Below are 54,193 nucleotides of genomic sequence, written 5' to 3'. Positions count from 1 at the left end.
AACGGCTTCAGTAGAGCCGTTTGGGGTAGATGAAGCCGTTCACCGGGTAGATGCTGCCGAAGCTGCCGGGATTGCTTTCGACGCGCACCTCGGACCAGTCGTTGCGCGGCGAGACGTCGATCACCGCCATCTGAAGCGAAACCTCGTTGCGGTGCCAGTTGGCGTGGTCCACGCGCACCTCGCGCGGCGACACGACGTCGGAAACCACGGCAACATGGCCCATCGGCATGGCGCGGGTCTTGCTGAAGGCCATCACCGAGCCGACCAGCGGCTGCGTGCCACGGGCATAGATGTCCTTGGCCTGGCCCCACCAGGTCTCGGCATTGCCGCGAATGTCGATGCCGCTGAGGTTGCGCGCGTAGGGCACGCACCAGACGCGCTGGCCCCGCGACTGCAGCTCTTCGACCTCGCGCAGTGCCAGTTCCTGCCGGCTTACATCGAGCCCGAGATCGGACAGGGTCTGCATCTCCGGCACGGAGCGGGAGCAGGCGGCGGTCATCAATAGAATTGCACAAACGATTGGCAATCCGCACTTCTGTGCGGCGGCGCGTGTCACGCTCATCTTGTCCCTCGGCGTTGTTTCTGCTCGCTGCCGCTGTTCTCGCGGCTGTCGTGCACGACAATGCAAAAGCAGGCAAAAACGACAAAGCGAAGAAAATTTGAACTTCCCGGAACCGGCGAAAATCCGCCGAAATTTTTCGGAGGTTCATGTCAAAACTGTAATGTTCGCGTGATGTTCTGCCCGAATTTTGGGCGCAACCTGAGCTTGCCTCCGCAAGTCCTTGTTCAGGTGACCGAATCCTAGATTTCGGCGCGGTCGATGGCGACCAGTCCCAGCGCCCGCGCGGTCTCCAGCGAAAGCTGCCCGCTGTCGAGACCGCGCGCCGACTGGTAGCGGCGTACCGCGGATCGGGTTGGCGTATCCATCTCGCCGGTGATCTCCCCGGTGAAGGCGTTCCGCGCCGCTAGGGCGCGCTGAACCGAGGCGACGAACTCCGGCGTCATCTGCGTCGGGCAGGGGGCTTCGAAGCGCATCTCGCCGCGGGGGCGCACCAGCTTCGGAACCTGTGTGCGGCGGTAGATCGGCGCGCGCAGAACCGTGCCGTCCTCGGCGATCTCGGCCTGCACCACCAGCACTTCGCCGCTGACCTGCTCGTAGATCGCGGGCACGTGTTCGCGTGCCCAGCAAGTGCCGTCCGCCGCTGTCTCGGTGGGCAGCGGCTCCTCCTCTTCGGGAGCCTGTGGTGCGGCGCAGGCGGCGAGCAGCGCGAGCAGGCAGGCAGCCGCACGGCGGGGCGGGATGGGGAACATGGCTCGGGCCTCGTGTCGTCTTTTGTCGCGAAGCCTATCAAGCGCCGCGGTGCCGGGAAAGCGGCGAGCGGTCGCCCGCCTGCCACGCCCGGCGGCGGGCGCGGCGCTTTTGGCATGGAAACCACAGTGCAGCCCTCTGGACCCGCGACCACAACCAACGCTACAACGCGCCGGACGAATGATGGAGACAAGGCCGATGGCGAAGATCACCTATATCGAGTTTGGCGGTACCGAGCATGTCGTGGAGGTCGCGAACGGCCTGACCGTGATGGAAGGCGCGCGCGACAACAACATCCCCGGCATCGAGGCGGACTGCGGCGGCGCCTGCGCCTGCTCGACCTGCCACGTCTACGTGCATCCCGACTGGGTCGAGAAGCTGCCGCCGAAGGACGACATGGAAGAAGACATGCTCGACTTCGCCTTCCAGCCCGACGCCGACCGCTCGCGCCTGACCTGCCAGCTGAAGGTGACCGACGCGCTCGACGGGCTGATCGTGCAGATGCCGGAAAAGCAGATCTGAGCCGCGCGCTTCGATCCCCGCGCGGGCCGGTCCGCGCGCTTGGCCTGGCGCTGGCTCTCGGGCTGGCGCCGAGCCTGTCCCTCGGCCCCGCCCGCGCCGAACCCTTTCCCGCCGCCAGCTACGCAGAGCCTACCACGCGCTACGATCACGGCGTGCTGGGCGACACGGTGGAATGGGGCGCGCTGCGCCTCGACGGGCCCGATGGCCCGGTGATCCTGAGACTCCCCGACACCCGTGTCTTCGAGGACATCGCGCCGCGCGTCGTGCCGTTGCCCGGTGGCGGCTGGGCCGCGCTGGTGGTCGAGAGCGATCTGGCCAGGGGCGCGCGGCTGGCGCTCTACACGCGCGAAGGCGTGCTGGCAGCGACCGATTTCATCGGCCAGCCGCACCGCTGGCTGGCCCCGCTGGGCGGCGCGGACCTCGACGGCGACGGGACGCTGGAGCTGGCCTATGTCGACCGGCCGCATCTCGCGAAGACCCTGCGCGTGGTGCGCTACCGCCCCGGCGATCCGCACCTGCAAGAGATCGCCGCGCAGCCGGGTGTGACCAACCACCGCATCGGCTGGGGTTTCATCGCGGGCGGCATCCGGGACTGCGGCGCGGGTGCCGAGATGGTGCTGGCCGACGGCGGCTTCGCCCGCCTGGTCGCGGCAAGGCTGACCGGCACCGGCATTGCGCTGCGCGACCTCGGCCCCTGGTCTCAGGCCCGTTCCGAGGCGGCGCTGCGCTGCAGGTAGCGCCGCTTCGCGGGCCTTCTTCTCTTTCCAAATACGCCCGCCGGAGGCGGTCCCGACCTTGCCTCCGCAGCTCCGAGGGGGCAGGGCGCGGCAACCGAAAGGGGCTTTGCTTTCCCGCCGGTCGCGCGTACCCATGCTCGTATGAGAACACTCTTTCTTGGGGACGTGATGGGCCGCGCCGGGCGGGCCGCCATCGCCGAAACCCTGCCCCGCCTGCGCGAAGACTGGAAACTCGATTTCGTCGTGGTCAACGGCGAGAACGCGTCAAGCGGCACCGGGCTGACCGGTGCACATGCAAAGTTGATTCTCGAGGCCGGGGCCGACGTGGTGACGCTCGGGGACCATGCCTTCGACCAGAAGGAAATGCTCACCTACATCGAAAGCGAGCCGCGGATCATCCGCCCGCTCAACTTCGCCAAGCAGGCACCGGGCCGGGGCGCGGCGCTCTACACCGACCGCCGCGGGCGCAAGGTGCTGGTGCTGCAGGTGCTGGGGCAGGTCTTCATGAAGCGCGCCTTCGCCGATCCCTTCTCGGCGGTGGACGAGGTGCTGCGCCGCCATCCGCTCGGCGGGCAGGCGCAGATGATCCTCGTCGACGTGCATTGCGAGGCGACCTCGGAAAAGATGGGCATGGGCCATTTCTGCGACGGCCGCGCCAGCCTTGTGGTCGGCACCCACACCCATGTGCCTACTGGCGATGCGCAGATCCTGCCCGGCGGCACCGGCTACCTGACCGACGCCGGCATGTGCGGCGATTACAACTCGGTGATCGGCATGGACAAGGCCGAGCCGATGCGCCGCTTCGTCACCGGCATGGGCAAGACCCGCTTCCAACCGGCGCTGGGAGAGGCGACCCTCTCCGGCGTGCTGGTCGAGACCGATGACCGCACCGGCAAGGCGACCTCGGTGCGCATGGTGCGCCAAGGCGGGCGGCTGGAGCAGGCCGGTCCCTGATGAACCGGGCCTTGCCCTTTCTGGCACTGATCGCGGTCGGTGCGCTTTGGGGGGCGGGCCAGCCGCTGGCCAAGACCGCCGTGTCGGAAGGGTATCGCCATGTTGGCATCCTGTTCTGGCAGCTGACTCTGGGCGCGCTGCTGTTCGGGGCGGTGACGCTGCTGCGCGGGCGCAGCCTGCGCTTTTCGCGCCGGGACCTGCCGCTGCTGCTTTTCGTCGCTCTGGCGGGCACCGTGCTGCCCGGCATCTCGTCCTATACCGCCGCCGTGCACCTGCCGTCGGGGCTGATCTCGATCCTGCTTTCGGCGGTCCCGATGTTCACCTTCCCGCTGGCGCTGGCGCTCGGCACCGACCGCTTCGCCTGGCGTCGCCTTGCCGGCCTCTCGCTTGGGCTGGGGGCGGTGGCGCTGCTGGTGCTGCCCGAGACCAGCCTGCCCGACCCGGACATGGCACGCTGGATCCCGGTGGCGCTGATCTCCTCGGTCTTCTACGCGATCGAGGGCAACGTGGTGGGGCGCTGGGGCACGGGGGGGCTCGACCCGGTGAAGCTGCTCGCCGGCGCTTCGGCGCTGGGGGCGGGGATTGTCTTGCCACTGGCTCTGGCAACCGGCCAGTTCATCGATCCGCGCGGCCCCTGGGGCGCGCCGGAGTTTGCCATCCTGGCCGGCTCCGGGATTCACGCGCTGGCCTATTCCGGCTACGTCGCACTGGTCGCCGCCTCCGGCGCGGTATTTGCGGTGCAGGTCAGCTATCTGGTAACTCTTTTCGGAGTTTTCTGGGCAATGCTCTTTCTCGGCGAGAGTTACGGCGGGGCGATATGGGGGGCGCTGCTCATGATGTTGGCAGGCATGGCGCTGGTGCAGCCGCGACCGCGCCGGTTCCTTGTAAGCGCCGATACATACGCTAAGAATGACACCAGGCGCGCAGTGACAGGCGATTTGCAGGCATGAATTTTCTCGATCTGAGCCAGACGGCGCAGGCATGGATGACGATTGGCACGGTTCTGGCCATGTTCATCCTCTTTATCCGTGAAACCTATCCGACCGAAGTGGTGGCCATAGGGGGCACCGCCTTCCTGCTCGCCATGGGGGTGCTGCCCTATCAGGACGCGCTTTCGGTTCTGTCAAATCCGGCACCCTGGACCATCGCGGCAATGTTCGTGGTGATGGGGGCGCTGGTGCGCACCGGCGCGCTCGACACTTTTGCCACCTATGCGCAGGCGCAGGTGCAGCGGCGGCCGAAGAAAGCCATGGCGGTGATCATGGGCGTGGTGATCCTCGCCTCGGCCTTCATGAACAACACGCCGGTCGTGGTGCTGATGCTGCCGGTCTTCGTGCAAATCTCGAAGTCGCTCGGCCTGCAACCTTCCAAGTTGCTGATTCCGCTCAGCTACGCGGCGATCCTCGGCGGCACCACCACGCTCATCGGCACCTCGACCAACCTGCTGGTGGACGGCGTGGCGCGGGCGCAGGGGCTCGAGGCCTTCAGCATCTTCGAGGTCACGCCGCTCGCGGTCATCCTGGTCGCCTGGGGGATGCTTTACCTGACGCTGGTGGGACGCTTCCTGCTGCCGGATCGCCATTCCATGGCCGGGATGCTGTCGGACCGCTCGCGCATGAAGTTCTTCACCGAGGCGGTGATCCCGCCCGATTCCGACCTCATCGGCCGCGAGGTGCTGGGGGTCCAGCTCTTCAAGCGCGAGGGGGTGCGGCTGGTCGACGTGGTGCGCGGCGACGAGTCGCTGCGCCGGAACCTCGAAGGGGTGACGCTGCAGGTCGGCGACCGCGTCGTCCTGCGCACCCAGATGACCGAGCTGCTGTCGCTGCAGCGCAACAAGTCGCTCAAGCGTGTCGACCAGGTCTCGGCCAAGGAAACCACCACGGTCGAGGTGCTGATCTCGCCCGGCTGCAAGATGGTCGGCCGCAGTCTCGGCGGGCTGCGCCTGCGCCGGCGCTTCGGGGTCTACCCGCTGGCGGTGCACCGGCGGAACCAGAACATCGGCCGCAAGATCGACGAGCTGGTGGTTCGCGTCGGCGACACGCTGCTGCTCGAAGGCGCCCCCGAGGACATCAAGCGGCTGGCCGAGGAGATGGAACTGGTCGACGTCTCGCGCCCCTCGGCCCGCGCCTTCCGCCGCGGCCATGCGCCGGTGGCGATCGGTGCCATGGGCGGCATCGTGCTGCTGGCGTCGCTCGGCGTCGCGCCGATCCTCGCGCTGGCGGTGATCGCCGTGGCTGTGGTGCTCTTCACCCGCTGCATCGACAGCGACGAGGCATTTTCGTTTGTCGAGGGCCAGCTGCTGGCGCTCATCTTCGCCATGCTCGCCATCGGCGCGGCGCTGGAAAGCTCGGGCGCGGTGCAGCTGATCGTGGGCGCGGTGGCGCCGCTGCTCGAGACCCTGCCGGGGCCACTGCTGGTCTGGGCGGTCTTCCTGATGACCTCGATCCTGACCGAGGCGGTGAGCAACAACGCCGTCGCCGTGGTGGTCACGCCGATCGCCATCGGCCTCGCGCATCACCTCGGGATCGATCCGCGGCCGCTGGTGGTCGCGGTGATGGTGGCGGCCTCCTGCAGCTTCGCCACGCCGATCGGCTACCAGACCAACACGCTGGTCTACGGCCCCGGCGGCTACCGCTTCTCGGACTTCCTGAAGGTCGGTGTGCCGCTGAACCTGACCATGGGCATCCTCGCCTCTGCGCTGATCCCGCTGTTCTTCCCGCTCTGAGCGCGGCGGGCGGGCAGCGGCCCCGCCGCCGCAGCCGCCCCGATCCGGGGCGCGCGTCGCGGTGCCTGCCTTGTCCACATCCCTTGAAAACAGGGCCAGCGGGCTTGCGGGGGCGGGGGGCTGTGCGGTATGAGACCGCGATATTCCACATTCACTACTTAGACGAGGCAAGGGGTCCACATGGCCGGCCATTCCAAATGGGCAAACATCCAGCACCGCAAGGGCCGTCAGGACGCGGTGCGCGCCAAGCTCTTCTCGAAATTCTCCAAGGAGATCACCATCGCCGCGAAGATGGGCGATCCCGATCCCGAAAAGAACCCGCGCCTGCGGCTCGCCGTCAAGGAAGCCAAGAGCCAGTCCATGCCCAAGGACAACATCGAGCGGGCCATCAAGAAGGCCATCGGCGGGGACGGCGAGGACTACGAGGAAATCCGCTACGAGGGCTACGGCCCGAACGGCGTGGCGGTGATCGTCGAGGCGATGACCGACAACCGCAACCGCACCGCCTCCAACGTGCGCTCGACCTTCACCAAGAACGGCGGCAACCTCGGCGAGACCGGCTCGGTTGCCTTCATGTTCGAGCGCAAGGGCGAGATCATCTACAAGGCCGCCGCCGGTGACGCCGACACCATCATGATGGCCGCGATCGAAGCCGGTGCCGAGGATGTCGAGAGCGACGAGGAAGAGCACGTCGTCTACTGCGCCGACACCGACCTGAACGAGGTCGCCACCGCGCTCGAGGCCGAGCTCGGCGAATCCGAGTCGACCAAGCTGATCTGGAAGCCGACCACGACGACCGAGCTTGACCTCGACTCGATGCAGACGCTGATGAAGCTGGTCGATGCGCTGGAAGACGACGACGACGTGCAGCGCGTCACCACCAACTTCGAAGCCTCCGACGAGGTCATGGCGCAGCTCTGAGCCGCGTCATCCGCCGGATGTCCGAGGGGCGGGAGGAAACTCCCGCCCCTTATCCGTTTCCGCCCCGCCTAGCGCGGGGTGTAATGGCGCATCTCCTCGATCATGCCGAGGTAGGGGCGGATGTGGCCGAAGAATTCGCGGAACTCGGCGCTGCCGCGGAACTTCTCCATGTGGTCCTCGGCCGAGGTCCAGAGGATGCGCAGGATGAACTGCGAGGGATCCTCGTCGCACTGGCTGATCTCGAAATCGCGCGCGTAGGGCGAGCGCAGCAACGGCACGCGGGCGGCGGCGTAGTCGCGCAGGAACGCCTCCTGCTGGGCCGACGGGACGCTGTAGCGGATGTATTCGACGGTCATGGCCGATGTTGCCCGCGCGTTGCCTGTCAGACCCGCGTGATCGCCAGTTCGACGACACCGGGAGCCGCGCCGGAGTAGGTCGCGGTCAAGGCCAGATCGAGGTCGCCGAGGGTGATATGCGTGTGTTGCGCGCGCCGCGCGCCGCCCCGGTCCTCGAGCTTTTCGCCGACGCGCAGCACGAATTCGTCGCCATCATGCGCCATGCCGTCCAGGGCCGCCTTGGGCATCACCCCCGAATAAAGCTCGACCCGATCCGCGGTGGCCTTGGGGCTGGCGCCGAAGACGATGAAGAAGGCACTGAGCGTGCCGGCCGCCTCGTCGTGGAAATCGTGGCGGAAACCGAGCGACGCGCCGACGCCGCCGCGGGCGTTCTCGGCCGTTGCGCCGACCGCCTGGAAGCGCGAGATCACCCCTGGCGGCAGCGCCGCCTCGAGCCATGCCCCGGCGTGCAGCGCATCGCCCATCAGCCGCCATTCCAGCTCGGTGTCGTTGGCGATGACGAATTCGACCTGTCGCGCCGGCGCGGCGTGCTGCATGGTCGCAAGATCGCCGCGCAGCGTCTCGAAGGCGCCAAGGATATCATGTGCTGCGATAGGGGTCGTGTGCGGCGCAATGCCCGCATCGGTGGCAGTAGCTGCCATGACTATGTCTCCTGAAAAATGGACTTCTGAAATACTCCCGACAGTGTGACGCAAACCGGTCCGTGGTCCAACATCTTTGTGACCGTCCGCCGGTCGCGGTGGCGGCAGTCCGCCATGCGGCGATGGCGGCGCGGGCACTCTTGCCTCGCGCCCGGCGAGGCGTCAGTTTGGCGCCGACGCAGGACCAGCACACGCAGGACAGATGACTCAATACCTCGACACGCCCGACCACCGCCTCGCCTATGTCCACACGCCGGGAGAAGGGCCAACCGTGGTCTTCCTGTCGGGCTACAAGTCGGACATGGAGGGCACCAAGGCGGTGCATCTCGAGGCCTGGGCAAAGTCGCGGGGCCGCGCCTTTCTGCGGCTCGATTACTCGGGTCATGGCCAATCCGGCGGTGACTTCGAGGACGGCTGCATCGGGGGTTGGGCGGCGGACGCGCAGATGGTGATCGAGCATGTGACCTCGGGCCCTCTGATCCTCGTCGGCTCGTCGATGGGCGGCTGGATCGGCAGCCTGCTGACCCAGCGGCTTCAAGATGTGCGCGGCTTTGTCGGCATCGCTGCCGCTCCGGATTTCTCCGAGGACAGCTTCTGGGCCGGCTTCTCGGAGGCCGAGCGCACCGAGGTGATGGAGAAGGGCGTGGTCTACCTGCCCTCGGCCTATGGCGATCCCTATGCGGTCACGCGCAAGCTGATCGAGGACGGACGCGAGAACCTCGTGCTGCGCGGGCCGCTGCCGATGCCCTTCCCGGTGCGGCTGGTGCAGGGCACAGAGGACGAGGCGGTGACCCGCGAGACCGCGCTGCGCCTGCTCGACCACATCGACAGCCCCGACCTGCGGCTGACGCTGGTGAAGGGTGCCGATCACCGATTTTCCGAGCCCGAGAACCTGACCCATATCGAGACCGCCATCGTTGAGGTTGGCGGCTGAGGAGGAAAGATGGACCACCGGATCAGCTTGATCACCCTTGCCGCCCGCGATCCCGAGGCGCTGGCGGGATTCTACGAGGCGCTGGGATGGCAACGGGTCGAGACCGTGCCCGGCATGGTTGTCTTCGACCTGCTCGGTCAGGCGATCGGCATCTATTCTCGCGACGCGCTGGCCGAGGACATGGGGGTGGAACCCGAAACGCTTGGCCACGGGGCCATGACGCTGGCGCATAACGTCGGCTCGGCCGAAGAGGTGGATGCGCTGATGGCACGGGCCGAGGCGGCCGGGGCAAAGATCCTGCGCCCCGGCGGCGGGGTCCATTGGGGCGGCCACATCGGCTATTTCTCCGACCCCGAAGGCCACGTCTGGGAGATTGCCCACAATCCGTTCTCGCCGCTCAGGGCCGAGGATGGCGCCTTCCGCTGGCGCGGCTACTGACGCCGCGCGTCGCAAGGCATTCTTAACTACAGGCGCTCAGACTTGTCTTCCATCGAGGGAGGCGGCGATGCACGGCTTCGATCCGGAGTTTCGGGATTTTCCCGACTACCTGCGCAAGCTGGCACGGCGGCTCTGGTCGCAGCGTGGACTTGGCGCGGGGCAGGACCTCGGGCGGTATTGGCACCCGCACGCGATCCTGCGCAGCCCCGAAGGCATAGGCTTCGGCCCGGACGCGCTGCGCGCCGAGGTCTTCGCACTGGTTTCGGCGCTGCCGGACCTCGAGGCGCTGACGGAAGAGGCGCTTGCCACCGGCGCGCCTCGGCGCGGCTTGCTCGGGGCGCAGCGGCTGCTCTGCACGGGCATCCACGATGGCGCAGGTGTCTTCGGCGCGCCCACCGGGCGGCGGCTGCGATTCCGCGCGCTGTCAGAGGTGCACGCCAAGGACAACCGCGTCGCCGAGCTTTGGATGGTGCGCGACACCGGGGCGATGCTGCGCCAGATCGGCCTGTCGGTGCAGGAGTGGGCGCGCTGGCGGCTGGGCTGCCGCGACCCCGAGTGCCAGCCGTTCCGTCCCGAGGTGGACGTGCAGGGACCCTACACGGGGCAAGGCGATGACAGCCAATGGGGGGCGGCTCTTGCCGCGTTGCTCCAGGAGATGATGGCGGGGGGCTTCTCGGTCGCGCCCGCGCGGTATGACCCGGCAGCCCGGCTCTGCCTGTCCGGTGGCGAATTGCTGCGCGGCGCGGGCGGGGCAGAGCGTTTCTGGCTTGGCCTGCGCGCCGCCTTTCCCTCGGCCTGCTTCACCATCCATCATGCGATCGGGGTCGAAGCGCAGGGGATGCCGCCGCGCGCCGCGCTGCGCTGGTCGCTCAGCGGCCGGCACGACGGATGGGGCCGCTTCGGTCCGCCCAGCGGGGCAGAGGTGCATGTCATGGGCCTCAGCCAGGCCGAGTTCGGCCCGCGGGGGCTGTGTCGGGAATGGTCGCTCTACGACGAGGCGGCGGTCTGGATGCAAATCCACCTTGGAGCCGGGCGGGCCGGGGCCGGACAGGCGACCGCGACAGGGTAGCGATGGCCCCGGCTTCCGCGCTTTCGATCACGTCCTCGTGGGCGACGGCAAACCGCCGCCTGCGGCGCGACTTCCCGCTTTCACTGGGAAATTCCGCCCGGTACTCTAGCTGTCTCTGCAGGGGCCGGCGCGCGGGGCGCTGTGAAGAGTCCCGCGGTGTGACGACAGGGCAGAACGGAATTGGTGCTTCACACAAGGCAATCCATGCGCACGCGGGCCGTGCGAACGGCTGACATGCAATCGCAGAGAGGCGCGCATGGCTGAGCCGCTTGTCCTCTTGCCCGAATCCATGTGCGACGCGCGCCTGTACTGGCCGCAGGTTGCCGAACTCTCGCACGAGATGGCTGTGATGGTCGCCCCGGTGCATCTCGGCGACCGCATCGAGGAAATCGCCTCGGGCCTGCTCGACGTGCTGCCGCGGCGGTTTGCGCTGGCAGGTTGCGGTTTCGGCGGGATGGTCGCGATCGAGCTTCAGCGCCGCGCGCCAGACCGCGTGGCGCGGCTGATGCTGATCGGCAGCTCGCCGCTCGCCGATACGCCTCAGCAGGCGACCGACCGCGACCGACTTGTGATCAAGGCCCGCGCCGGCAGATTCGACGAGGCTCTGGCGGGCCTTATTCCCGAGGAGAGCTTTGCCGACCGTCCCTTCAGGCCCGAAATCATCGCGCTGGTGCGCGAGATGGGTCAGAGCTTCGGCCCCGACATCTTCGTGCGGCAGGCCCGCGCCTTGCAGCGGCGGCGCGACCAGCAGGCGGTCATGGTCAAGCTGCGCATCCCTGTGATGATCGCCGCGGGCTCGCAGGATACGCTCTACCCCGAGAAGCGCCAGAGCGTACTGGCCGAACTGGTGCCCGGCGCGGTGCTGCGGATGTTGCCCGGAGCCGGCCATCTGCCGATGCTCGAGGACCCGGACGGTCTTTGCACCGCCATCCGCGACTGGATGCGCCTGCCGGCGGCGCGCTGAGGCCCGGGGCATCCGGCGGCTGCCGGTCGGCACCGCTTGACCACCTCCGCGCCGCCGCCTATGGGAACCGGGCGTGGAGGGCCGGGCGGCCGCTGCGGTGGTTTGACCACCGGAGAGGAAAGTCCGGACTCGCTGAAGCATCGGTGCCGGGTAATGCCCGGGCAGGGCAACCTGACGGAAAGCGCCACAGAGAAGAGACCGCCGTCCTCCGGGGCGGTAAGGGTGAAACGGTGGGGTAAGAGCCCACCGGGGGGCTGGCAACAGGCCCCGCATGGCAAGCCCCACCGGGAGCAATGCCAAATAGGGACCCCGCGCGGGGCATGATCTCTACGGAGATATCGCCGCAGGGCCGCTTCAGCCCGAGGGGTCCGGGTTGGCAGCTTGAGCCGTGCGGCAACGTACGGCCTAGAGGAATGGTCGCACAGGGACGGGGTGACCCGTCCTGGACAAAATCCGGCTTACAGGCCCTCCACGCATGACATCCCGCCGCGCCGCTCCGGGCGCGCTGGGGATGAATTTGGGGAAAATCCGTCTTCCTCGCGATTCCCGGCTCGAGAGCTGTTGACTCCGGGCTGCGGCTGGGTAAAAGGCGGGCTCCAAGAGATTTCACGGGCGGCTCTCGCCCCCCGTTGCAGGAGAAGAAGAATGGCGAAGCCGACCACCATCAAGATCCGCCTGAACTCGACCGCCGGGACGGGCCATTTCTACGTGACCAAGAAAAACGCACGGACCATGACCGAGAAGATGACCGTGCGCAAGTACGACCCGGTCGTGCGCAAGCACGTGGAATACAAAGAAGGCAAGATCAAGTAAGCCTTCCTTGATTTCGGATCACGAGAGCCGCACGGGAAACCGCGCGGCTCTTGTCGTTTCCGGGGTGCGTCGTTTCCGGGAGTGCCGGGGCTTACGAACTGGCGCGGTTCGCGCCGGTGCGGATGTCACGGAACGCCCTCTCGCGTCCGGGCGGAGGCTCTGCTAGGGCAGGTGCCGGAACGGGGCCATCGGGTGCGACGATGCAGGATACGCGGATCATTCTTGAAGCCGGACCGTCCGGCGCGCCGGTGCTCTTCGCGCGCCCCCGCGCGCTCGTGACGGCCAGCAGCCCGGCCGAGGCGCTGTTGGCCCTGGCGCGACTCGAAGAGGCCCGTGCGCAGGGTTTCTGGGTCGCGGGCTACGCCGCCTACGAACTTGGATCTGCGCTGGAACCCGCGCTTGCGCAGCTCTGGGAGCCCGGTGCTCCGCTGCTGCATTTCGGCATCTTCGACGCCCCGTCGGACGCCTCTGCCGCGCTGGCAGAGATGGCGGGGGCGCCGGCGCGGGTCACCGCGGTGACGCCGCTGTGGTCGCGGGAGCGCTACGCCGAGGCTTTCCGAGAAATCAAGGAGATGCTGGCGGCGGGGGATCTTTATCAGGTCAACTTGACCATGCCGGTGGAGGCCTGCTTCGAGGGCACGCCAGAGGCGCTCTGGGCGGCGCTGCGCGCCTACCAGCCGGTTGGTCACGGCGGCTTTGCCCGGCTTGGGCAGGAGGTCGTCCTGTCGCGCTCTCCGGAACTCTTCTTCCGGCTCGATGCCGATGGGCGCATCGAGGTGGCGCCGATGAAGGGCACCGCGCCGCGCGGCGCGAGTGCTGCCGAGGACGACGCGCTCAGCGCCGCGCTGGCGGCGGACGAGAAGAACCGCGCCGAGAACGTGATGATCGTCGATCTGATGCGCAACGACCTGTCGCGGCTGGCGCGGCCGGGCAGCGTGAAGGTGCCCGAGCTGCTGAAGGTCGAGCGCTATGCCACGGTGCACCAGATGGTCTCGCGGGTTGTCGCCGAGCTGGACGGACGGCCGTCGCTCACCGAGCTTTTGCGGGCGATCTTCCCCTGCGGCTCGATCACCGGCGCGCCGAAGATCGCCGCGATGAAGGCCATCCATCACCTCGAGCGCTGGCGGCGCGGGGTTTATTGCGGCGGGCTTGGCTGGATGGCCCCGAATGGCGCGGCGGAGTTCAACGTGGCGATCCGCACGCTGAGCGTGACCGGCGCGGGCCGCGCGGTGCTCGGGGTCGGCGGCGGCATCGTGCAGGACAGCATCTGCGAAGCGGAATACGAGGAGGCACTGTGGAAGGCCCGATTCCTGACCGGATTGATGCAGCGGGGCTGAATGCCGACCTGCGCCTGATCGAGACCCTGCGCTGGGAGCCGCAGCTTGGCCCCCTGCGTGCCGACCGGCACGTGGCGCGCTGCCTGCGCAGCTGCGCGGCGCTTGGCATCCCTCTGGAGCGGGCGGCGCTCTACGCGGCGCTCTCGGGCTTTCGCGCCGAGCGGCCGCAGCGGCTGCGGCTGACCGTGGGCCGTGCGGGCGACATCGCGATCACCTCTTCGGACTTCGATCCCGCGACCATCCCCGCGCAGGGGCGGGCCCTGCTCTGCGCGGCGCGGCTCGACCCGGCAGACCCGCTGCTGCGCCACAAGACGACAGCGCGGGCGCTCTATGACGCGGCGCTGAAGGTGCGGCCCGAGGGGGTGGATGAAGTGCTGTTTCTCAACACGCGCGGCGAGCTTTGCGAGGGCGCCTACACCAACGTCTTCCTCGAGCGGCTGGACGGCGCGCGGGTGACGCCGACGCTGTCCTCGGGGCTGCTGCCGGGCATCCTGCGCGAGGCGCTGCTGGAGGAAGGCGGATTTGCCGAGGCGGTGGTGAGCGTTGAGGATTTGCGCGCGGCCCGTCGGCTCTGGATCGGCAATGCGTTGCGCGGGTTGATCCCCGTGGCGCTGCTGGACGGTGAACTGCCGTCGCCGCTGTAGGTCGTCACGACAGCCCGGAAAAGAAAAGCCCCGCCAAACACTGAGGTCAGGCGGGGCCGGGAAGCCGGTGACGGCGGCGCGATTACTCGCGGTTGCCCATCAGCTGCAGCAGGAACATGAACATGTTGATGAAGTCCATGTAGAGGTTCAGCGCGCCGACGATGGCAGACTTGGCGAGCCACTCGCTGTCGCCGTGGGCGGCGTGCTGGATGTAGGTGTTCTTGATGTTCTGCGTGTCATAGGCGGTCAGGCCCGCGAAGATCAGGACGCCCAGGATCGAGATGGCGAAGTAGATCGCCGGCGACGCCAGGAAGATGTTGATGATCGACGCCACGAGGATGCCGATGACGCCCATGATGAGGAAAGAGCCCCAGCCCGAGATGTCCTTCTTCGTGGTGTAGCCCCAGAGCGACAGCCCGGCGAAGGCGATCGCGGTCACCAGGAAGACCTGGGCGATCGAGAAGCCGGTGAAGGCCACGAAGATCCAGCTCAACGACAGGCCCATCACCGCCGCGAAGGCGTAGAAGAACAGCTGCGCGCCGGCGGCGGACATGCGGTTGAGCGCCGCACCGAAGGCGAAGACCATGATCAGCGGGGCGAACATGGCGATCCAGCCGAGAATGTTCGGCTTGAGGGTCATCGGGTCGCGGAACACGGCCAGAAGTTCGGGGGTGGAACCCACGGCCCAGGCGACTGCGAAGGTCAGCAGCATGCCCACGGACATGGTCGCGTAGACCTTGTTCATGTGCGCGCGGAGCCCCGCGTCAATCTGGGCCGCGCGTGCGCCGGCCGCGCCGTGGGTCCGGATTGTGTTGAAGTCTGCCATCGGGTCGTGTCCTCCGAGTTGAAAATGTGCAGCCTGAAGATAACTGTTCCGATCCGATATTGGCAGCGCTTGTGCTTATTTCAAGACGGGTGGGATGCAAAAGAGACTGTTTTAGAACTAAAATTGCCCTCTCCGCTTGCGCCGTCACGCGCGGTCGCCGGAGAGGGCCGTGCGGGCCAGATGGGGGAGCGGCCCGAAAAGGGAAGCGGAGTAAGGAACTTGGTTGCCAGGGCTCAGAGCCGCCAATGGTTCGGCGCGTCCCAGAATCCGCGTCGCGCCTCGTCGATTGCCTCGGCTTTGGTCAGGCCAAGGTCGCGCAGCAGGTGGTCGTCAAGGTCCGCCAGCTTGCGCCGCTGCCGGGCAACGGCGAAGAGACCGGCAAGACGGGACAGCAGCGGGGTTCTGCGTCGGACGACGCGGGCGCGGGGCAGGGCGATATCACGGGGCATGAGGGTATCCTTCACATATGCTGATGTATCTCGGTGTTTCCATGGTTCTGTGTGATGGGTTATGCTGCCGCGAAGGAAATCTGTAAAACGAATGTTCCTGAAGCGATTCATCACGGAGCTTGATGTATGCGAAATCTCGACCTGACCACCTTGCGCTCCTTCGTGGCGGTGGCCGATGCTGGCGGCGTAACCCGCGCCGCCGGCTTCCTGAACCTGACGCAATCGGCGGTCTCGATGCAGCTCAAGCGGCTGGAAGAGATGCTGGGGCTGGCGCTGCTCGACCGTTCGGGCCGCGGCGTGGCGCTCACCCCGGCGGGCGAGCAGCTGCTCAAATACGCCCGCCGCATGGTCGAGATGAACGACGAAATCTACGCGCGGCTGACCCGGCAGGACTGGGAGGGCGAGATCGTGCTCGGCGTGCCGCATGACATCGTCTACCCGGTGATCCCGCGCATCATGAAGCGCATGCAGCGGGATTACCCCAGGGTGCGGGTGCAGCTGATCAGCTCTTACACGTCGGATCTGAAAGAGCAGTTCGCGCGCGGGGCGATCGACGTGATCCTGACCACGGAAAGCGAAGCAGGAGAGCGTGGCGAGGCGCTGTTGGAGGTGCCGCTGCGCTGGTTCGGCGCGCCGGGCGGGACGGCGTGGCGCAGCAAGCCGCTGCGCATCGCCTTCTCGCGCCGCTGCGGGTTCCGGCCGGTGGCGATCGCGCTGATGGAACGCGCGGGGCTCGACTGGGAACTGGCGGTGGATTCCGAGATGGACCGCACCATCGAGGTCTCGGTCTCGGCCGACCTGGCGGTGACGCCGATCCTCGAGGGCCATGCACCGCAGCATTTCGAGGTGATCCCGCTGGGCGTGCTGCCCGACCTCGGGATGCAGAAAATCTGCCTCTACAGCTCGGGTGCAAAGCCGCAGATCATCGAGCCGATGCTGGAGATGCTGCGCAGCGAGTTCTGCGCGCTGCGCCGCAGGCCAGAGTTGGCGGCCGAATGAGGCCCTAGCCGGGGATCTCGATCACGACCTTGCCGGTCGAGGCGCGGCTGCGGAGCAGCTCCAGCCCGTCCGCGACCCGCGCGAGGGGAAGTACCTGGCTGACATGCGGGTGCAGCTTGCCTTCCGCGTGCCAGGCAAAGAGTTGCGCCAGTGAGCCGGTCAGCGCCTCGGGGCGGAACTTCAGGTAACCGCCCCAGTAGAGCCCCATGACCGTGAGGTTCTTGACCAGCAGGTGATTGGCCTTGATCTGCGGCACGCTGCCGCTGGCAAAGCCGATGGTCAGAAGCCGCGCCTCGGGGTTGCAGGCGCGGAAGGCGGCCTCGAACTGGTCGCCGCCCACCGCGTCATAGACCACGTCGGCACCGCCGAGCGCCTTCACCGCGGCGCGGATGTCGGCATCTGTCGCGTCGATGAGGTGATCCGCGCCGGCGCGGCGTGCGATCTCGAGCTTTTCCGGCCCGCGGGCGCAGGCGATCACCCGCGCGCCCATCAGCTTGCCGATCTCCACCGCGGTGAGGCCGACGCCACCCGCGGCACCGAGCACGAGCAGCGTTTCGCCGGGCGCGAGCCGGGCGCGGTGATCCAGGGCAAGGTGGCTGGTCCCATAAGCAATCTGGAAACCGGCGGCCACGGTGCTCGACATGCTGCCCGGCAGGGGCACGGCGCGGGCGGCGTCGAACACGCCGTATTCCGCGAGGCCGCCCTGGCCACCGAAAAGCGCCACACGCTCTCCGGGCTGCCGGTCCGTGACCCCCGGACCCACCGCATCGACCACGCCGGCGACCTCCATACCGAGGGTGAAGGGGGGTGTCGGCGTGTCCTGATAGCGCCCCTCGATCATCAGAAGATCGGCAAAGTTGAGTCCGCAGGCTTCGATCCGAAGCCGAATCTGCCCGGCTCCGGGCTGCGGGATGGACGCCTCGATGAGATTCGGAAACGTGCCGGGCGAGTCAATCCGATAGGCTAGCATTGTATATCCCTCGGTATAGGTTTTGCACTGGGCTGCCCAAATAAAGCGCTGTCGTCCGAAGATCTTGGCAAAAATATGAAAGCCCGGAAAGCGACGTTAAGTCATTGTTTGGATTTACAACCCACGGGAGCAACCCATTAACCCTGCTCATCGTTCGCGGCGCAACTCTCTTGATCCGAGGCGGGGAAGCACGGTAGTTTTTGCTCACCTTATAAGTGTGGCTCCGGCCGCTGCTGTGAGCGGGCGGATTTTTTTGTTGGTGCTCTGGTTTTTCGCAGGGCGAGTGAAAGGAAACTACGATGACGCATCCCGTGGACGTACATGTGGGTAAACGCATTCGTCACCGCCGCTGGCTTGTCGGAATGACGCAGCAGCAACTCGCAGAACACGTCGGTATCAAGTTTCAGCAGATCCAAAAGTACGAGACCGGCGCGAACCGTGTCAGCGCCTCCCGCCTGTGGGATATCGCCGATGCGCTGGAGGTGCCGGTAAGCTTCTTCTTCGAGGGGATTGAGAGCGATCAGCAGGCCGAGGAGACGGCGGCGGCGCCCGCCAGCCCGGCCATGCCGACCGACATTCTTGGCGACAAAGAGGCGCTCGATCTCGTGCGCTCCTACTACGCGATCCCGGAAAACCAGCGCCGCCGCCTGTTCGAACTGGCGCGCGTCCTGTCCGACGTCGCTTGAGCCTGAACGCCCCCTGCGTTAGCTGGATCCGATAGGTACCGCGCAGCAGGGGGCCGTCATGGCAGAAACTTCCGTAGACATTTCCGCAGAACTGGCCGCCGAGCTCTGGCGGACCGCCGGCGAGATGGCCGAGGCGGCGCGCGCCGCGATCCTTCCGCATTTCCGTGCCGAGGGGCTTGGTGCGGACAACAAGCTCTCCGAAGGGTTCGATCCCGTCACCATCGCCGACCGCGCCGCCGAGAAGGCCATGCGCGAGGTGCTTGCCGTCCGCCGTCCCATGGATGCGATCCTTGGCGAGGAATACGGCTCCGAAGCAGGCGACAGCGGGCTGACCTGGGTGCTCGACCCGATCGACGGCACGCGCGGTTTCCTGTCGGGCACGCCGACCTGGGGCGTGCTGATCGCCCTGTCGGATGCCGCGGGCCCGGTGCTGGGCGTGATCGACCAGCCCTATACCTCCGAACGTTTCGAGGGTGGGCTCGGGCGGGCGCAATGGTCGGGCCCGCTGGGCAGCCGTGCCCTGGGCGTGCGCCCCGCGCGTCCGCTGTCCGAGGCAATCCTCTTCACCACCTTCCCCGAAGTCGGCACCGAGGCCGAGCGCGCGGCCTTCCGGCGGGTGGCGGCCCAGGCCCGTCTGACCCGCTATGGTATGGACTGCTATGCCTATGCCTTGCTGGCGGCGGGACAGATCGACCTTGTGATCGAGGCCGGATTGCAGGCCTACGACGTGCAGGCACCGATCGCCGTGATCGAGGCGGCGGGCGGTGTCGTGACCGATTGGCAGGGAGGTAAGGCGCACGAGGGCGGTCAGGTGCTCGCCGCTGCCAGTGCCGAGATCCACGCCGCGGCGCTGGAACTGCTGAACGGCTGAGGGCTGCGCTCATTCTTCGGCAAATTCCGAAACAGCCTCACGTGGCGGCGGACTTTTCTTCGCGCTCTTGTCGGGGCAGGGTGAAAGCCCACACCCGAGGAGCCCCGAGATGAGCGAAATCCTGATCCGCAACGCGCGCACCGTGCTGACCATGGACGATGCCGGGACCGAGCTTGCGGATACCGATATCCTGCTGCGCGACGGGGTGATTGCCGCCATCGGGCCGCGGCTCGAAACCACCGGCGAGATCGTCGATGCCCGCCATTGCGTGGTTACGCCGGGTCTCGTGAACACCCACCACCACCTCTATCAGGGGCTGACCAAGGCGGTGCCGGGCGGACAAGATGCGCTGCTCTTCGGCTGGCTCCAGACGCTCTATCCGATCTGGCAGCGCTTCGGTCCCGAGGAATTCTACGTTTCGGCACAAATCGGGCTGGCAGAGCTGGCGCTTTCGGGCTGCACGCTCAGTTCGGACCACCTCTATCTCTATCCCAACGGCGCACGGCTCGATGACAGCATCGCTGCGGCGCAGGACCTCGGCGTGCGCTTCCATGCGACGCGCGGCAGCATGAGCATCGGCGTCAGCAAGGGCGGCCTGCCGCCGGACTCGCTGGTCGAGAACGAGGCGGCCATCCTCGAGGATTGCATCCGGGTGATCGACACCTTCCACGACCCGTCGGAGGGCGCGATGGTGCGCGTCGGCGTGGCGCCTTGCTCGCCCTTCTCCGTGAGCCGGGAGCTGATGCGCGACAGCGCCATCCTCGCCCGTGACAAGGGTGTGATGATGCACACGCATCTTGCCGAGAACGACGAGGACGTCGCCTATTCGCTGGAGAAATTTGGCTGCCGTCCGGGGCAATATGCCGAAGAACTCGGCTGGACCGGCCCCGATGTCTGGCATGCCCATTGCGTCAAGCTAGATGGGCAGGAGATCGACCTCTTCGCGGCAACCCGAACCGGGGTCGCACACTGTCCCTGTTCGAATTGCCGTCTCGGCTCGGGCATCGCGCCGGTGCGCGCCATGCTCGACGCGGGGGTGCCGGTGGGGCTCGGTGTCGATGGTTCGGCGAGCAACGACATGGCGAGCCTGATCGGCGAAGCCCGGCAGGCGATGCTGCTCCAGCGGGTGCAGAACGGCGCCGACGCGATGAGCGCCCGCGCGGCGCTGCGCGTCGCGACGCGCGGCGGGGCAGACGTGCTGGGCCGGCATGACTGCGGGCAAGTGGTTGTGGGACTGCGCGCGGATCTAGCGCTCTGGGACGTGAGCGGGCTGGAAAGCGCGGGCTCCTGGGACCCGGCGGCGCTGCTGCTGGCCGGCCCGCAGAAAGTGCGGCACCTGTTTGTCGAGGGGCGGCAGGTGGTGCGTGATGGGCGCATCACCACGGTTGATATCGATGCCGTGTTAACGCGGCATAAAGAAATGGCCAGAACACTCGCTGGACTCGGCTGAGATCGAGGCCCCAATCCGGAGACCCTGATGCGACGATCCCTGTTTGCCCGACTGCTTCCGCTTGCCCTGACGGCGGCGCTTTCCGCCTGTGTGGTGGTGCCGCTGCCCCAGACAGACACCGGCGGCGAGCCGGCGCAATTCCTCGAGGATCCGTCGGGTGCGCAGCTCAACGCGCTGCGCCAGCGCAACGGGCTCGCGCCCCTGAGCCATTCTCCGCTGCTCGAGAAGGTGGCGCAGGGCCATGCCAATGACATGGCGCGGATGCAGGAAATGACCCACACCGGCAGCGACGGCAGCACCCTCGGCGTGCGCATCACGCGCAGCGGCTACAACATGCGGCGCGGTGCCGAGAATATCGCGGTCACGCGGCGCGGGCTGGACGGGGCGATGGACATCTGGACCAATTCGCCGCCACACCTTTCGCATATGCTCATGCCGCAGGTGAAAGAATACGGCATCGCGCGCTCGGGCGACTACTGGGCGATGGTGGTCGCGCGCGTGAAGTAGCCTGCCGCGGGACCCGGCGACTTGCCGGCGGCGGCGGCTTGCGCCATCTCTCTGGGAAACTTCGCAGTTCCGGAGACTTTCATGACGGCCAAGCCAAGACCCTTCCCGCGCAGCGTCGCGCTGCTTTTCGTGCCGCTGGCCCTTGCCGCCTGCATCGACGTACGCGCCGTTCCCTCCGAGACCGGCGGATCGGTCTCGGTGCCAAGGGCTGCGCCTGCCTCTGTCCCCGTCGCCAGCCAACCGGCCGCGGCGGGCCGGGTCGAAGGGGCCAGCATCTATGAATTGCGCCGGGCTCCGGCGCAGGTCGTTCAGACCGCGCCGGCCGAGGCAGCGGCGGCGCTCAATGGCTGGCGCCGGGCTCAGGGGTTGGCGCCGCTGACCCGTTCGGCGCAACTGCAACGCGCGGCGCAGGCCCATTCCGACGATATGGCGCGGATGAACAAGATGGGCCACGTGGGCAGCGACGGCAGCCGCGTTGGCGCGCGAACGCGGGCGGCGGGCTACGACTTCCGCGAAGTGGCCGAGAATGTCGCGATGACCCCGCTCGGCATCGACAGCGCCATGGAGCTCTGGGCCAAGTCGCCCTCGCACCGCGCCGCCATGTCGCGCGGCGACCTGCGCGAATTCGGTCTGGCCCAGAACGGCCGCTACTGGACGCTGGTGATGGGTCTGCGCAAGTAGCGCTCTCAGACCGCGCGCCGGCCTGCCACATAGGTGGCCCGGATCGCGCGGTCGTCGCCCATCATGATCGTCGGGAAGAGCGCTTCCCAGATGTCCTCGGCCTGCGCCACGCGCTGCGCGATGGCCGGGGTCGAGGCGAGGTCGAGCACGGTGAAATCCGCCTCGAGCCCCGGCGCGAGGTTTCCGATCCGATCCTCGGCCATCAGCGCGATCGCCGAGCCCTGCGTCGCCAGCCACAGCAGCTCTGCCGGGTGCAGCGCGCGGTGGCGCAGCTGCGCCACCTCGTAGGCCGCCGCCATGGTGCGCAGCATGGAGAAGGACGAGCCGCCCCCCGTGTCGGTGGCCAGCCCCACGCGCATCCCGGCCCGCGTCAGCCCGTCCATGTCGAAGAGCCCCGAGCCGATGAAGGTGTTCGAGGTCGGGCAATGCACCAGCGCGGCGTTCACCTCCCTGAGCCGGGCATGCTCGCGCGGCTCGAGGTGGATCGCATGGCCGTAGAGCCCGCGTTCCCCCAGCAGCCCGTAGGCCTCGTAGGTGTCGAGGTAGTCGCGGGCCTGCGGGTAGAGCGATTTGACCCATGCAATCTCGTCGGTCTGCTCGGAAAGGTGCGTCTGCATCAGCACCTCGGGGTGCTCGGCCCAGAGTGCGCCGAGCGCGCGCAGCTGCTCGGGCGTCGAGGTCGGCGAGAAGCGCGGTGTGATGACGTATTCGGCGCGGCCCCGACCATGCCAGCGCTCGAGCAGGGCCTTGCTGTCGTCATAGGCCGATTGCGCGCTGTCACGCAGGAAGTCGGGGGCGGTGTCGCGGTCCATGCAGGTCTTGCCGGCAAAGACCCGCATCCCGCGCGCCTCGGCGGCGCTGAACAGCGCCTCCACCGACTCTGGATGGATCGTGCAGTAGGAGCAGACCGAGGTGGTGCCATGCGCCAGCAAGAGGTCGAGGTAGCGCTCGGCGATCTCGTCGGCGAAGGCGCGGTCGGCAAAGCGCGATTCCGTGGGGAAGGTGTAGTGGTTCAGCCAGTCGATCAGCCGCTTGCCCCAACTGGCGATCATCCCGGTCTGCGGGTAATGCGCATGCGCATCCACGAAGCCCGGCACGATCAGCGCCGCGCCATGGTCCACCACCTCGGCCCCCGGATGGGCCGCGCGCAGCGCCTCGGCCGCCCCGACCGCGCGAATCATGCCGCCTTCGACCAGCAGGGCGCCGGTGCGCTCGTGCCGGACCGCATCCGGTCCTTCGGCACTCGGCGAGGCGGCGAAGCTCAGGGTCTGCCCGAGATGAAGCGTCAGCGGAAGGGTCTGGGCCATGTCGGTCCTCGTGTTTGCGGCCGCCCTAGGATGCGGGCGGCTAAGATCAAGCGCAATGCGCCTCTGTTGCTCGTTCGCGCAATCCCCTAAGGTCTGCACGAACGGCATTCAACGGGGCAGGCATGACCGAAGAGACCGGAAACCCGGCGGCGGAAGAGACCCACGAGGACGAGACCAACCCGCTCGAGCGCAAGGTGGTCTCGGCGATCCTCTACGCGGTCGACGTGGGCGACCGCGAGCAGCTCGTCGCGCTCATGGAGCCGCTGCACGCCGCCGACATCGCCGACCTTCTCGAGCAGATCAACGCCTTCGACCGGATGCGGCTGATCAAGCTCTACGACAAGGAATTCGACGGCGAGATCCTGTCGGAACTCGACGAGTCGATCCGCGAGGAAGTGATCCGCGCGCTGACCCCCGAGGTGCTGGCCGAGGCCGTCCGCGAGCTTGATTCCGACGACGTGGTCGACCTGCTGGAAGACCTCGATCAGGCGCAGCAGGACGCCATCCTCGAGGTGCTCGAGGACAGCGACCGGGTCGCGGTCGAGAAATCGCTGACCTATCCCGAGTATTCCGCCGGCCGCCTGATGCAGCGCGAGGTGGTGATGGCCCCCGAGCACTGGAACGTCGGCGAGGCGATCGACTTCCTGCGCAGCTCGGAGGATCTGCCCGAGCAGTTCTACCACATCATCCTCGTCGACCCGAAGCTGCGCCCGGTGGGCAACGTGACGCTCGGCAAGCTCATGGCCTCGCGCCGCGAGGTGCTGCTGAAGTCGCTGGTCGAGGAGACTTTCCACGTGATCCCGGTCACCCGCCCGGAATCCGAGGTCGCCTATGCCTTCAACCAGTACCACCTGATCTCGGCTCCCGTGGTGGACGAGAACGAGCGGCTGGTCGGCGTGATCACCATCGATGACGCCATGGCGGTGCTCGACGAGGAGCACGAGGAAGACATCCTGCGCCTCGCCGGCGTCGGCGAGGAGAGCCACATCTCGGACAGCGTTTTTGCCACCGTACGCCAGCGCACGCCCTGGCTGGCGGTGAATCTCGGCACGGCGCTGCTCTCGAGTTTCGTCATCGCGCAATTCGAGGACGTGATCGCGCAGATCGTGGCGCTCGCCGTGCTGATGCCCATCGTGGCCTCGATGGGCGGCAACGCTGGTACGCAGGTGCTGACGGTGACGGTGCGGGCGCTGGCGACCAAGGATCTCACCGGCTCGAACTTCTGGCGCGTGGTTGGCCGCGAGATCGGCGTTGGCATGGTCAATGGCGCGGTCTTCGCGCTGGCCATCGCGGTGCTGGAATTCCTGTGGTTTGGCTCGCCCATGCTGGGCGTGGTGATCGCTTCGGCGATGGTGATCACCCTGCTGACTGCCGCTTTTGCCGGGATCATGGTGCCGGTGGCGCTCGATCGGATGAAGATCGACCCGGCACTGGCCTCGGGCACCTTCGTGACCACCACCACCGACGTGGTGGGGTTCCTCTCCTTCCTCGGCCTTGCGGCCCTCTTCCTGCTGTGAGTCTGCCATGACGCCGAACCCCGACCTGGCCGATCTCAAGCGCAGCGCCCGGTCCGAGGCGGCCCGCCGCCGCGATGCGGCCCATGCCGCCGACACCGGGGCCGGGGCAGGGATGCTGAGCGCGGTGCTGGCGGGCTATCGCGGCGTGCCGCTCTCGGGTTACATGCCGATCCGCTCCGAGATCGACCCGCTGCCTGCCATGGCCGAAGCCGCGGCACATGGCCCGGTGGCCATCCCGGTGATCGGGGCCAAGGGCCAGCCGCTGCGCTTTGCCAGATGGGAGCCCGACATGACGCTGGTTCCCGGCCCCTATGGCGCGCTGGTCCCCGAGGCGCTCGACTTTCTGACCCCCGAGATCCTCATCGTGCCACTTCTCGCCTTCACCCGCGGCGGTCACCGGCTGGGATATGGCGGCGGGTTCTACGACCGGACGCTGGCCGCGCTGCGCAGCGCGCGGCCGGCTTACGCCATCGGCTTCGCCTATGCCGAGCAAGAGGCCGGACAGATCCCGCTCGAACCTACCGACGCGCCGCTCGATCTGATCGTGACGCCGCGGGAAGTCATCAGCCCCGGTATCTCCTGATCCCGCCCGCCGCTTCGCCCGGCGTGCCGCCATCTCGCCCGAGACACCACCGCCCTTCCATTGATAGAGCCTTGCGCCAATGCCGCACTTGATCTCGGCGCGGTAGGGACCTTTGGCTCGCGAGCCTTCGGTCTCTGCGACCTCTCCCCCGTCTGGCCGGAACTTCTTCGGGTTCGATATGCCGCCGGTGCCGCTGCCTGCCGCGCTGCCGGTGTTGCCCGGCGGGTTCGCGCTGCTGGCGGCGCAAGAGCTGACGCGCAGCGGGCGACGCGGAAGATGCCCTGCGCGGGGCGTGGCGATCCGGCCGCCCCAAGCCTCCAAGGGCCAAGGCACCGTGAGGCGCCCCGGCAATCGTCTGCGACGGCCTCAGGTCCTGCCGCGCAGCATGTCCTCGACCAGGCGCTGGACCTCCAGCGCTTCCTGCGGGGTGGCGAGCCGGTGCGGCTGCCCGGCGATGCAATGGAGAAGCTGATCGAGCTGGGCGCGCAGCGCCACGGCGCGCGGCTCTCCGGAGGGGGCCGCCACGGCCTCGAACGCCGCCCCTGTCGAAACCGACTCGTCCGAGAAGTTCGCGACCCGGTGGCTGGCCTTGCTGCCCTTGAGGGTGACCTCCTGGCGGTCCGGCTGCGCCCCTCCGACGGTAGCGAGGATCGACACCGGAACGCCGGCGGCGTTCTCGAGCCGGGCAAGCAGGGCGGTCTCGCAGAGCGCCGGGTCCGCCGGATAGGACGGCCGCGCCCAGGTGACAGTGAGCGGCCCGAGGATGCGCTGGGTGAAGAACAGGAAGTGCGAGATCACCTCGCGCGTCATGCCGCCCTCGTCGCGGAATCGCAGCCAGTCGGCGGCCTGCTGCCAGGCGCGGGGCCAGGCGGCATAGGTGACAACCATGTCCACGCCGACCATCTCGCCCATGGCCCCGGAGGCCGCGGCTGCCGAGACATTGTGCAGCGCCGCACCCGCCGCTTGGGTGAAGTTCACCGCCGCAGGAACGCCGCTCTGCGCGAGCTTCGCCACCAACTCCTCGCTGGCGGTCAGATCGACGCCGAGGGGTTTTTCGAGAAACACCGCCTTGCCGGCCTTGGCCGCGGCCAGGGCATAGGCCATGCGGGGCACGGGCGGGCAGGCAAGATAGACCAGATCGGCCCCCGCCATGGCCTCTTCGGCAGAGGCTGCGAGCGGCGTTTCGGGGGCCAGCGCGCGGGCGGCCGCGCAGCCGTCGGGCGAGGGGTCCCACATCGCGGTGACGCTGTAGCCCTCGTGCTGCCGCATGTGTTCGAGCATCCGTCGTCCCATGATCCCCAGACCGATGATCGCCGTCTTCACTGCCATGTCTTGTCCTGTCCCTGATGGTGGTTCCGGGCTGTCCGATGCTGCCGCCTCGGGCGGCGCGCAGCCGCGTGTCCTTTTGCCATGGAGCTGCGGCAGGGTGTAGGCAAGTCGATGATTTCCCTTGCGTCCTTTGATGCCGGGGAAGGTCGAAACGCTTGGGGACTGCGCAAGGCGGGGACCCTAGCTTTCGCCGTCCGACGCCTCGTCGCCTTGCGTGTACTTCTTCCCGAACGCGGCGAGCGCGCCGCGCAGCCCGCGCCCGGCGCGTCCTGCCTCGGCCAGAACGCCGCCGGTCCGCGCCTCGATTCGCAACCGGTTTCTCTGGGTGTCGAGCGCCGGCCCGATAAGGTTGTCGATCCGCGCCCGCAGGCGGTCGATGTTCCAGTCGGGCTCGGTCAGCACCACGGGGATGGTATTGGCGGTGACACGCGGGTCGGCGATGTCGCGCTGCACCGCCGCGACAACCTCGGTCACGCGGTCCATTGCGTCGTCGGCAAGGTGCCCTTCCGGGAAGGGCCAGGCGGGCAGCAGCTCGTCGATGCAGGAGACCGCCACCACGAAGGGCGGCATCCGCCGACGCGGATCGCGCGAGATGATCTCGCGGAGCATCGCAATGGTGGCGCGGTCGATCTCGCGCGCGGGGCGGTTGGCGCGGACGGTCCAGACGATGAGGTCGGCGCGGGCAAGCTCCTCGGCAACCGTCCTGGCCAGGCGGGGCGCGCCGTCGAGCCCTGGCATATCCAGCAGCATGGCATCGACGCCCTCAAAGTCGGTTGGATAGGTCTTGGGCTTGTCTGTGGTCGGGATCACATCGACCTCGGCCAGGTCGGCGCCGAGCAGGGCGTTGACGAGGCTGGATTTCCCGGCGCTGATCTGGCCCGCAACGGCGATACGCAGCGGCATGTCGCTGGCCGCCAGGCGTGCCCGGTCGAGCGCGCTGGAGGCGAGGCCGAGATCGAGCAGCTCGGTGTCCGAGAAGCGCAGCCGCTCCGAATAGAGCTCGACCGCGGCGGCGGCAACCTCCTCGAGCAGCAGCGCCTGAAGGATGGCCGTGCCCTCGCTGGTGACGAAGGAGGAATGCCCCTCTGCGATGACCCCCTCGATCTCGCGCAGCACGGCGGTGGGCAGCGATTTGACCGCGCGGATCACCCGCCAGGCATTCCATCCGTGCTTCTTGACCTTCCAGGCAACGTCGCGGCGCTGCCAGAGCCAGAGCAGCGTGCCGACCGAGATACTGTCGGAAAAGGGCACCTTGTCGCGGATGTCGGCGCGCAGGCGCACTGCGACGCGGTCGATGAGCAGCAGCGCCTCGGGGACGGTGAAGTCGAGCACCCCCTTGTCGCCCTTGCCCGAGGCCGACGCGACCAGGCGCACCACTTCCAGCGCCACGGGCTGCAGCTCTTCCCAGGGCAAGGCGCTGGAGGTCTTTTCCGCGATGAAGCCCTGCGCGGCCTCGAAGGCGGCAATCTCGGGCTCGCTCCACGAGGCGTCGATGCGGGCATGCAGCTGGTCGGGCCGGGTCACCGGTCCGGCCTCGCGGCCGCGGAGCCAGAGCCGCGTCAGCCGGATCAGCGCGACCAGCCCGCCGAGCGAGATCGAGGCGACGATGAATTCGATCAGCCAGCCGTGTTCGATCATCCAGGCAAACCCGGCGAGCATGGCCGCCACGAAAGGCAGGGCAAGGGCGGCGATCGCCAGAAGCCGGTCCCAGCGCAGCAGCGCCGGGCGGAGACGCTCAGTCAGCTTCATCCGAGGACCTCCGGAAGGCGCGCTGGTAGACGGCACGCAGCTCCTCCTCGCTGGGCGAGCTGCCCTGCGCGCGGCGGTAGAGGAAATAGGCGGCGGCGCGCCCGAGCGCGTAGGTGGTGGCGAAGCTGATCGCGCCCGCGGTGGCGGCCCCCACGGTCTGGCCGTAGACCGGGATCAGCTTGGCCAGCTCGCGCAGGCCGAAATTCGTGGCATAGCGCGCGCCGAGGCTGAGACCCATGGTGCTGAGGAAGGCCGCGCCGACCTTGCGGTCCCATGTTATCCCGTAGCGCAGGCCCAGCTCGTGCAGCATCTTGAGCTGTGTCGCGGGCACCGCCACGAGGCCGACCACCGGCGCAAGGTCACTGGTCAGGGCGACCCCGGCATAGGACAGCACGCAGCGCTTGTGCTTCTGGAACTCGCGGTGCTCGGCGTCGCCGGCGCGGGATTTCTCGAGCAGCAAGCCAGCTGCCGGAAGGGATTCGAGCAACTGCGCGCGCAATCCGTCGAGACCTTCGGTGTCCACCGTCTCGCTTGGCGCGAGCGAGAGGGTGACGCGCGGAATCTCCCGCCCGGCGGCGCGGCCGATCCGCGCCGCGATGCCGCGCTCGGCGCGCTCAAGGGCGTCGGGATCCGGCACGAGGTCCTTGCCGGTCAGCACGAGGATAGCCCGCATCCGCCCGTCGGCGCGGGCGATATCCGCAACGGCGTCGGCCACCATGCCCTGCACGGGATCGTCCAGTCGGCAGACCACCAGCAGCACGTGGCTGCGATCGCGGCACGCCGCGAGGTCTTCGCTTGGATCGTAGCCGGCTTCGCCAAGGCCGCGCGTGTCCAGAAAGCGCACCAGCGGCTGCTCCTCGGGGAAGTCGTAGCTTTGGGCCGAGCGCGTACAGGGCTGGAATCCGTCCCCGACCTCTGCGTCGGACTGCTCGGTGAGCGCGCCGACGAGCGAGGACTTCCCGGCACCGGTCTTTCCGAGCAGCCAGACAACCGGCAAGATGACCTCGCCGGCCCCCTCTGCGGGGGTCCTTTTCGCGCGCTTCAGTATCCTGTTCAGCATCTTCCGTTCGATCCCCGGCTTGCCTTGTCAGCCCAAAAGAAACGTTCCGTCAAAAGCCGGCTTATTTCAACATGACCCGCCAGACGTGCCCCCGGTTCCGGGCGGCGTCGGCTTGGTCGGCTCGAAGCACCGCCGCCACCACCCGCCGATGTGGTTTCGGAGACGGGCATCGCCTTAGACATGGGGTATTTTTCCGGCGGGGCCAGTGCAATGGCCTGCATCGCTCCGGCTTGAGAGCGGTCGGGGAAGATCCGCGCCTTGCTGCCCATCGACGGCGAGGCTCGGTCGCGCGCCGCGAGAGGGTCGTTCTGAGGGGGATATGCGATCAGCGGATCAGGCCGCCCCATAGCTGGAGAAGACCTCGGTGCTGCCGTCCTTCCGGATCAGCAGGACGTCATAGGCGTCCCGCTCGCTTTCGGGGCCCATGCCGGGCGATCCATAGGGCATTCCGGGCACCGTCAGGCCGATGGCATCGGGCCGTTCCGAGAGAAGCCTGCGGATGTCCCGCGCAGGGACGTGGCCTTCGATCACGTAGCCGTCGATCTCGCCGGTGTGGCAGGAGGTCATGTCCGGCGGGATGCCCCGGTCGAGCTTGTGGCGCATAAGCAGCGTTCCAAGGCTGTTCTCGGAGGTGACGGTGAACCCGTCTTCGCGCAGGATGTCGACCCAGCTCGTGCAGCAGCCGCAATTGGGGTCCTTGAGGACATGGATGGCCAAGGCGGTCTGCGCCGTCGCGGCGAGCGGGAGCAACGTCACGAGGCTTGCGGTGCCTGCGATCACGCGGCGTCGGGTCAAGGTCATCGGGTGTCTCCTTTCAGGTCGTCGCAGGGGCGGGTTTGCCGCCTGTGCCGGGGAGGTCCTTGCGGTCCGCGCCGAGGATGCCAGAGACGGGTGACGGACGGAAGGCCAGCAGCCGCAGCGCGTTCAGCGTGACCAGCACGGTGGCCCCGGTGTCGGCAAGGACGGCGATCCAGAGACCGGTGACGCCCAGCACGGTGGTCACGAGAAACACCGCCTTCAATCCGAGCGCGATGGCAATGTTCTGCCGGATGTTCCGCATCGCGGCGCGGGCGAGGCGGATCATGCCCGCGGCATCGGTGACGCGGTTGCGCAGGATCGCCGCATCGGCGGTTTCGAGCGCCACGTCGGTGCCCGAGCCCATCGCCACGCCGACATGCGCGGCGGCCAGCGCCGGGGCATCATTGATGCCGTCGCCGATCATCATCACCTGCGCTCCGTGACGCAGATCGCGGATCGCCGCGACCTTGTCCTCGGGCAGCAGCCCGGCGCGGTGGTCCAGGCCAAGCGCGTCCGCAATGGCTTGCGCCGTGCGCGGGTTGTCCCCGGTCAGCATGACCGCGGAGATCCCAAGCGCCTGCAGCTGGGCGATCGCTTCGGCGGCATCGGCGCGCGGCGCGTCGCGCAGCGCAAGCAGCCCCATGGGCCTGTCCTCGCGCAGGATGACCACCACGGTCTTGCCCTCGGCCTCCAGCGCCGACACCTGGGCCCGCAACGCCTCTGTGAGCGCGCCGCGCTCCTCCGCCAGCCTCGGGGAGCCGACGCTGACGGTGACGCCGCCGATCGTGGCTTCCGCGCCCTTGCCGGGCAGCCCGCGGCCGCCGCTGCTCTGCGCCGCGGCAATGCCCCGTTCCTCGGCCTCTGCGCAGATCGCCCGGCCGAGCGGATGGCTCGCGCCAAGCTCGACCCCGGCGGCAAGCGCAAGCAGCTCGGTGTCGGGGACCTCCAGCGCAGCCACATCGGTGACGCGCGGCGTGCCCCGTGTGAGCGTTCCCGTCTTGTCAAAAGCCACATCCGTGACCCGCGCGCTTGCCTCGATGACCTTGCCGCCCTTCATCAACAGCCCGTTCCGCGCGCCGGTCGCAAGTGCCGAGGCGATGGACGCCGGGACCGAGATGACCAGCGCGCAGGGGCAGCCGATCAGCAGCAGCGCCAGCGCGCGATAGGTCCAGTCGCCCCAGGGCTGACCGAGCATCAGCGGCGGGAGCAGGGCCACCAGCACTGCCGCAGCCACGACGGCGGGCATGTAGACCCGGCTGAAGCGGTCGATGAAACGCTCGGTCGGCGCGCGGGCGCTCTCGGCTTCGGACACCAGCCGCAGGATGCGGGCGATGGTGTTCTCCTCGGCGCTCCTTGTCACGCGGACACGCAGCAGCGCCTCGGTGTTGATCGACCCTGCGAAGACCGTCGATCCGGGCTCCTTGAGGCTGGGCACGCTCTCGCCGGTCACCGGGCTTTCATCGACGCCGGAGGTGCCCTCGATCACCTCGCCGTCGCAGGGCACCCGGTCGCCGGGACGCACCTGCACCACCTCTCCGATCCCGAGCCGCTCCGCCGCGACCTCCCGCGTCCGGGTGCCCACCTCGAGCCGGGCGGTCTTCGGCACGAGCGTCGAAAGCGCGCGGATGCCGTTGCGCGCCTTTTCCGCGGACAGGCCTTCGAGCAGTTCGCCGACGGCGAAGAGGAAGACCACCAGCGCGGCCTCTTCCGGAGCGCCGATCATCAGCGCGCCGAGGCCGGCGATCGACATCAGCATTTCGATGGTGAAGGGCATGCGCGCGCGGGCCATGGCAAGCGCGCGTCGGGCCACCGGGAAGAGACCGATCAGCGTGGCAAGGACAAAGGCCCAATGCGCGCTCTCGGCCCCGAGACCGAGGCGCGCGCCCCAGGCCGCGGCGAGCAGACCGCCGGTGAGGATCACCAGCTTGCCCTTCGCGCTCCGGTACCAGGGCTGGTCGGCCGCGGCCTCGGTCGGCGCTTCGTCCAGCGGTGTGCTGTCCGCCGCAGAGACCGATGCCATGTCGGGGAACGCCCCCTCGGGCAGAATGAAACTCTTCTGCGGCGTCTCGGGCGGGGCACCCTTGGGAGCGATGCCGAAGCCGATGCCACGCACGGCGCTCTCGATGGTCTCGGGAGCGGTCTGACGCGCATCGAGCGTCAGGCTCAGACGTTCGGGCATGAGCGCGACCTCTACATCCGCGACACCGGGCAGGCGTTCGACGGCGCCGCGGACCTTCGCAGCGCAGGAGCCGCAATCCATGCCGGTCACGCGCCATTCGTGGGCTGTTCTGCTCTCAATCGACATGCCGCTGCTCCATTGCGATTCCCGATTGGGCCTCGGTATAAGAGCTACAGCAACTGTAGCTTCAAGCGGTTTGTGGCGAAACTGCCGGATGGCATCGGCCGCGCGACCGGGCGGGCAGGGAAGGAACAGGCTCATGCTGACGATCGGGACCATGGCAAAGCGCACCGGCACCAAGGTGCAGACGATCCGCTACTACGAGCAGATCGGCTTGATGCCTGAACCGGGCCGGACGGGGGGAGGACAACGCCGCTATGGCGCGGCGGACCTGGACCGGCTGGCCTTCATCCGCCACGCGCGCGAGCTTGGATTCTCGCTCGAGGCCATCCGCGAATTGCTCGACCTTTCGGACACGCCCGAAAAATCCTGTGCCGAGATCGACGCGGTCGCGCAGCGGCAGTTGAGGGAGGTGCAGGCCCGCATCGCCCGGCTGCAATCGCTGGAGGTGGAACTGCGGCGGATGATCGCCGAGTGTCACAGTGATCGGGTCGCGGACTGCCGGATTCTGGAAGTCCTCCGCGATCACGAGGAATGCCTGTCAGACCACAAGGGCGCGGGTTTGCGAGGAATGCCCCTCTGACGGGCGCGCGGAAGCTTGGGCGGATGGGCGAAGTGCTGACGCGCCCGGCTCACTGAGCCGCGCGCGACGCTATCACAGGGGCGCCGCAGCGGCGCCCCACGCGGGACGCGGCCCCGCGGCTAGGTCTCAGAGCGCCCGCCAGCCGATGTCGCGGCGGCAGAAACCCTCGGGCCAGTCCACCGCGTCGACCAGCGCATAGGCGCGGGCCTGTGCCTCGGCCAGCGTCGCGCCGCGGGCGGTGGCGTTCAGCACCCGGCCGCCGGTGGCGACAATCTTGCCGCCCTTCTCGGCGGTTCCGGCGTGGAACATCTGGGTGAAGCTGTCCTCGGGCAGCGCGTCCAGCCCGCCGATCACCGTGCCCTTCTCGTAGGAACCGGGGTAACCTTCGGCGGCCATCACGACGGTCATCGCGTGATCGTCGGCCCAGGTCACCTTGGCCTCGGACAGGCGGCCCTCGGCGCAGGCGTGGATGAGGTCGAGCACCTGCCCGCCGAGGCGCATCATCAGCACCTGGCACTCCGGATCGCCGAAGCGCACGTTGTATTCCACGAGGCGTGGCTGACCGTTCTCGATCATCAGACCGACGTAGAGGACGCCCTGGTAGGGCGTGCCGCGGCGCGCCATCTCGGCCATGGTCGGCTTGACGATCTCGTCGAGCGCCTTTTGCGCCACCGCGTCCGAAAGCACCGGGGCGGGGGAATAGGCGCCCATGCCGCCGGTGTTGGGGCCGGTGTCGCCGTCACCGACGCGCTTGTGGTCCTGCGCGGTGCCGATCGGCAGCACGTCGGTGCCGTCCACGAGCACGAAATAGGACGCTTCCTCGCCGGTCATGAACTCCTCGATCACCACCTCGGCCCCGGCGCCACCGAAGGCCCCGCCGAACATGTCGTCGATCGCCTCCTCGGCCGCGGCCACCGTCTCGGCGATGATCACGCCCTTGCCGGCGGCGAGCCCGTCGGCCTTCACCACGATCGGTGCGCCCTGCGCCCGCACGTGGGCCTTGGCGCTCTCGGCGTCGGTGAAATGGCCGTAGCCCGCGGTCGGCGCCTTGGCGGCGTCGCAGATTTCCTTGGTGAAGCTCTTAGAGGCCTCGAGCCGGGCGGCAGCCTGCGACGGGCCGAAGACCAGCACCCCGGCCTCGCGCAGCCGGTCGGCGACGCCCGCGGCGAGCGGGGCCTCGGGGCCGACGATGACGAGGTCGATGGCGTTCTCCCCGGCGAACTCGGTCACCGCGCCGCCGTCCTCGACGTCGAGCGCGGCGCATTCGGCGATCTGTGCGATACCCGCATTGCCCGGGGCGACGATCAGCTTGTCGCACTTGGGGTTCTGCATGACCGCCCACGCGAGGGCATGTTCGCGACCGCCGCCGCCGAGGATGAGGATGTTCATGAGGCCCGTTCTCTCAAGGTAAGGATCGCGGGCTTCCTAGCGGCGGCAGGGGTCTGTGGCAAGAAGGCAGGCGGGGCGGGGTGACAGCTGCCTGTCCGGCGACCTTTCCCTCGCCGCCGGGTGCCGTTACTCTGGGCGCAAACCGGGCGGCGCAGCCCGGACAGGACAACCCAGGGCAAGACGGGCACCATGGACCTTTTCGAGGACGACACGCCGCAGGGCGCAGGCGAGGGCAACATGCCGGAGTTCACCGTGTCCGAACTATCGGGCGCAGTGAAGCGGGTGATCGAGGGCGAATTCGGCTTTGTCCGGGTGCGCGGCGAACTCGGGCGCATCTCGCGGCCCCGCTCGGGGCATCTCTACCTTGATCTCAAGGACGACAGTTCGGTGATCTCGGGCATCGTCTGGCGCGGCGTCGCCAGCAAGCTCGAGATGCAGCCCGAGGAGGGGATGGAGGTGATCTGCACCGGACGGCTGACCACCTATCCCGGCCAGTCGCGCTACCAGATCATCATCGAGGACATGCGCCCCGCCGGGCTTGGCGCGCTCATGGCGATGCTGGAAAAGCGCAAGGCGATGCTGCAGGCGGAGGGGCTCTTCGATCCGGCGCGCAAGAAGCCGCTGCCCTTCCTGCCGGAGATCATCGGCGTGGTGACCTCGCCCTCGGGCGCTGTGATCCGCGACATCCTGCACCGCCTGCGAGAGCGCTTCCCGCGCAAGGTGCTGATCTGGCCGGTCGCCGTGCAGGGCAAGACCTCGGCGGCCGAGGTGGCGCGGGCGATCGAAGGCTTCAACAAGTTCACCCCGGGCGGCGCTCTGCCGCGGCCGGATCTGCTGATCGTCGCGCGTGGCGGCGGCTCGGTCGAGGACCTCTGGGGCTTCAACGAGGAGATCGTGGCCCGCGCCGCCGCGGCGTCCCGGATTCCGCTGATCTCGGCGGTGGGCCACGAGACCGACACCACGCTGATCGACTTTGTGTCCGATCGCCGGGCCCCGACCCCCACAGCCGCCGCCGAAATGGCGGTGCCGGTGCGGATGGAACTGCTGGCGCGCACCGGCGAGGGGCAACTGCGCCTCACCCGCGCGCTGACCCACCGGCTCGAGGTGCGCGGCCAGCGGCTGCGCGATCTCGCCCGCGCCCTGCCGCGCGCAGAGACGCTGCTCGACCAGCCGCGGCAGCGGCTCGACCTGCTGTCCGACCGGCTGCCGCAGGCGCTGATGCGCGGCGTCGACCGGCGGCGCCTGGCGCTGTCGCACCCCGCGGGCGCGCTGCGCCCGGCGCTGCTGACGCGGATGCTTGCCACCCGCGCCGAGGCGCTCGGCCGCCGCGCCGACCGGCTGTCGATCCGCCCGATCCAGCGCGAGATCGCGCTGGGCGCAGACCGGCTGAAGGCGCTCGGCAAGCGGCTCGACGACGCGGGTGCGCGCCGGGTGGAGGCGCCGCGCGACCGGCTCGATGCGCTCGACCGGCTGCTGCAGACGCTGAGCTACAAGGGCACGCTGGCGCGCGGCTACGCGGTGGTGCGCGGCGAGGGCGGGCAGGTGCTGACCTCGGTCGCCGCCGCGAGGGAGGCCTCGGGGCTGGAGATCGAATTTGCCGACGGTCAGATGAAGATCGGAGGCGGCGCGGCATCGGGCAAGCCGAAGGCGGCGGGCAAGCCGCCGGAGCAGGGCAGCCTGTTCTGAGCCCCGCCGCGGGGGCGCTGCCCCCGTCTGCCTGCGGCAGACTCCCCCGGGATATTTTGCCTAGAAGAAGGGCGGGCGCTGCACGGCGCGACGGCAGGCCCGCTCAGACGCCGGTGTCGGGGCCGTAGCAGAGCATCGGAGCATCGTTCTGCCGCGCCTCGTAGAGCACCGTGTTCTGGGGATCGTTCTGGAACACCGCGCGCAGCCTGCCGCCCTCGCGGTAGAAGCTCCAGCACTGCGGGATGTTCATGTCCTCGTAGACGAAGCAGATCATCCCCGCCTCGGCGTACCATTGCCCGTCCTTGCACTGCCCGTCGAGAAACGACCAGCGGACGCGGCGGTCGGGCAGATATTCCTCGACCCCGTAGTCCGCGCCGCCGCTGCCGAAGTAGAGCGTCTTGCCGGTGACATAGGCCTCGAATTCCTCGGCGCTCATCGGCTGGGCGGCGGCGAGCGGAGCGGCAAGCAGGGTCAGGAGGAGGAGCATGCGGATCATGCGGCAAGCCTGCCAGATATGCGCGATGCGGGAAAGGGGCAGCCGTGCGGGCTCCGAAAAGGCCAATGGGGTGCGCAGGGCGGCGAGAATATCGGTAAAGTGAAACTAGATTCCTTGTCTGGACGCGCAAGTGGCCTTCTGCGATCGGGTTTGTGCAACCGCTCCGCAGTCAGGAATTCTTGTAGACGGCGCAGATACATCCCGATTGCCGGAGTTTCGAGCAAAGCTCCGCCGCCGCGCCGCGGCCATCCCGGCCAAGCCGGGCCATCCAGTAGCCGCCGCGCGGGCTGGCGCGGCTCTTTTGCCAGACCAGCTCGGGCTGCTCGCCGCCGACCGCGCCGGGGCAGCTCTGGGCGCGGCGGCGGAATTGCGCGAGCGCCCGGTCCTGCGTGGTGCCGAAGGCCATCTGCACCCCCCAAGGGTGCAGCGGCGGTTTCGCCTGGGGGTAGCGCGTCAGCGTGCGGTTGCGCGCCAGCTCGGTGCAGGCCTGCTGGAAGGGTTTGTCGCCCTGAAGGCGGAAGTCATGGGTGTCGGGCGGGGTGTCGCGCCAGGTCTCGGCGGCGAGCCCGGTGATGACCGCCACGTAGTTGATCGTTTCGAGGGCCAGGCCGCCGCGGCGCGCCATCAGCCCGTCGGCGCGTGCCTCGCCGCCATTGTAGGCGACTGCCGCCAGCCCCTGGTTGCCGTAGCGGCGCGTCAGCTCGCCGAGGTACTCGGCGGAATATTCCAGCGCTTCTGCCGGGTTGTAGGGGTCTTTCAATCCGCGCAGCTTCGCCGTCGAAGGGATGAACTGGGCGATGCCCTGGGCGTTCGCCGGGCTGAGTGCATTGGGATTGAACCGGCTTTCCTGCCAGATCAGCCGCGCGAAGAAACCGGGGTCGAGGCCATTTCGCCGGGCGAAATGCTCGACCGCCTGGCAGGTGTCGTAGACATAATGCGCGGGCCGGATGCATTGCACCGGGCCGAAGGCGCCGGGCGAGCAGAGCGTTCCGGGTTCGGTACCACCGGCATGGGGATGGAGGGGATCGGCCCGCAGTGAGAGCGGGGCGAGCAGGAGGACGAGGAAAAACACGGCCCGCAACATGCGCCCATGAAGGCCGCGCTGCGCGGAAAGGTCAACTCACACTTTTATCCGGGCGCGGCCCGTATTAGGTGAGAGCAAAGGCAGCGAGAGGTCCGGCCAATGTCCTTCTTCGGCAAGCTCAAGAGCAAGCTTTTCAAATCCTCCTCGAAGCTCGAGGAAGGGCTGGATGCGATCGTCCAGGAGGGCGGTACGGAAGACGCGCCCGACACGGCTCCCGAAACGCCGGAGGTGCCGCAGACTCCGGCGCCTGAAACGCCCGCGCCGGAAACGCCTGCGCCGGAAACGCCTGCGCCGGAAACGCCTGCGCCGGAAACGCCCGCGCCCGAAACGCCCGCGCCGGAGACGCCCGGACCCGACGTGCCGCCGCCGGTCCCCGAGACGCCGCCAGCCCCCGCACCGGAAGGCCCGCCGGCCCCGCAAGAGGTGCCGCCCTCGCCGCCGCAGGAAACCCCGCCCGCGCCGCCCTCCGAGGTGCCGCCGCTGCCGGAGGTCGAGCCGCAGCCCGCACCCGAGACGCCGCAGGCGCCGCCGCCCGCCGACCCGCAGCCCGCGCCGCTCGAGGCACCGGTGATGCCCCCGGCGGACCCGACACCCGCACCGGCACCGCTGGAGATCCCGGCACCGCTGCAAGAGCCGGAGGTTCCGCAGCAGCGCGGCGGCGGTCTCATCGGGCGACTTTTCGGCAAGAGCCAGCCTGCCGCGCCGGTGGTGCGCCGGGCGCTCGACGACGAGATGATCGAGAGCCTCGAGGAGCTGCTCATCCAGTCCGACATGGGTGTGGACACCGCGCTGCGCGTGACCTCGAACATCGCCGAGGGCCGCTACGGCAAGCGCGTCTCGACGCAGGAGATCAAGGAACTGCTCTCGGGCGAGGTGGCGCGGATCATGGAGCCCGTCGCCAAGCCGCTGCCGCTTTATGCCAAGAAGCCGCAGGTGGTGCTGGTTGTGGGCGTCAACGGCTCGGGCAAGACCACGACCATCGGCAAGCTCGCCAGCCAGTTCCGCGCCGCGGGCAAGTCGGTGGTGATCGCCGCGGGCGACACCTTCCGTGCCGCCGCCGTCGAGCAGCTGCAGATCTGGGGGGACCGCGCCGGGGTGCCGGTGCTGACCGCGCCCGAGGGATCGGATCCGGCCAGCCTTGCCTTCGACGCGATGACCAAGGCGCAGGCCGAGGGTGCCGATCTGCTGATGATCGACACCGCCGGGCGCTTGCAGAACCGTTCGGACCTCATGGAAGAGCTGGCCAAGATCGTCCGCGTCATCCGCAAGAAAGACCCCGATGCGCCGCACAACACGCTCTTGGTGCTCGACGCCACCACCGGGCAGAACGCGCTGCGGCAGGTGGAGATCTTCCAGCAGGTGGCGGATGTCTCGGGGCTGGTGATGACCAAGCTCGACGGCACCGCGCGGGGCGGCGTGCTCGTCGCGTTGGCCGACAAGTTCGGCCTGCCGATCCATGCCATCGGGGTGGGCGAGCAGATCGACGATCTGCAGCCCTTCGACCCCGAGGAGTTCGCGGCGGCGCTCACCGGCCTCGAGACGCGCTGACGCGGGGGCGAGGGTTACTCCTCGCTCCAGCCCATCCTGTTCTCGACAAAGCGCAGCAGCGTCAGCACCACCAGAACGATCACCGTTGCCATGGCGGAGAGCGGCATCTGCCCGGCGCCGCAGCCCAGCCCCACCGCGCCCGCAAGCCAGAGCGAGGCGCCGGTGGTGATGTTGCGGACCTTGCCGCCCGAGGTGAAGATCAGCCCGGCGGCGAGGAAGGCGACGCCCGCGGTGACCGCCTCGATCATCCGCAGCGGGTCGTTGCGCTGCTCGTTTGAGCCGCCGAAGTCCATCGCGGCCAGTTCCAGCCCGAGCAGCACGAAGAGACAGGCCGCGACCGAGACGAGGATATGGGTGCGCAGTCCCGCGGCCTTGCCCCGGCGCTCGCGTTCGAGGCCGATCAGTCCGGCCAGCAGGATGGCGGCAAGGAGGCGTGCGAAGGCGCTGGCAGCAGGGATCACCGAGAAGGTGTTTCTGAATTCGTTCAGGATTTGCTCGATCATCACGTCTCCTCCGCTGGTCCGTGATCAACGAGGTGGCGGGCAGGGCAGTTCCGCCATTGAGAAGCCGTCGCCGCGAGGTTATCTCTGATCCCGCACAAGGAGACCCGCATGGCCACGAAGCAGATCAATCCCTTCCTCAAGTCGGCGCTCGAGTTCGGGCCGGTGCTGGCCTTCTTCGCGGCCTACCTGCTGCTGAAGGACAACACCTACGTGATCGGCGGGCGCGAGTACCAGGGCTTCGTCGTGGTCACCGCCGGGTTCATCCCGCTGATGCTGCTCTGCACCGGGCTGCTCTGGAAGCTGACCGGGCACCTTTCCGCCATGCAGGTGGTCACCGCGGTGCTGATCGTGGTCTTCGGCGGGCTCTCGGTCTGGCTCAACGACGAGCGCTTCTTCAAGATGAAGCCCACGCTGATCTACCTGCTCTTCGGCGTCGCGCTGCTGGCCGGGATCCTGCGCGGCGAGAGCTACCTGCGCAAGGTGATGGAAGGGCTGATGCCGCTGCAGGACGAGGGCTGGATGATCCTCACCAAGCGCATCTGCGCCTTCTTCTTCGGCCTCGCGCTGCTCAACGAGATCGTCTGGCGCACGATGAGCACCGAGAGCTGGGTCTACTTCAAGACATTTGGTCTGACCGCGGCGGTCTTCGTCTTCTTCATGACCCAGAGCGGCCTCTTCAAGCGCTACGCGCTCGAGGCAGACAAGGACTGAGCGTCGCGGCACCTGTGACGTGGCGCCGGACAGTCGCCTCAATCTTCGGTAATTTTGTTGCGCACGGGCTGGCAGCCGGTTCAACCGGCTGACCTTGGGGAATATTTCGTGCGATTTCCGGCAAAAACCGCGGGTTTTGGCCGGAAAACGATCTTTGCCATGCGTCCTGAGCATAGCGGGACTGACGAAAACAGTCAGGCACTTGGGTTACACCCGCCTGCTGATTGCGTTAACCGATCCCATCCCGGAACAAAGCTGTTCCAGACGCAAGGAAAGACGAAATAAAATGTCCCTCTCAGACGCAGCCCACGCGGCGCCGCGCGCTGGGGCCACGCCGGCGCTGAACTCCCCGGCCAAGGTCCTGACGGCGAGCCTTGTCGGCACCACCATCGAATTCTTCGACTTCTATGTCTACGCGACCGCCGCCGTGCTGGTCTTCCCGGCGCTGTTCTTCCCGAGCAGCGACCCGATGACCGCGCTGCTGGCGAGCTTCGCCACCTTCTCCATCGCCTTCTTCGCGCGCCCCTTCGGCGCGCTGGTCTTCGGCCACTTCGGCGACCGCATCGGCCGCAAGGCGACGCTGGTCGCGGCGCTGCTGACCATGGGCATCTCGACCGTCGTCATCGGCTTCCTGCCGAGCTACGAGAGCATCGGCGTGATGGCGCCCCTGCTGCTGGCGCTCTGCCGCTTCGGCCAGGGCTTCGGCCTTGGCGGTGAATGGGGCGGGGCGGTGCTCATGGCCACCGAGAACGCGCCCGAGGGCAAGAAGAACTGGTACGGCATGTTCCCGCAGCTCGGCGCGCCGCTGGGGCTGTTCCTCTCGTCCGGCCTGTTCTGGATCCTGCTGCACTTCATGAGCGAAGAGGCGCTGCTCAGCTGGGGCTGGCGGATTCCCTTCGTCTCGTCGCTGCTGCTGATCGCCGTCGGCCTCTGGGTGCGCCTGTCGATCACCGAGACGCCGGACTTCCAGAAGGCCATCGACAACGAAGAGCGCGTCGCCGTGCCCGCGGTCGAGCTGTTCAAGAACCACAAGGTCTCGATCGTGCTCGGCACCTTCGTGGCGCTGGCGACCTTCGTGCTCTTCTACATCTGCACCGCCTACCTGCTGAGCTACAACGTCAAGGTCGTGAAGATCCCCTTCACCGACGCGCTGGCGATCCAGATCTGGGGCTCGGTGGTCTTCGGGGCCTTCATCCCGCTGGCCGGCAAGCTGGCCGAGCGCTTCGGCCGCCGCGAGATCCTGACGCTGACCACCGTGCTCATCGGCCTGTTCAGCTTCCTCGTGCCGGTGCTGATGGTCGAGAACGAAGCGCGCATCCTGGGCTTTGTGACGCTGGGCATGGCGCTGATGGGCATGACCTACGGGCTGATCGGCACCGCGCTGGCGGCACCCTTCCCGACCCGCGTGCGCTACACCGGCTCGTCGATCACCTTCAACTTCGCCGGCATCTTCGGCGCCTCGCTCGCGCCCTATATCGCGACCTGGCTGCAGTCGAATTACGGTCTTGCCTACGTGGGCTACTACGTTCTGGCGGCGGCGGCGATCACGCTGCTCTGCATCTTCGCCAGCGGCAAGGGCAAGGTCTGAGGCCTTTCGCCTGACGCATCGGGAAAGGGCGCCGGACATCCGGCGCCCTTTTCATTTGGCGGTGCCCCGCGGCGGCGGGATGCCACGTAAAAGGGGCGCAGCCTGGCCGGCTGCGCCCCTTCATTGTTCTTCAAATACGCCCTTCCGGCGCGGGCTCAGTCCTCGCGCGGCGTCTCCGCGTCGGGATCGGCCTTGCCGACGCCCTTGAAGACGAACTTGAAGGGCAGCATCCAGAGGAACCCGAGGAAAACGTAGACCGCGAACTCCAGCCAGATCGGCGGGCGGTTGAGCGCGTTGACCACGCTGACCGCCGCCACGATGTAGAGCGGCAGGCCCACCAGCAGGATCACCAGCGACCAGCGGCGTCGGGACTTGTAGCTGAGGGCCATGCCGGGATCAGTCCGCGAAGGGGTCGGTGACAAGGATGGTGTCGTCACGCTCGGGCGAGGTCGAGAGCAGCGCCACCGGGCAGCCGATCAGCTCCTCGACGCGGCGCACGTATTTCACCGCCGCGCCGGGCAGGTCGTTCCAGCTGCGCGCGCCCTCGGTCGATTCCGACCAGCCTTCCATTTCCTCGTAGATCGGCACGCAGCGCTGCTGCTCCTCGGTGGCGATCGGAAGGTGGTCGAGCAGCTTGCCGTCGAGCTCGTAGCCGGTGCAGATCTTGATCGTCTCGAAGCCGTCGAGCACGTCGAGCTTGGTCAGCGAGATGCCGTTGACGCCCGAGGTCACGCAGGTCTGGCGCACCAGCACCGCGTCGAACCAGCCGCAGCGGCGCTTGCGCCCGGTGACCGTGCCGAACTCGCGGCCACGCTCGCCGAGGCGCTGGCCGTCGGCATCGTCGAGCTCGGTCGGGAAGGGGCCTTCGCCGACGCGGGTGGTGTAGGCCTTGACGATGCCCAGAACGAAGTCGATGGCGCCCGGACCCATGCCGGTTCCCGTGGCGGCCTGGCCGGCGATCACGTTCGAGGAGGTGACGAAGGGATAGGTGCCGAAGTCGATGTCCAGCAGCGCGCCCTGCGCGCCTTCGAAGAGGATGCGCTTGCCGGCGCGGCGCTGCTCGTTGAGCACCTTCCAGACCGGGCCGGCGTATTCGAGGATCTGCGGCGCGATCTCGTTGAGCGCGGCGATCAGCGCCTCGCGGTCCACCGGCGGCAGGCCGAGGCCGCGGCGCAGCGCGTCGTGGTGCAGCAGCGCGCGGTCGACACGTATTTCCAGCGTGGCAGGATCGGCGAGGTCGGCGACGCGCACCGAGCGGCGTCCCACCTTGTCCTCATAGGCCGGGCCGATGCCGCGGCCGGTGGTGCCGATCTTGGTGCCCTTGCTGGCCGCTTCCTCGCGGGCGCGGTCGAGCTCGCCGTGGATCGGCAGGATCAGCGGCGTGTTCTCGGCGATCATCAGCGTCTCGGGGGTGATCTCGACACCCTGCGCGCGGATCGCCTCGATCTCCTTGACCAGGTGCCAGGGATCGAGCACCACGCCGTTGCCGATCACCGACAGCTTGCCGCCGCGCACGACGCCGGAGGGCAGGGCGTTCAGCTTGAACACCTTGCCGTCGATGACGAGCGTATGGCCTGCATTGTGGCCCCCCTGGAAACGCGCAACCACGTCGGCCCGCTCCGAGAGCCAGTCCACGATCTTGCCCTTGCCTTCGTCGCCCCACTGGGCGCCCACGACGACCACGTTAGCCATTGCTCACCTGTCCTTTTGCCGGCGGTTCAAACGGGCTCCGTATAGAGCGCCGCGCCGGCGGTGGGAACCATCAAATTGGGGAATGTCAGGCGCGGCCCGAAAGAATTCGGCCCAGGGAGGGGGCGCTGCCCCCTCGGCGCTGCGCGCCTCACCCCCGGGATATTTCCGCCCAGAAGAAAGCGGCGCCGCCGGGGCTCAGGGCAGCAGGTGCAGCCAGGCCCAGGTGGTGAGGATGCACAGGCCCGTGGCCAGCAGCACCGAGGAGGCGGCAACGCGCTTGGCGCGGCCGTAGAGGTTGGCGAAGACATAGGCGTTCACGCCGGGCGCCACCGAGGCGGTGACCACCGCCGAGCGGAAAGCATCGACGGGCAGGGCGAAGGCGGTGCCGAGCAGATATGTGATCAGCGGATGCAGGCCGAGCGAGAGCGCGCAGACGAAGAGAATCGTGCGCAGGTCGCCCTCGGGCCGATAGCGGAAGAGCACGCCGCCAAGCGCGAAGAGCGCGCAGGGCAGGGCGGTGCGGGTGACCAGCCCCAGCGCTTCGGTCACCGGGTGGGGCAGCTCGACCTTCGCGAGGTTGAAGATTATGCCGATGCTGATGCCGATGACCATCGGCGTGCGGAACAGCGAGCGCAGGATGGTCAGCGGCAGGCGGCGCAACTCGGTGCCGCGGGCGCGGGCGATCTCCATCGCGGTGATGCCGATGGCGTAGCACAGCGGCGAATGCATGGCGATGATCGCGTAGTTGCCGTTCAGCGCATCCTCGCCATAGGCCTGCTCGGTGATCGGCAGGCCGATCAGCAGAGAGTTGGAAAAGAGCGCGCAGAAGCCGATGACGACGCTGTCCTCCCAGTCGCGTTTGAAGATGTGGCGCGCGCCGAGCAGCGCGACGAAAAAGCAGGTGATCGCCCCGGCGTAGAAGGAGAACAGCAGGTCGAAGCGGAAATACTCGCCGAGATCGAGCAGCCACATGGCGCGGAACAGCAGGCAGGGCACGGCGATGGTTTGGGTGAAGCCCATCAGCCCGTCGATCGCATTGTCGGTCAGCAGCTTGCGCCAGCTGGCGAGATAGCCGGCGCCGATGACGATGAAGACCGGAAGGATGACGTCGAGGAGAGCCTGCATGGCGAGGGGCTTTCAGAGCGCGCGGCCGGGGGCGCGCGGCGCCCGGCGGGTGGAACGGGACAGGGCCGGGAGGACCGGCGAAGGTCGGGAGACGGAAGGAGTTGCGCGGCGCCTCTCCTCAGAGCGCATAGCGCAGCACCATTCCGTCATAGGCCGGGTGGATGTGGTCGGGCGTTTCCGCCGCCACGGTCGCGTAGTCGAGGTCGATGTGCATATTGGTGAGCACCGCCTGGCGCGGCTGCGCGCGGGCGATCCACTCGAGCGCCAGATCGAGATGGGCATGGGTCGGATGCGGCTTGCGGCGCAGGGCGTCGATGATGAAGCAATCGAGGTCCCGGAGGTGCGCCCAGGCCGCCTCGGGGATGCGCACCACGTCGGGCATGTAGACGAGGCCCCCGATGCGGAACCCGAGCGCGTCGATGCTGCCGTGATCGACCTCGATCGGGGTGAGCTCGATCGGGCCGCCGGCGCCGTCGATGGTGAAGGGGCCGGTGATCGAATGCAGATCGAAGATCGGCGGATAGGGGCTGCCCTCGGGCTGCACGAAGGCGTAGCCGAAGCGCGAGATGAGATCGTTCTGGGTGACGCCGTCGGCCCAGACCGGCAGCCGCGCGCCGCGGTTGAAGACGATCTGACGCAGGTCGTCGAGCCCATTGGTGTGATCGGCATGGGAATGGGTCCAGACCGCCGCGTCGAGATCGCCGATCCCGGCGTCGAGCAGCTGCGCGCGCATGTCCGGCGAGGTGTCGATCAGCACCTGCGTGATGCCTTGCGGCCCCGCGCGCTCGACCAGAAGCGAGCAGCGGCGGCGGGTGTTCCTGGGGTTCGCGGGATCGCAGTCGCCCCAGTGCCCGCCGAGCCGCGGCACGCCCCCGGAGGAGCCGCAGCCAAGGATGGTGAAGCGCAGCTCGCCGCTCATGCGGCACCGCTGCTGGCGGGGGTCCAGGCCGCGGCCTTGGCGAAGAGCCGTTCGAAATTGGCCTCGGTCGCGGCGGCGAACGCCTCGTAGCTGAGGCCGAACAGCTCTGCGCCCACCTTGGCGGTGTGCACCGTGTAGCCCGGCTCGTTGCGCTTGCCGCGGTAGGGCGGCGGCGCGAGATAGGGGCTGTCGGTCTCGACGAGAATGCGCTCGAGCGGGGCGCTCGCGAAGATGTCGCGCAGCTCCCGCGACTTGGGGAAGGCGGCGATGCCGGACATCGAGAGGTAGAAGCCGCAGTCGAGCGCGGCGCGCGCCAGGTCGGCGGAGGAGCTGAAGCAATGCATGACGCAGGTGTAGGGCTTGCGCCTGTAGCCCTCGGTCAGGATGCGGGCCATGTCCTCGTCGGCGGCGCGGGCGTGGATGATCAGCGGCAGGCCGGTTTCCTGCGCGGCCTCGATGTGGATTCCCAGCGAGACCTTCTGCACCTCGGCGCTCTCGGCGGTGTAGTGGTAGTCGAGCCCGGTCTCGCCGATGCCGACGAACTTGGGATGCTGCGACAGGGCCACCAGCTGGTCCACGCTGGTGGCGGGCTCCTCGGCGGCGCTCATCGGGTGAACGCCGAAGGTGTAGAACACCGGGTCATTGGCCTCGGCAATGGCGCGCACCTTGGGCTCGCTCGCGATCCGCGTGCAGATGGTGACCATGCGGTGCACCCCGGCCTCGAGCGCGCGGGTGATGACCTCGGGGCGCTCGTCGTCGAAATCGGGGAAGTCGAGGTGGCAGTGGCTGTCGGTGATCAGGGGAGTGGTCATGGGTACGTCCTTTGCGCGCAGGTATCAGACATGCGCGGGGCAGGGTCAAGGCGGGGGCTTGACCGCGGACGGCCAGGCCGTGGCGGCTGCCGGAAGAGCGGGCACCCCGCCGCGCCGAGGGGGGGTGAAGCGTGGCGGCGGCTGGCCTTTAACTTCCGTGCAGGTCAGGGCGTGGGATGACGAGCGGGTGACGGAACTTCGTAAGTGGTATTTTTGCTTGAACGAAAAGGGCTTCGAGGCAGTTTGGGGGCAGGTGCGGGTCGCGGTTGCCTCTTGTCTGGCCAACACGCGCCTGACGCCGGTGTGCCTCTACAATGGTGGGCGGTCTGCGCATGTCGCGCGACTGCGCGCCATCGGCGTGCATGTGGTCGCGCATCGCAGCTCGCTCGAGCCGGTGCTGCGCCGCGGCTATGGCGAGGCCTATGATCTCTACTCCGGACACTGGCTGCGCGTCGACATCCCGATGGTCGAGCAAGAGGACGATGTCGTGCTCTATGCCGATGTGGACGTGATGTTCCTGGCTCACCCCGCGCCGCGCCGCCTGAGCCGGCCGCTGGCCGCGGCCCCCGAGCGCTATCGCTGGCGCTACCCGCATTTCAACAGCGGCGTGATGGTGATGAACCTGCCGCGGCTGCGCGCGCTGGCCGAGCCCTTCGCTGCGGCCATCTCGCGGCGGTTCCGCAAGCCCTGGTCGCCACCCGGACATGATCAGGTCAGCTACAACGCCTTTTTCCGCTGGCGTCATGCGCGGCTGCCCGCGGGCATGAACTGGAAGCCCTATTGGGGGATCGGGCAGGACGTCTCGATCGTTCACTTCCACGGGCCGAAGCCGCCACATGTGCGCGCTCTGGCGGCTGGCGGTGGCCAGCGGTTCATTCCCGAATATGACAGGCTCTGGCGGCTCGACCGCGCGGCATATGAACATTATTGCCGGCAGTACGCGGTGTTCGAGGCGCGCTAGAGGCCGCGCAGCAGTCCGCGGCGCGCAAGCTGATCGCGCAGCAGGATCGCGGTGGTGGAGGCAGCGATGACGCCGACGATGTCTGCCGCCCAGTCTGAAAGCTCGGCGTCACGCCCGACGTAGGCCTGCGCCACCTCGATCAGGCCGCCGAAGGCGATGGCCGCGGGTGCCAGCACCCAGAGCCAGCGCGGCCGCAGGAAGGCGGCCGGCGCGATGATCCCGCCAAAGCCGAGCGCATGCTGAACCTTGTCGCTGAACAGCGTGTCGGCAAGCGCGAAGCGCGGGCCGACGGTCAGCGCGGTGACCAGCGCGGCCAGCGCGAGCACCAGGGCGATGGTGAGAAGGGAGATGCGGTCCATATCCGGCTGAAACCACGCCGCGCCAGCGAAGGCCAGAACCCGCGCCGCTTCGTGGCTACACGTTCGCGTCACTGCCCGGAGGATCGGCACCTGGCGGCGCGGCTGCGGCTTGGCGAAGCGGAGCGGTGTGGGAATTCATGGGTCAGATGGGAATTCATGGGCCACGTGGGAATTCGTGGGACACGTATGGGCGGCGGTGCTGTGGCCTGTCGGGCGCAGGCCGTTACGGCAGGCATTCGGCGGCGGATTCAAGGGTTGATGCGACCCGCCCACCATGAGACATGCTCACGAAACCGCGATTCCGCCCGTCGTCAGATTTTTTTTGGGATTTCGTGGAAGTTTTTTCTGTCACGCGAGCGTTACCACATCTTGCGATGGGTAGGTTCCCGCTCACCACATATTCGTGAAATCCGAGGAAAACCGCCTCAATATGTTGTTCCGCAGGGGTCTTGGGGACAACATGCAGGGGGATTCTCCCGTAAATTTCTATTGCTTCCCATGAAATCCCATGACATACCGTTAATCACGACGAAGGGACGGGATACGGGGCAACAAACGACCCCATCAGAACATCCCAGAAAATAAAACGAGCAGGTTCATACAGGCACCCGCCCTTCGTCTGAAATGAAGAATCCAGCGCGTGAGCGAGCAGACATCCCCCCAGGTGGCACGCGCAGCTGGACTAGCCCGCAAAGCGGGTCAAGGCGGCGGGTTGATCGGTGGCAGCAGATCAACCCGCCGTATTTCGTTTAACGGGGTGAGAGTAGGGACAGTGGGCCGCAGGCTTAGGTTCAGAGGCGAGAGCCGCAACAAGGTGGACAGCAAGGGGCGGGTGTCGATCCCGGCCTCTTTCCGCCGTGTGCTCGAAGCCGGTGATCCCGACTGGTCCGCCGGAAACAACCCGAACTTTGTGATCGTCTACGGCGATCACCGCCGCAAATACCTTGAATGCTACACGATCGAGGAGATGGAGGCCGTCGAGGACCGCATCTCGGCGATGAAGCGCGGCTCGCAGAAGCGCCGCCTTCTGGAGCGTCTCTTCTCGACCCAATCCGTCACCACCAGCGTTGATGAAACCGGGCGCATCGTGCTTCCGGCCAAGCTGCGTGATAAGATCGGCCTCGAAGACTGGGCCTATTTCGCCTCCAACGTCGACACCTTCCAGATCTGGAAGCCCGAGACCTTCGAGGAGATCGAGCTGGGCGGGACCGAAGAATTCCTTGACGAGATGCCGGCGGACTTCGATCCGCTCGAGCTTCTCGACGAAGACGACGAAACAGAGGAGGCCTGAGCCATGGCGGCGCAAAAGGACCCCAACGCCGCGCCGCATGTTCCGGTCCTGCTGCGACCGCTGCTGGAGGCCGTGGCCCCGGTGCAAGGCACCTGGATCGACGGCACCTTCGGGGCAGGGGGCTATTCGCGCGGCCTGCTCGAGGCGGGCGCCGACAAGGTGATCGGCATCGACCGTGATCCGCTGGCCCACCAGATGGCTGCGAACTGGATCGGCGACTACGGCGGACGGCTGGAGCTGGTCGAAGACAATTTCGCCAACATGGATGCCCACGCGCAGGACGTTGACGGCGTCGTGCTCGATCTCGGCGTGTCCTCGATGCAGCTCGACCGCGCCGAGCGCGGGTTTTCCTTCCAGAAGGACGGGCCGCTCGACATGCGCATGGAGCAGCAGGGCGAGACCGCGGCGGACCTGGTGAAGCGCCTCGACGAGACCACGCTGGCCGACGTTCTTTACACCTTCGGCGAGGAACGCGCCTCGCGTCGTATTGCCAAGGCCATCGTCAAGGCCCGGGCGCAGGAGCCGATCGAGACCACCGCGCGGCTGTCCTCGATCGTCGAGGCCTGCCTGCCGCGCCCGAAGCCCGGCCAGTCGCACCCCGCGACCCGCTCGTTTCAGGCGCTGCGCATCGCGGTCAACGATGAGTACGGCGCGCTCTGGCGCGGCCTGATGGCCGCCGAGCGCGCGCTGAAGCCCGGCGGGCTGCTGGCCGTGGTGACCTTCCACTCGGTCGAGGACCGCATGGTCAAGCGCTTCCTTCAGGCGCGCTCGGGCCGCCTGTCCTCGGTCAGCCGCTACGAGCCCGAGGTTGAAGCAGAACAGCCGCGGTTCGAGCTGGTCACCCGCAAGGCGGTGGGGCCGGACGACGAGGAACTGGCGCAGAACCCGCGGTCGCGCTCGGCGCGCCTGCGCGTCGGCCGCCGCACCTCGGCAGAGGCCGGAGATATCGAGTCGGGCGTGCTGTCCATGCCGCAACTGAGAGGAAAGAGCTGATGCGAACGCTTCTCTATGTGACCACCTTCATGGCGGTGATCGGGCTCGCGTTCTGGGCCTATCACGAGAACTACAAGACGCAGGCTTCGCTCGATCACGTGCGCCAGCTTCAGCGCGACATCGGCGACGCGCGGGCGCGGCTGTCGATCCTGCGCGCCGAATGGGCCTATCTCAACCGTCCCGACCGGCTGCGCGACCTTGCCGATCTGAACTTCGAGCGGCTGGGCCTGCTGCCGATGCGCCCCGAGCAGTTCGGCCGCATCGACCAGGTGAACTACCCCGACAACCGCGCGCTGGTGTTCAGCGGTGTGGTGGATGTCACCAGCGCCGGGGCCGCCGCCCAACCGGGGGCACTGCAATGAACGGCCGCATCCCGCTCCGCCCGCTGGCCCGCGTCCTTGACGCCCGGCGCCGCGGCGAGAACCCGGATGCGATCGAACGTGAAAACCTGCGCATCCGCCACGAGCAGATGCGCGACAAGGCGCGGATGCGCGCCGAGGGTCGGCTGCTCGTTCTTGGGCTCGTCTTCTTCTGCGCCTTCATCGTGATCGGCCTGCGCATGGGAATGCTGGCGCAATCCGAGGCCGAGGAGCCCCAGGCCCAGGCCTCCGGCGCCTCGATCCTCGCCTCGCGCGCCGATATCGTGGATCGCCATGGCCGGGTGCTCGCCACCAACATGGAGACCCACTCGCTCTACGCCCACCCGCATCAGATGATCGAACCGCTGCGCGCGGCGGATGAGCTGGTGAAAATCTTCCCCGATCTCGACCGCGAGCGGCTGGTGAAGGATTTCACCAACCCCAAACGCAAGTTCATGTGGGTCAGGAAGAAGATCAGCCCCGAGCAGATGCAGGCGGTGCATGACATCGGCGAGCCGGGTCTGCTGTTCGGTCCGCGCGAGATGCGGCTTTACCCCAATGGCCGGCTGGCCTCGCACATTCTGGGCGGTGCCAGCTTCGGCCGCGAGGGCGTGGCCTCGGCCGAGGTGATCGGCACCGCAGGCATCGAGCGCTTCTACGACGAGGAACTGCGCGATCCCGCCCGCGGCGGCGCGCCGCTCGAGCTGTCGATCGACCTCACCGTGCAGGCCGCCACCGAGCGCGTGCTGCAATCGGGCATGAAGCTGATGAACGCCAAGGGCGCGGCCTCGGTCTTGCTCGACGTGCATACCGGCGAGATCCTCGCCATGGCCTCGCTGCCCGATTTCGACCCGAACGACCGGCCGAACCCGCCGGTCTCGGGAAGCCCTTCGGACAGCCCGCTGTTCAACCACGCGGTGCAGGGGGTCTACGAGCTTGGCTCGACCTTCAAGATCTTCGCCGCGGCGCAGGCGCTGGAACTGGGGCTGGTCAAGCCCGACACGGTGATCGACACCTCGCCGCCGTTCAAGGTCGGTGGCTTCCGCATCGGCGAATTCGAGGGCCACAACTACGGCAAGCAGACCGTCGAGGGCATCATCACCCACAGCTCGAACCGCGGCACCGGCAAGATCGCCCTGGCCATCGGTCCCGAGCGCCAGCAGGAGTTCCTCAAGTCGCTCGGATTCTTCGATCCGACCGGGGTCGAGATTTCCGAGGCGCAGAGCGGCAAGCCGCTGCTGCCGCAACGCTGGACCGATCTGAGCACGGTGACCATTTCCTACGGCCACGGGCTTTCGGCCTCGCCGCTGCACCTGGCCGCGGGCTATGCCGCGATTGCCAACGGCGGCCACAAGATCCAGCCGACGCTGATCAAGCAGTACGGGCCGCACTACGGGCCGACGGTGCTCTCCGAGCAGAATGCCGCCAGCGCCCGCAAGATGCTGCGCGCGGTGGTGACCGAGGGCACCGCCAGCTTCGGCGACGTTCCGGGCTACCATGTCGCGGGCAAGACCGGCACCGCCGACAAGCCCAAGGAGCGCGGCGGCGGCTACTACAAGGACAAGACCATCACGACCTTTGCCACCATGTTCCCGGCAGAGGCACCGCGCTACGTGCTGATCGTCACGCTGGACGAACCGGTCGAGACCTCGGGCAGCCGTCCGCGCCGCACCGCCGGCTGGACCTCGGTGCCTGTGGGGGCCGAGATGATCGGCAGGATCGCGCCGCTTCTGGGCTTGCGTCCGGAATACGATGTGCCAGAAGAGGAGGAGGTCACGCTGGTTCGCAACTGATCCGGCGCTGGCCTCCGGCCCGTTTTTCGGGGCCGTGCAGATCCGAAGAACAAAGTTGAAAGGGCCGTCATGGGCGCCGTCATTGGAGAGGGCAAGAGCCTCAGCGAGCTGGGATTGACCGCGCGGGCCGGTCGCGAGGCGCGGGTGACGGGACTGTCGGTGGACAGTCGCGAAGTGGCGCAGGGGCATCTCTTTGCCGCGCTTCCAGGCACCAAGGTGCACGGCGCGGCCTTCATTCCCACCGCACTCGAGCAAGGGGCCGCGGCGATCCTCACCGATGCCGAGGGCGCGGCGCTGGCCGCCGAGGCGCTGGCTGGCTCCAACGCCGCGCTGGTGATCGCCGCTGATCCCCGCCAGGCGCTGGCCTATGCTGCGGCGCTGTGGTTCGGCGGACAGCCCGAGGTCACGGTCGCGGTCACCGGCACCAACGGCAAGACCTCGGTCGCGACCTTCCTGCGCCACATCTGGCAGGACATGGGGTTCCGCGCCATCAACCTCGGCACCACCGGCGTCGAGGGCGACTGGCAGGCTCCGCTCAAGCACACCACGCCCGAGCCGATCACCCTGCACCGCGCGCTTGCAAGCGCCGCCGAGGCGGGCGTGGATCACTGCGCCATGGAGGCCTCGAGCCACGGGCTCGACCAGCGCCGCCTTGACGGGGTGCAGCTGAAGGCGGCGGGCTTTACCAACTTCACTCAGGATCACCTCGATTACCACGCGGATTTCGAAGAGTATTTCGCCGCGAAGGCCGGGCTCTTCGCGCGCGTTCTGCCCGATGACGGCATCGCGGTGATCAACATCGACGACGCCCGCGGGATCGACATGATGGCTATCGCCCGCGCCCGCGGCCAGGAGGTGATCTCTGTCGGCGAGGCGGCGGGCTGCGATCTGCGCATCCTCGGCCAGCGCTTCCACGCCACCGGGCAGGACCTGAGGCTCGACTGGCGCGGCGCGGTGCAGCAGCTGCGGCTGGGGCTGATCGGCGGGTTCCAGGGGCAGAACGCGGCGCTGGCCGCGGGCCTTGCGCTGGCCTGCGGTGGCACGGCCGAGCAGGTCTTCCCGGCGCTGGAGCGGCTCGAAACCGTGCGCGGCCGCATGCAGCTTGCCGCGACGCGCGACAACGGCGCGGCGGTCTATGTCGATTTCGCCCATACCCCCGACGCGGTCGCGACAGCGCTGCAGGCGCTGCGCCCGCACGTCATGGGCCGGCTGATCGCCATTGTCGGCGCGGGCGGCGACCGCGATCCGGGCAAGCGCCCGCTGATGGGCGCGGCGGCCACCGAACATGCCGACATGGTCATCGTCTCCGACGACAACCCCCGCTCGGAAGACCCCGCGTCGATCCGCACGCAGGTGCTCGATGGCGCGCCGGGAGCCCTAGAGGTCGGCGACCGCGCCGAGGCAATCCTGCGCGGCGTCGACATGCTGCAACCGGGCGATGCCCTGATGATCCTCGGCAAGGGCCACGAGACCGGGCAGATCGTCGGCGACACGATCTACCCATTCGACGATGTCGAACAGGCGAGCGTCGCCGTGGCAGCATTGGACGGGAGAGGCCTGTGACCCTCTGGACTTCTGAAGAGGCGGCGCGCGCCACCGGCGGGCGCGCCATCGGCACTTGGAGCGTCACCGGGGTTTCGATCGACACCCGCAGCATCGAGAAGGGCGACCTTTTCGTGGCGCTGACCGCGGCGCGCGACGGTCATGAGTTCGTGGCTCAGGCGCTCGAGAAGGGCGCCGCGGCCGCGCTGGTCAGCCGCATCCCCGAGGGCCTGCCCGAGGACGCGCCGCTGCTGCTGGTCGATGACGTGCTGCCGGGGCTCGAGGCGCTGGGACGCGCCGCGCGCGCCCGCACG

Annotated in this window: 56 protein-coding genes and 1 other RNA gene (1 of these 57 only partly in view); 34 read left to right on the top strand and 23 right to left on the bottom strand. The window is 68.1% G+C overall.

Annotated elements, in window-relative coordinates; genetic code table 11:
- Positions 1–7 precede the first annotated feature (7 nt).
- Positions 8–466: a CHAP domain-containing protein gene (locus IQ782_RS23120; protein ID WP_338092637.1), complete on the bottom strand. Its 459-nt coding sequence runs from the start codon at positions 464–466 to the stop codon at positions 8–10.
- Between the two features lie 335 nt (positions 467–801).
- The gene (locus IQ782_RS23115) at positions 802–1,311 is read right to left on the bottom strand and encodes a peptidoglycan-binding domain-containing protein (protein WP_194137031.1); all 510 of its coding nucleotides are present in this window, start codon (positions 1,309–1,311) and stop codon (positions 802–804) included.
- Between the two features lie 196 nt (positions 1,312–1,507).
- Here IQ782_RS23115 and IQ782_RS23110 point away from each other — a divergent pair, with 196 nt between their 5' ends.
- The 6 genes from IQ782_RS23110 (at position 1,508) to IQ782_RS23085 (ending at position 7,168) form a co-directional block, all read left to right on the top strand.
- Entirely contained in the window at positions 1,508–1,831 is a 324-nt protein-coding gene (locus IQ782_RS23110; RefSeq protein ID WP_194137055.1) for a 2Fe-2S iron-sulfur cluster-binding protein, read from the top strand.
- Positions 1,832–1,983: 152 nt separating this feature from the next.
- On the top strand, positions 1,984–2,568 hold the full coding sequence (locus IQ782_RS23105; RefSeq protein WP_338092636.1) for a VCBS repeat-containing protein: 585 nt from the start codon (positions 1,984–1,986) through the stop codon (positions 2,566–2,568).
- A 141-nt stretch (positions 2,569–2,709) separates the two neighbouring features.
- A complete protein-coding gene (locus tag IQ782_RS23100) occupies positions 2,710–3,522 on the top strand; it encodes a TIGR00282 family metallophosphoesterase (protein WP_092429610.1) in 813 nt (270 codons plus the stop codon).
- An 11-nt stretch (positions 3,523–3,533) separates the two neighbouring features.
- Complete coding sequence (locus tag IQ782_RS23095) at positions 3,534–4,472, top strand: DMT family transporter (RefSeq protein WP_240989499.1); 939 nt, start codon at positions 3,534–3,536, stop codon at positions 4,470–4,472.
- Complete coding sequence (locus IQ782_RS23090; protein ID WP_194137029.1) at positions 4,469–6,247, top strand: SLC13 family permease; 1,779 nt, start codon at positions 4,469–4,471, stop codon at positions 6,245–6,247. Before IQ782_RS23095 ends, IQ782_RS23090 begins: the two co-directional genes overlap by 4 nt.
- A gap of 180 nt (positions 6,248–6,427) precedes the next feature.
- A complete protein-coding gene (locus tag IQ782_RS23085) occupies positions 6,428–7,168 on the top strand; it encodes a YebC/PmpR family DNA-binding transcriptional regulator (RefSeq protein ID WP_194137028.1) in 741 nt (246 codons plus the stop codon).
- Between the two features lie 68 nt (positions 7,169–7,236).
- On the opposite strand, the gene IQ782_RS23080 is transcribed toward IQ782_RS23085, so the two are convergent.
- Entirely contained in the window at positions 7,237–7,524 is a 288-nt protein-coding gene (locus tag IQ782_RS23080; RefSeq protein ID WP_194137027.1) for an antibiotic biosynthesis monooxygenase family protein, read from the bottom strand.
- 26 nt (positions 7,525–7,550) lie between these two features.
- Positions 7,551–8,165 (bottom strand): hypothetical protein, encoded by a 615-nt coding sequence (locus tag IQ782_RS23075; RefSeq protein WP_194137026.1) that lies wholly within the window; start codon positions 8,163–8,165, stop codon positions 7,551–7,553.
- 202 nt (positions 8,166–8,367) lie between these two features.
- On the opposite strand from IQ782_RS23075, the gene IQ782_RS23070 reads away from it, so the two are divergent.
- The 8 genes from IQ782_RS23070 to IQ782_RS23035 all read left to right on the top strand — a co-directional run bounded on the left by IQ782_RS23070 (position 8,368) and on the right by IQ782_RS23035 (position 14,364).
- Positions 8,368–9,099 carry an alpha/beta fold hydrolase gene (locus IQ782_RS23070; RefSeq protein ID WP_194137025.1) on the top strand — a complete coding sequence of 244 codons (732 nt, stop codon included), beginning with the start codon at positions 8,368–8,370 and terminating at the stop codon, positions 9,097–9,099.
- Positions 9,100–9,108: 9 nt separating this feature from the next.
- Positions 9,109–9,537, top strand: a complete 429-nt coding sequence (locus IQ782_RS23065; RefSeq protein ID WP_194137024.1) for a VOC family protein — start codon at positions 9,109–9,111, stop codon at positions 9,535–9,537.
- A 67-nt stretch (positions 9,538–9,604) separates the two neighbouring features.
- Complete coding sequence (locus tag IQ782_RS23060; protein ID WP_194137023.1) at positions 9,605–10,606, top strand: nuclear transport factor 2 family protein; 1,002 nt, start codon at positions 9,605–9,607, stop codon at positions 10,604–10,606.
- Between the two features lie 256 nt (positions 10,607–10,862).
- Positions 10,863–11,570, top strand: a complete 708-nt coding sequence (locus IQ782_RS23055) for an alpha/beta fold hydrolase (protein WP_194137022.1) — start codon at positions 10,863–10,865, stop codon at positions 11,568–11,570.
- 73 nt (positions 11,571–11,643) lie between these two features.
- Positions 11,644–12,047: RNase P RNA component class A (gene rnpB, locus IQ782_RS23050), an RNA gene on the top strand.
- A 168-nt stretch (positions 12,048–12,215) separates the two neighbouring features.
- The gene (gene rpmG / locus IQ782_RS23045) at positions 12,216–12,383 is read left to right on the top strand and encodes a 50S ribosomal protein L33 (RefSeq protein ID WP_007799108.1); all 168 of its coding nucleotides are present in this window, start codon (positions 12,216–12,218) and stop codon (positions 12,381–12,383) included.
- 200 nt (positions 12,384–12,583) lie between these two features.
- The gene (locus tag IQ782_RS23040) at positions 12,584–13,720 is read left to right on the top strand and encodes an aminodeoxychorismate synthase component I (RefSeq protein ID WP_194137021.1); all 1,137 of its coding nucleotides are present in this window, start codon (positions 12,584–12,586) and stop codon (positions 13,718–13,720) included.
- Positions 13,678–14,364 carry an aminotransferase class IV family protein gene (locus tag IQ782_RS23035; protein ID WP_338092635.1) on the top strand — a complete coding sequence of 229 codons (687 nt, stop codon included), beginning with the start codon at positions 13,678–13,680 and terminating at the stop codon, positions 14,362–14,364. The genes IQ782_RS23040 and IQ782_RS23035 overlap by 43 nt, the downstream gene beginning before the upstream one ends.
- An 82-nt stretch (positions 14,365–14,446) precedes the next feature.
- Here the strand turns inward: IQ782_RS23035 and IQ782_RS23030 are convergent, their stop codons facing one another.
- Both IQ782_RS23030 and IQ782_RS23025 read right to left on the bottom strand, forming a co-directional pair.
- Complete coding sequence (locus tag IQ782_RS23030) at positions 14,447–15,190, bottom strand: Bax inhibitor-1/YccA family protein (RefSeq protein ID WP_194137020.1); 744 nt, start codon at positions 15,188–15,190, stop codon at positions 14,447–14,449.
- Between the two features lie 233 nt (positions 15,191–15,423).
- Positions 15,424–15,639 carry a YjiS-like domain-containing protein gene (locus IQ782_RS23025; protein WP_194137019.1) on the bottom strand — a complete coding sequence of 72 codons (216 nt, stop codon included), beginning with the start codon at positions 15,637–15,639 and terminating at the stop codon, positions 15,424–15,426.
- Positions 15,640–15,765: 126 nt separating this feature from the next.
- On the opposite strand from IQ782_RS23025, the gene IQ782_RS23020 reads away from it, so the two are divergent.
- Entirely contained in the window at positions 15,766–16,638 is an 873-nt protein-coding gene (locus IQ782_RS23020; RefSeq protein ID WP_194137018.1) for a LysR family transcriptional regulator, read from the top strand.
- A 4-nt stretch (positions 16,639–16,642) separates the two neighbouring features.
- Here IQ782_RS23020 and IQ782_RS23015 read toward each other — a convergent pair whose 3' ends face one another.
- A complete protein-coding gene (locus tag IQ782_RS23015) occupies positions 16,643–17,608 on the bottom strand; it encodes an NADPH:quinone oxidoreductase family protein (RefSeq protein ID WP_194137017.1) in 966 nt (321 codons plus the stop codon).
- Positions 17,609–17,907: 299 nt separating this feature from the next.
- Here IQ782_RS23015 and IQ782_RS23010 point away from each other — a divergent pair, with 299 nt between their 5' ends.
- The 5 genes from IQ782_RS23010 (at position 17,908) to IQ782_RS22990 (ending at position 21,803) form a co-directional block, all read left to right on the top strand.
- Entirely contained in the window at positions 17,908–18,294 is a 387-nt protein-coding gene (locus IQ782_RS23010; RefSeq protein WP_194137016.1) for a helix-turn-helix domain-containing protein, read from the top strand.
- Between the two features lie 58 nt (positions 18,295–18,352).
- Complete coding sequence (gene hisN, locus IQ782_RS23005) at positions 18,353–19,165, top strand: histidinol-phosphatase (RefSeq protein WP_338092634.1); 813 nt, start codon at positions 18,353–18,355, stop codon at positions 19,163–19,165.
- 109 nt (positions 19,166–19,274) lie between these two features.
- Complete coding sequence (locus IQ782_RS23000) at positions 19,275–20,615, top strand: 8-oxoguanine deaminase (protein ID WP_194137015.1); 1,341 nt, start codon at positions 19,275–19,277, stop codon at positions 20,613–20,615.
- A 27-nt stretch (positions 20,616–20,642) separates the two neighbouring features.
- On the top strand, positions 20,643–21,122 hold the full coding sequence (locus tag IQ782_RS22995; protein ID WP_194137014.1) for a CAP domain-containing protein: 480 nt from the start codon (positions 20,643–20,645) through the stop codon (positions 21,120–21,122).
- 81 nt (positions 21,123–21,203) lie between these two features.
- Positions 21,204–21,803, top strand: a complete 600-nt coding sequence (locus IQ782_RS22990; RefSeq protein ID WP_194137013.1) for a CAP domain-containing protein — start codon at positions 21,204–21,206, stop codon at positions 21,801–21,803.
- 5 nt (positions 21,804–21,808) lie between these two features.
- Here the strand turns inward: IQ782_RS22990 and guaD are convergent, their stop codons facing one another.
- Entirely contained in the window at positions 21,809–23,110 is a 1,302-nt protein-coding gene (guaD, locus tag IQ782_RS22985; protein WP_194137012.1) for a guanine deaminase, read from the bottom strand.
- A gap of 122 nt (positions 23,111–23,232) precedes the next feature.
- Here guaD and mgtE point away from each other — a divergent pair, with 122 nt between their 5' ends.
- On the top strand, positions 23,233–24,627 hold the full coding sequence (mgtE, locus tag IQ782_RS22980) for a magnesium transporter (RefSeq protein ID WP_194137011.1): 1,395 nt from the start codon (positions 23,233–23,235) through the stop codon (positions 24,625–24,627).
- Between the two features lie 7 nt (positions 24,628–24,634).
- Positions 24,635–25,210 carry a 5-formyltetrahydrofolate cyclo-ligase gene (locus tag IQ782_RS22975; RefSeq protein WP_194137010.1) on the top strand — a complete coding sequence of 192 codons (576 nt, stop codon included), beginning with the start codon at positions 24,635–24,637 and terminating at the stop codon, positions 25,208–25,210.
- Between the two features lie 366 nt (positions 25,211–25,576).
- Here IQ782_RS22975 and IQ782_RS22970 read toward each other — a convergent pair whose 3' ends face one another.
- From IQ782_RS22970 to IQ782_RS22950, 5 genes are all read right to left on the bottom strand, one after another.
- Complete coding sequence (locus tag IQ782_RS22970) at positions 25,577–26,539, bottom strand: Gfo/Idh/MocA family oxidoreductase (RefSeq protein ID WP_194137009.1); 963 nt, start codon at positions 26,537–26,539, stop codon at positions 25,577–25,579.
- Positions 26,540–26,719: 180 nt separating this feature from the next.
- Positions 26,720–28,288, bottom strand: a complete 1,569-nt coding sequence (locus IQ782_RS30435) for a GTPase family protein (RefSeq protein WP_194137008.1) — start codon at positions 28,286–28,288, stop codon at positions 26,720–26,722.
- The gene (locus tag IQ782_RS22960) at positions 28,275–29,348 is read right to left on the bottom strand and encodes a YcjF family protein (RefSeq protein ID WP_194137007.1); all 1,074 of its coding nucleotides are present in this window, start codon (positions 29,346–29,348) and stop codon (positions 28,275–28,277) included. The genes IQ782_RS30435 and IQ782_RS22960 overlap by 14 nt, the downstream gene beginning before the upstream one ends.
- Positions 29,349–29,681: 333 nt before the next feature.
- A complete protein-coding gene (locus IQ782_RS22955; RefSeq protein WP_194137006.1) occupies positions 29,682–30,149 on the bottom strand; it encodes a DUF411 domain-containing protein in 468 nt (155 codons plus the stop codon).
- 13 nt (positions 30,150–30,162) lie between these two features.
- On the bottom strand, positions 30,163–32,451 hold the full coding sequence (locus IQ782_RS22950; protein WP_240989498.1) for a heavy metal translocating P-type ATPase: 2,289 nt from the start codon (positions 32,449–32,451) through the stop codon (positions 30,163–30,165).
- Positions 32,452–32,584: 133 nt separating this feature from the next.
- On the opposite strand from IQ782_RS22950, the gene IQ782_RS22945 reads away from it, so the two are divergent.
- A complete protein-coding gene (locus IQ782_RS22945; protein ID WP_194137005.1) occupies positions 32,585–33,028 on the top strand; it encodes a MerR family transcriptional regulator in 444 nt (147 codons plus the stop codon).
- A gap of 126 nt (positions 33,029–33,154) precedes the next feature.
- Here the strand turns inward: IQ782_RS22945 and purD are convergent, their stop codons facing one another.
- Positions 33,155–34,417 carry a phosphoribosylamine--glycine ligase gene (gene purD / locus IQ782_RS22940; protein WP_194137004.1) on the bottom strand — a complete coding sequence of 421 codons (1,263 nt, stop codon included), beginning with the start codon at positions 34,415–34,417 and terminating at the stop codon, positions 33,155–33,157.
- A 189-nt stretch (positions 34,418–34,606) separates the two neighbouring features.
- Between purD and xseA the strand changes: the two genes are divergently transcribed.
- On the top strand, positions 34,607–36,103 hold the full coding sequence (gene xseA, locus IQ782_RS22935) for an exodeoxyribonuclease VII large subunit (protein ID WP_194137003.1): 1,497 nt from the start codon (positions 34,607–34,609) through the stop codon (positions 36,101–36,103).
- Between the two features lie 103 nt (positions 36,104–36,206).
- On the opposite strand, the gene IQ782_RS22930 is transcribed toward xseA, so the two are convergent.
- Both IQ782_RS22930 and IQ782_RS22925 read right to left on the bottom strand, forming a co-directional pair.
- Positions 36,207–36,599, bottom strand: a complete 393-nt coding sequence (locus tag IQ782_RS22930; RefSeq protein WP_194137002.1) for a hypothetical protein — start codon at positions 36,597–36,599, stop codon at positions 36,207–36,209.
- A 169-nt stretch (positions 36,600–36,768) separates the two neighbouring features.
- Positions 36,769–37,671 (bottom strand): lytic transglycosylase domain-containing protein, encoded by a 903-nt coding sequence (locus IQ782_RS22925; RefSeq protein ID WP_338092633.1) that lies wholly within the window; start codon positions 37,669–37,671, stop codon positions 36,769–36,771.
- A 111-nt stretch (positions 37,672–37,782) separates the two neighbouring features.
- On the opposite strand from IQ782_RS22925, the gene ftsY reads away from it, so the two are divergent.
- Complete coding sequence (gene ftsY, locus IQ782_RS22920) at positions 37,783–39,231, top strand: signal recognition particle-docking protein FtsY (RefSeq protein WP_194137000.1); 1,449 nt, start codon at positions 37,783–37,785, stop codon at positions 39,229–39,231.
- 14 nt (positions 39,232–39,245) lie between these two features.
- On the opposite strand, the gene IQ782_RS22915 is transcribed toward ftsY, so the two are convergent.
- Entirely contained in the window at positions 39,246–39,734 is a 489-nt protein-coding gene (locus tag IQ782_RS22915) for an MgtC/SapB family protein (protein ID WP_194136999.1), read from the bottom strand.
- Between the two features lie 108 nt (positions 39,735–39,842).
- Here IQ782_RS22915 and IQ782_RS22910 point away from each other — a divergent pair, with 108 nt between their 5' ends.
- Together IQ782_RS22910 and IQ782_RS22905 are read left to right on the top strand one after the other, a co-directional pair.
- Entirely contained in the window at positions 39,843–40,445 is a 603-nt protein-coding gene (locus IQ782_RS22910; RefSeq protein WP_194136998.1) for an inner membrane-spanning protein YciB, read from the top strand.
- 286 nt (positions 40,446–40,731) lie between these two features.
- On the top strand, positions 40,732–42,033 hold the full coding sequence (locus tag IQ782_RS22905; RefSeq protein ID WP_194136997.1) for an MFS transporter: 1,302 nt from the start codon (positions 40,732–40,734) through the stop codon (positions 42,031–42,033).
- Positions 42,034–42,188: 155 nt separating this feature from the next.
- Here IQ782_RS22905 and IQ782_RS22900 read toward each other — a convergent pair whose 3' ends face one another.
- The 5 genes from IQ782_RS22900 to IQ782_RS22880 all read right to left on the bottom strand — a co-directional run bounded on the left by IQ782_RS22900 (position 42,189) and on the right by IQ782_RS22880 (position 46,581).
- The gene (locus IQ782_RS22900) at positions 42,189–42,422 is read right to left on the bottom strand and encodes a DUF2842 domain-containing protein (RefSeq protein ID WP_194136996.1); all 234 of its coding nucleotides are present in this window, start codon (positions 42,420–42,422) and stop codon (positions 42,189–42,191) included.
- A gap of 7 nt (positions 42,423–42,429) precedes the next feature.
- Positions 42,430–43,725, bottom strand: a complete 1,296-nt coding sequence (locus tag IQ782_RS22895; protein ID WP_194136995.1) for an adenylosuccinate synthase — start codon at positions 43,723–43,725, stop codon at positions 42,430–42,432.
- Between the two features lie 195 nt (positions 43,726–43,920).
- Positions 43,921–44,850, bottom strand: coding sequence for an AEC family transporter (locus IQ782_RS22890; RefSeq protein WP_194136994.1), 930 nt, complete (start codon positions 44,848–44,850; stop codon positions 43,921–43,923).
- A gap of 118 nt (positions 44,851–44,968) precedes the next feature.
- The gene (locus IQ782_RS22885) at positions 44,969–45,769 is read right to left on the bottom strand and encodes an MBL fold metallo-hydrolase (RefSeq protein ID WP_194136993.1); all 801 of its coding nucleotides are present in this window, start codon (positions 45,767–45,769) and stop codon (positions 44,969–44,971) included.
- Positions 45,766–46,581, bottom strand: a complete 816-nt coding sequence (locus IQ782_RS22880) for a TatD family hydrolase (RefSeq protein WP_194136992.1) — start codon at positions 46,579–46,581, stop codon at positions 45,766–45,768. Before IQ782_RS22880 ends, IQ782_RS22885 begins: the two co-directional genes overlap by 4 nt.
- Before the next feature lie 217 nt (positions 46,582–46,798).
- Here IQ782_RS22880 and IQ782_RS22875 point away from each other — a divergent pair, with 217 nt between their 5' ends.
- Positions 46,799–47,542 (top strand): glycosyltransferase family protein, encoded by a 744-nt coding sequence (locus IQ782_RS22875; protein WP_194136991.1) that lies wholly within the window; start codon positions 46,799–46,801, stop codon positions 47,540–47,542.
- Here IQ782_RS22875 and IQ782_RS22870 read toward each other — a convergent pair.
- Positions 47,539–47,901: a VanZ family protein gene (locus IQ782_RS22870; RefSeq protein ID WP_194136990.1), complete on the bottom strand. Its 363-nt coding sequence runs from the start codon at positions 47,899–47,901 to the stop codon at positions 47,539–47,541. The genes IQ782_RS22875 and IQ782_RS22870 overlap by 4 nt on opposite strands.
- 772 nt (positions 47,902–48,673) lie before the next feature.
- Between IQ782_RS22870 and mraZ the strand changes: the two genes are divergently transcribed.
- The 6 genes from mraZ to IQ782_RS22840 form a co-directional block, all read left to right on the top strand.
- Positions 48,674–49,192, top strand: coding sequence for a division/cell wall cluster transcriptional repressor MraZ (gene mraZ / locus IQ782_RS22865; protein ID WP_194136989.1), 519 nt, complete (start codon positions 48,674–48,676; stop codon positions 49,190–49,192).
- 3 nt (positions 49,193–49,195) lie between these two features.
- The gene (gene rsmH / locus IQ782_RS22860; RefSeq protein ID WP_194136988.1) at positions 49,196–50,185 is read left to right on the top strand and encodes a 16S rRNA (cytosine(1402)-N(4))-methyltransferase RsmH; all 990 of its coding nucleotides are present in this window, start codon (positions 49,196–49,198) and stop codon (positions 50,183–50,185) included.
- A complete protein-coding gene (gene ftsL / locus IQ782_RS22855) occupies positions 50,185–50,547 on the top strand; it encodes a cell division protein FtsL (RefSeq protein WP_194136987.1) in 363 nt (120 codons plus the stop codon). The genes rsmH and ftsL overlap by 1 nt, the downstream gene beginning before the upstream one ends.
- Complete coding sequence (locus IQ782_RS22850; RefSeq protein WP_194136986.1) at positions 50,544–52,337, top strand: peptidoglycan D,D-transpeptidase FtsI family protein; 1,794 nt, start codon at positions 50,544–50,546, stop codon at positions 52,335–52,337. The genes ftsL and IQ782_RS22850 overlap by 4 nt, the downstream gene beginning before the upstream one ends.
- A gap of 69 nt (positions 52,338–52,406) precedes the next feature.
- Positions 52,407–53,900 (top strand): UDP-N-acetylmuramoyl-L-alanyl-D-glutamate--2,6-diaminopimelate ligase, encoded by a 1,494-nt coding sequence (locus IQ782_RS22845; protein WP_194136985.1) that lies wholly within the window; start codon positions 52,407–52,409, stop codon positions 53,898–53,900.
- Positions 53,897–54,193, top strand: the 5' end (the start) of a protein-coding gene (locus IQ782_RS22840; protein WP_194136984.1) for a UDP-N-acetylmuramoyl-tripeptide--D-alanyl-D-alanine ligase. 1,134 nt of this gene lie beyond the right edge of the window; 297 of the gene's 1,431 nt are visible here — the first part of the coding sequence; its start codon is at positions 53,897–53,899; the stop codon falls past the right edge of the window. Before IQ782_RS22845 ends, IQ782_RS22840 begins: the two co-directional genes overlap by 4 nt.

The organism is Salipiger mangrovisoli (assembly GCF_015223355.1).
GTDB classification, from domain to species: Bacteria; Pseudomonadota; Alphaproteobacteria; order Rhodobacterales; family Rhodobacteraceae; genus Salipiger; species Salipiger mangrovisoli.
Note: the sequence above shows the minus strand (reverse complement) of the source record. Positions and strands in the feature narration are given on the sequence as shown.

Excerpts from the sequence above, each read along its gene's own strand:
- IQ782_RS23120 (WP_338092637.1), bottom strand. The coding sequence starts at position 466 with ATGCAGACCCTGTCCGATCTCGGGCTCGATGTAAGCCGGCAGGAACTG.
- IQ782_RS23115 (WP_194137031.1), bottom strand. The coding sequence starts at position 1,311 with ATGTTCCCCATCCCGCCCCGCCGTGCGGCTGCCTGCCTGCTCGCGCTG.
- IQ782_RS23110 (WP_194137055.1), top strand. The coding sequence starts at position 1,508 with ATGGCGAAGATCACCTATATCGAGTTTGGCGGTACCGAGCATGTCGTG.
- IQ782_RS23100 (WP_092429610.1), top strand. The coding sequence starts at position 2,710 with ATGAGAACACTCTTTCTTGGGGACGTGATGGGCCGCGCCGGGCGGGCC.
- IQ782_RS23090 (WP_194137029.1), top strand. The coding sequence starts at position 4,469 with ATGAATTTTCTCGATCTGAGCCAGACGGCGCAGGCATGGATGACGATT.
- IQ782_RS23085 (WP_194137028.1), top strand. The coding sequence starts at position 6,428 with ATGGCCGGCCATTCCAAATGGGCAAACATCCAGCACCGCAAGGGCCGT.
- IQ782_RS23080 (WP_194137027.1), bottom strand. The coding sequence starts at position 7,524 with ATGACCGTCGAATACATCCGCTACAGCGTCCCGTCGGCCCAGCAGGAG.
- IQ782_RS23075 (WP_194137026.1), bottom strand. The coding sequence starts at position 8,165 with ATGGCAGCTACTGCCACCGATGCGGGCATTGCGCCGCACACGACCCCT.
- IQ782_RS23070 (WP_194137025.1), top strand. The coding sequence starts at position 8,368 with ATGACTCAATACCTCGACACGCCCGACCACCGCCTCGCCTATGTCCAC.
- IQ782_RS23065 (WP_194137024.1), top strand. The coding sequence starts at position 9,109 with ATGGACCACCGGATCAGCTTGATCACCCTTGCCGCCCGCGATCCCGAG.
- IQ782_RS23060 (WP_194137023.1), top strand. The coding sequence starts at position 9,605 with ATGCACGGCTTCGATCCGGAGTTTCGGGATTTTCCCGACTACCTGCGC.
- IQ782_RS23055 (WP_194137022.1), top strand. The coding sequence starts at position 10,863 with ATGGCTGAGCCGCTTGTCCTCTTGCCCGAATCCATGTGCGACGCGCGC.
- rpmG (WP_007799108.1), top strand. The coding sequence starts at position 12,216 with ATGGCGAAGCCGACCACCATCAAGATCCGCCTGAACTCGACCGCCGGG.
- IQ782_RS23040 (WP_194137021.1), top strand. The coding sequence starts at position 12,584 with ATGCAGGATACGCGGATCATTCTTGAAGCCGGACCGTCCGGCGCGCCG.
- IQ782_RS23030 (WP_194137020.1), bottom strand. The coding sequence starts at position 15,190 with ATGGCAGACTTCAACACAATCCGGACCCACGGCGCGGCCGGCGCACGC.
- IQ782_RS23025 (WP_194137019.1), bottom strand. The coding sequence starts at position 15,639 with ATGCCCCGTGATATCGCCCTGCCCCGCGCCCGCGTCGTCCGACGCAGA.
- IQ782_RS23020 (WP_194137018.1), top strand. The coding sequence starts at position 15,766 with ATGCGAAATCTCGACCTGACCACCTTGCGCTCCTTCGTGGCGGTGGCC.
- IQ782_RS23015 (WP_194137017.1), bottom strand. The coding sequence starts at position 17,608 with ATGCTAGCCTATCGGATTGACTCGCCCGGCACGTTTCCGAATCTCATC.
- IQ782_RS23010 (WP_194137016.1), top strand. The coding sequence starts at position 17,908 with ATGACGCATCCCGTGGACGTACATGTGGGTAAACGCATTCGTCACCGC.
- hisN (WP_338092634.1), top strand. The coding sequence starts at position 18,353 with ATGGCAGAAACTTCCGTAGACATTTCCGCAGAACTGGCCGCCGAGCTC.
- IQ782_RS23000 (WP_194137015.1), top strand. The coding sequence starts at position 19,275 with ATGAGCGAAATCCTGATCCGCAACGCGCGCACCGTGCTGACCATGGAC.
- IQ782_RS22995 (WP_194137014.1), top strand. The coding sequence starts at position 20,643 with ATGCGACGATCCCTGTTTGCCCGACTGCTTCCGCTTGCCCTGACGGCG.
- IQ782_RS22990 (WP_194137013.1), top strand. The coding sequence starts at position 21,204 with ATGACGGCCAAGCCAAGACCCTTCCCGCGCAGCGTCGCGCTGCTTTTC.
- guaD (WP_194137012.1), bottom strand. The coding sequence starts at position 23,110 with ATGGCCCAGACCCTTCCGCTGACGCTTCATCTCGGGCAGACCCTGAGC.
- mgtE (WP_194137011.1), top strand. The coding sequence starts at position 23,233 with ATGACCGAAGAGACCGGAAACCCGGCGGCGGAAGAGACCCACGAGGAC.
- IQ782_RS22975 (WP_194137010.1), top strand. The coding sequence starts at position 24,635 with ATGACGCCGAACCCCGACCTGGCCGATCTCAAGCGCAGCGCCCGGTCC.
- IQ782_RS22970 (WP_194137009.1), bottom strand. The coding sequence starts at position 26,539 with ATGGCAGTGAAGACGGCGATCATCGGTCTGGGGATCATGGGACGACGG.
- IQ782_RS30435 (WP_194137008.1), bottom strand. The coding sequence starts at position 28,288 with ATGAAGCTGACTGAGCGTCTCCGCCCGGCGCTGCTGCGCTGGGACCGG.
- IQ782_RS22960 (WP_194137007.1), bottom strand. The coding sequence starts at position 29,348 with ATGCTGAACAGGATACTGAAGCGCGCGAAAAGGACCCCCGCAGAGGGG.
- IQ782_RS22955 (WP_194137006.1), bottom strand. The coding sequence starts at position 30,149 with ATGACCTTGACCCGACGCCGCGTGATCGCAGGCACCGCAAGCCTCGTG.
- IQ782_RS22950 (WP_240989498.1), bottom strand. The coding sequence starts at position 32,451 with ATGTCGATTGAGAGCAGAACAGCCCACGAATGGCGCGTGACCGGCATG.
- IQ782_RS22945 (WP_194137005.1), top strand. The coding sequence starts at position 32,585 with ATGCTGACGATCGGGACCATGGCAAAGCGCACCGGCACCAAGGTGCAG.
- purD (WP_194137004.1), bottom strand. The coding sequence starts at position 34,417 with ATGAACATCCTCATCCTCGGCGGCGGCGGTCGCGAACATGCCCTCGCG.
- xseA (WP_194137003.1), top strand. The coding sequence starts at position 34,607 with ATGGACCTTTTCGAGGACGACACGCCGCAGGGCGCAGGCGAGGGCAAC.
- IQ782_RS22930 (WP_194137002.1), bottom strand. The coding sequence starts at position 36,599 with ATGATCCGCATGCTCCTCCTCCTGACCCTGCTTGCCGCTCCGCTCGCC.
- ftsY (WP_194137000.1), top strand. The coding sequence starts at position 37,783 with ATGTCCTTCTTCGGCAAGCTCAAGAGCAAGCTTTTCAAATCCTCCTCG.
- IQ782_RS22915 (WP_194136999.1), bottom strand. The coding sequence starts at position 39,734 with ATGATCGAGCAAATCCTGAACGAATTCAGAAACACCTTCTCGGTGATC.
- IQ782_RS22910 (WP_194136998.1), top strand. The coding sequence starts at position 39,843 with ATGGCCACGAAGCAGATCAATCCCTTCCTCAAGTCGGCGCTCGAGTTC.
- IQ782_RS22905 (WP_194136997.1), top strand. The coding sequence starts at position 40,732 with ATGTCCCTCTCAGACGCAGCCCACGCGGCGCCGCGCGCTGGGGCCACG.
- IQ782_RS22900 (WP_194136996.1), bottom strand. The coding sequence starts at position 42,422 with ATGGCCCTCAGCTACAAGTCCCGACGCCGCTGGTCGCTGGTGATCCTG.
- IQ782_RS22895 (WP_194136995.1), bottom strand. The coding sequence starts at position 43,725 with ATGGCTAACGTGGTCGTCGTGGGCGCCCAGTGGGGCGACGAAGGCAAG.
- IQ782_RS22890 (WP_194136994.1), bottom strand. The coding sequence starts at position 44,850 with ATGCAGGCTCTCCTCGACGTCATCCTTCCGGTCTTCATCGTCATCGGC.
- IQ782_RS22885 (WP_194136993.1), bottom strand. The coding sequence starts at position 45,769 with ATGAGCGGCGAGCTGCGCTTCACCATCCTTGGCTGCGGCTCCTCCGGG.
- IQ782_RS22880 (WP_194136992.1), bottom strand. The coding sequence starts at position 46,581 with ATGACCACTCCCCTGATCACCGACAGCCACTGCCACCTCGACTTCCCC.
- IQ782_RS22870 (WP_194136990.1), bottom strand. The coding sequence starts at position 47,901 with ATGGACCGCATCTCCCTTCTCACCATCGCCCTGGTGCTCGCGCTGGCC.
- rsmH (WP_194136988.1), top strand. The coding sequence starts at position 49,196 with ATGGCGGCGCAAAAGGACCCCAACGCCGCGCCGCATGTTCCGGTCCTG.
- ftsL (WP_194136987.1), top strand. The coding sequence starts at position 50,185 with ATGCGAACGCTTCTCTATGTGACCACCTTCATGGCGGTGATCGGGCTC.
- IQ782_RS22850 (WP_194136986.1), top strand. The coding sequence starts at position 50,544 with ATGAACGGCCGCATCCCGCTCCGCCCGCTGGCCCGCGTCCTTGACGCC.
- IQ782_RS22845 (WP_194136985.1), top strand. The coding sequence starts at position 52,407 with ATGGGCGCCGTCATTGGAGAGGGCAAGAGCCTCAGCGAGCTGGGATTG.